Raw genomic sequence first — 57223 nt, forward strand, 5'->3', positions numbered from 1 at the left:
GAGCCGACGGTGTCGGTGGCGAAGGCGACGTCCGCACCGAGCAGCTCACCGAGCCGGGTCGCGGCCGGGGCGAGCGAGAAGGCCGGGTCCGGGGCGCCCTTGGGACGGCCCAGGTGGGAGGCCACGACCACGCGGGCGCCGGCCTCGGCGAGCTTCGCGATGGTGGGCTGGACAGCGCGGATGCGGCCGTCGTCGGTGATGGCGCCGCCCGCGAGCGGCACGTTGAGGTCGGCGCGGACGAAGACCCGCTTGCCGGAGACACCTTCGGCGAGAAGTTCGTCGATCGTCTTCATATGTGTTTCTACTCCTTTTCCCATGGGCTTGCGGCCCCTGCGGGGGGGGGCGAGAGGGACGAGGCAGACAACAGGGCCCGTGCGGCGCTTCGTCGCGCAGCCCGGACCCTGTTGCTCACATTGTGGTGCCTTGCCCTACGTGCTTAGAGCTGACCGCCGACGTAGACGGAGAGGTCGACGAGGCGGCAGGAGTAGCCCCACTCGTTGTCGTACCAGGAGACGACCTTGACCTGGTCGCCGATGACCTTGGTCAGCGGCGCGTCGAAGATGGAGGAACGCGGGTCACCCTCGATGTCCTTGGACACGATCGGGTCCTCGTTGTAGCCGAGGACGCCGGCCAGCGCCTCCGACTCGGAGGCCTTCTTGATGGCGGCGTTGACGGACTCGACCGTGACCGGCTTCTTCGCGGTGAAGGTCAGGTCGGTGACGGAGCCGGTCGGGGTGGGCACGCGCAGGGCGTAGCCGTCCAGCAGGCCCTTGAGCTGCGGCAGGACCAGGGCGACGGCCTTGGCGGCGCCGGTGGAGGTCGGGACGATGTTCAGGGCGGCGGCGCGGGCGCGGCGCAGGTCCTTGTGCGGGGCGTCGTGCAGGCGCTGGTCGCCGGTGTAGGCGTGGATGGTGGTCATGAGGCCACGCTCGATGCCGAACTCGTCGTCCAGGACCTTGGCCATCGGGGCCAGGCAGTTGGTGGTGCACGACGCGTTGGAGATGATGTTGTGCTTCTCCGGGTCGTAGTCCGTGTGGTTGACGCCGACGACGAACGTCGCGTCCTCGTTCTTCGCCGGAGCGGAGATGATGACCTTCTTCGCGCCACCCTCGATGTGGGCCTTGGCGGCCTCGGCATCGGTGAAGAAGCCGGTGGACTCGACGACGATGTCGACGTCGTTCTCGCCCCACGGCAGGTTCTTCGGGTCGCGCTCGGCCCACGCGATGATGCGCTTGCCGTCGACGGTGATGGACTCGTCGTCGTAGGTCACCTCGGCGTCGAGCTTGCCCATGATCGAGTCGTACTTCAGCAGGTGGGCCAGCGTCTTGTTGTCGGTCAGGTCATTGACCGCCACGATCTCCAGATCGGCGCCCTGCGCGACCGCGGCGCGGAAGAAGTTGCGTCCGATGCGACCGAAGCCGTTGATGCCTACACGAACCGTCACGATGATCTCCTCCAAAGGAATCGGCTAAAAAGTGCCATTCGGCCCGTGGACCGGGCCAACTGGTTCATCTCCGAATTGTACGTGGGGTTGCGGCGTTGCGCAGTGGAGGAATGCCCGAATTCTAGTGAGACACCTCACCAACGGGCATGTCGTGCCGAAAATATGCCCGTTTGGGCGTGATCCGGTTCATCCGGACGGTCGTGCCGGCCGCTACTCGTCGTCGAAAAGCTCGTCGGTGACCACCGACGACGTATCCGGCATGCCGGTCTCCGCGGCGCGGCGGTCCGCCATCGACAGCAGGCGCCGGATGCGCCCGGCGACTGCGTCCTTGGTCATCGGCGGATTGGCCAGCTGGCCGAGCTCCTCCAGCGACGCCTGGCGGTGCGCGACGCGCAGCTCGCCGGCGGTGATCAGGTGCTCGGGGACCTCGTCGCCGAGGATCGCCAGCGCGCGCTCGACCCGGGCGGCGGCCACGACGGCGGCGCGGGCGGAACGGCGCAGATTGGCGTCGTCGAAGTTGGCCAGGCGGTTGGCCGTGGCGCGGACCTCGCGGCGCATGCGCTGCTCCTCCCACTCCAGGCGGGTGGTCTGGGCGCCCATGCGGGTCAGCAGCGCGCCGATGGCCTCGCCATCGCGGATGACCACGCGGTCTCCCCCGCGGGTCTCCTTGCTCTTGGCGGCGATGCCCAGCCTCCGGGCACAGCCGACCAGCGCCAGGGCGGCCTCCGGGCACGGGCACGTGACCTCCAGCGCCGACGATCGGCCGGGCTCGGTGAGGGAACCGTGCGCGAGGAACGCACCGCGCCATGCCGCTTCGGCGTCGAGGACCGTGCCGCCGATGACCTTCGGCGGCAGGCCCCGGACGGGACGCCCGGAACGGTCGACCAGGCCCGTGCGCCGGGCCAGATCTTCGCCGCCCTCGGCAACGCGGACGATGTAGCGGGCCGACTTGCGCAGCCCACCCGGGCTGAGCACCTGCAGCTCCGGCTCATGGCCGAACACCGAATCGATCATCCCCCGCAGGCGCCGGGCCACGGCACCGGAATCCAGCTCCGCTTCGATGACGATGCGCCCCGCCACCAGATGCAGGCCACCGGCGAACCGCAGCATCGCGGCGACCTCCGCCGACTGCGCGCTCTCCTGGCCGACCGGCACGCGCGCCAGCTCATCCTTCACCTTGGGCGTCAACGCCATGTGGTCGATCTCCTCACTCCGCGGCGACCCGTTCGCCGTGCAGGGCAGTGTAGCCGCCCGGCTCAGCGGGCCAGCAACTCCCCCAGCGCGGCCGCCACCTTCCGGGGATCGTGCCGCTCGGTCCATCCGCCATCGTCGTCAAGCTCGCGCACGTCGGCGTAGACCACGTCGGCCGACAGGGTCGCCGCCGCCCGCTCCAGGTACCCGCGCTCGGAAGAACCGCCCATCGTCGACTCGTCGACGAGGATGGTGTCCAGCTTCAGGTCCGGCGCGTGCTGGGCCAGCATGTGCACGTGGCGCTCCGAGGAGAACCCCGCGGTCTCCCCCGGCTCGGAGGAAAGGTTGAGCACGACGACGCGGTGCGCCTTAGTCTCGCGCAGCGCCTGCACCAGCTGCGGGACCTGCAGATGCGGCAGCACCGACGTGAACCACGAGCCCGGGCCGAGGGTGACCATGTCCGCGGACATGATCGCCTCCACCGCATCCGGCGTCGCCGGCGGCTGCTCCGGGATGAGGCGGATGCGCCGCACCTGCCCCGGCGTGGTGGCCACCGCGACTTGGCCGCGCACCGGGCGCACCACGCGGGCATCGTCCTCCAGCCCGACGACCTCCGCCTCGATGTCCAGCGGGCGCGGCGACATCGGCAGCACCCGGCCGCAGATGCCCAGCAGCGAACCGACCTCGTCGAGAGCCTCGACCTCGCTGCCCAGCACGCTGGTCAGGCCCGCGATGATCAAATTGCCCACGGCATGTCCGGCCAGCGCGCCGGTGCCCCCGAACCGGTGCTGCAGGACCTCCTCCCACAGCGTGCCGCGCTCGTCCTCGGCCGACAGCGCCGCCAGCGCCATGCGCAGATCGCCGGGCGGGATCTGGCCCAGCTCGCGGCGCAGGCGGCCGGACGAGCCGCCGTCGTCGGCGACGGTGACCACGGCGGTGACGTCATCGGCGATGCGCCGCACCGCGCGCAGCGTCGCGAACAGGCCATGGCCTCCGCCGAGGCTCGTGATGGCGGTCATGGGAAAGACTCCTTGTGTCGATTCGGGTGCCGGGGGCGTCGAGAGGGCCGCGCGCCCCGGTCAGTCCCGCTCGATGTCGCGGTGGACGACGCTGACGTCGATGCCGTTGAACTCGCCGAGCCGGCGCCCCAGGGCCTCCGACATGGCCACGCTGCGGTGGTGGCCGCCGGTGCAGCCGATGGCGATGGTCATGTGGTTCTTCCCCTCGCGGCGGTAGCCCGGGAGGATGACGGAGACGAGCTGTTCGACGGTGTCCAGCCAGCGCGGGGCATCGTCCTGCCCCAGCACGTACTCGGAGACGTCGCGGTCGGTGCCGCGGCCCGCGCGCAGGCCCGGCACCCAATACGGGTTGGGCAGGAACCGCACGTCGAGGAGCAGATCCGCATCGCGCGGCGCGCCGTGCTTGAAACCGAAGGACTGGATGGTCACCCGCTGCCCGCGCGACGAGGGGTCCGAGAAATGGACCTCCAGTGCGCGGCGCAGGTCGTGGACGGACATCTTCGACGTGTCCAGCACCAGATCCGACATCGCCTTGATCCCGGACAGCATCTGCCGCTCGCGCTGGATGCCGTGCGTCAGCGTCCCCGACTCCTGCAGGGGGTGCGTGCGGCGGACGGAATCGTAGCGGGCGATGAGCGTGTCGTCGTCGGCGTCGAGGAAGATGACCATCGGCCGGCGGCCGGTCTCGTGCAGGCGATCGAGGACGTCGCCCAGCGAGCCGGCGAAGGCCCGCGACCGCACGTCGGTGACGATGGCCAGGCGCTCCACCGGCGAGTCCGCCTCGAAGGACAGCTCGACCATGCGCATGATCAACTCGGGCGGCAGATTGTCCGCGACGTACCAGCCCATTTCCTCGAGCACGGCGGCGGCGGTGTTGCGGCCCGACCCGGACATTCCCGTGATCAGGACCAGTGACGTGTCGGGTTCCGCCGCACCGGCGTTGGCGTTGGTCATGCGTCCCAGCCTACGTGCGATCGGCGTGCAGCGCCGCGTGCACGGATTCGGCCAAAGAGGGCCCGAATCCGGGCACTTCGCGGATCTCGTCGACGGTGGCCCGTTTGAGTTTGGCCACCGACCCGAAGTGCTTGACCAGCTCCGAGCGCCGCTGCGGCCCGAGCCCCTTGATCCCGTCGAGCGCCGACGACCGCATGCGCTTGGACCGCTGCTGCCGGTGGTAGCCGATGGCGAAGCGGTGGGCCTCGTCGCGGATGCGCTGCATCAGGTACATGGACTCGGAGTTGCGCGGCAGGATGACGGGTTCGTCGTCGCCGGGCACCCAGATCTCCTCCAGGCGCTTGGCCAGCCCGACGAGCGTGACGTCGGTGACGCCGAGCTCGTCGAGGACCTCCTGGGCCGCCGCGACCTGCGGGGCGCCGCCGTCGACGATGAACAGCTGCGGCGGGTAGGCGAACTTGCGGCCGCTCACCGACTCCTCCACCACGCTTTCCGACGTCCCGGCGCCCTCCCCCGCGGCCTCCTCCTCGAACATGACGGAGTCGTCCTCGGGCACGGCGAGCTTGTCTTCGGCGTGGCGGCGGAACCGTCGGCGGACGACCTCGGCGATGGAGGCGACGTCGTCGGAATGCCCGTCGCCGGCGGCGTCCTTGATCCGGTAGCGGCGGTAGTCGACCTTGCGGGGCAGGCCGTCCTCGAAGACCACCAGCGACGCCACGACGTCGGTGCCCTGGATGTGGGAGATGTCGGTGCACTCGATGCGCAGCGGCGCCTCGTCCATGAACAGCGCGTCGCGGATGCCCTCCAGCGCCTGCGAACGGGCGGTGAGGTCTCCGCTGCGCTTGAGCTTGTGCTGCGCCAGCGCCTCGACGGCATTGCGGTGGACGGTTTCCAGCAGGGCCTTCTTGTCGCCGCGCTGGGGCACGCGGACGTCGACGGCGGTGCCGCGGATGCCCTGGAGGAATCCGGCGACCTCGCCGGCGTCGTCCGGGTCGGTCTGCACGAGGATTTCGCGCGGCACGGCCTCGGCGGCGCCGCTGGAATCGTCGCCGTCGACTTTCGCGTGTTCGGCGGCGTCGCCGTAGAACTGCGTCAAGAACGTCGACAGCAGCTTCGGCAGCGCCGGGTCCGGCTCGCCGTCGGGCAGCGGGCCTGTCTCGGAGTCGCCGGACTTCTCCACGACCCAGCCGCGCTGGCCGTGGATGCGGCCGCGGCGGACGTGGAAGATCTGCACGGCGGCCTCGAGCTCGTCGGAGGCGAAGGCGATGAAGTCGGCGTCGGTGGCGTCGCCGAGCACCACCGCCTGCTTCTCCATGACCTTCTCCACCGCGGCGAGGTCGTCGCGGATCTTCGCGGCCTTTTCGAAGTCGAGGTCCTCGGCCGCCGCGCCCATGTCCCGGCGCAACTGCGCGGTCAGCGGGCCGGTGTGGCCGGCCATGAAGGAGACGAAGCCGTCGACGATTTCCCGGTGCTCGGCGGCGGACACGCGGCCGACGCAGGGGGCCGAGCATTTGTCGATGTACCCAAGCAGGCACGGCCGCCCCAGCTGCTGATGGCGGTTGAACACGCCCTTCGAGCACGTGCGCGCCGGGAACACGCGGATGAGCAGGTCCAGGGTCTCCCGGATCGCCCAGGCATGGGAATAGGGCCCGAAGTAGCGCACGCCTTTGCGGCGCGGCCCCCGGTAGAGGAACAGGCGCGGGTACATCTCGCCGACGCTGACCGCGAGCATGGGATAGCTCTTGTCGTCGCGGTACATGACGTTGAACCGCGGATCGTAGCGCTTGATCCACGTGTACTCGAGCTGCAGCGCCTCGACCTCGGTGCGCACCACCGTCCAGATGACCTTCGAGGCGGACTGCACCATCTGGCGCGTGCGCGGGTGCAGGTTGGCGACGTCCTGGAAATAGTTGGACAGCCGCGCCCGGAGGTTCTTGGCCTTGCCGACGTAGAGGACGCGACCGCCATCGTCGAGGAAACGGTAAACGCCCGGCTCGACCGGGATGGTGCCGGGTGCCGGGCGGTACGTGGAGGGATCCGCCATCAGTCTTCCGGCATGTAGCGGTCCTCGAGTTCGCGGAAGCGGCGCACGGCCTCGACGACGGCGGCGCCGTCGCGGGACTGCAGCGCCCACATGGGCACGAACTCGAATTCGGGCAGCTCCAGGCGGGCCCAGCGGGCATCGGCCGGAAAGCTCAGGCCGTGGACGACGTCCCACGGGTAGAACCGGGCGCCGAGGAAGTTGCGCACCTCCACGCCGCGGGCGCCGGCGCGGACGCGCGGGCGCAGCATCAGCAGGCACGCCGCCGAAATGACGACGCCGAGAATGGGGAACGCCAGCACGTCGATGGACGTGACCTGCGCGCCGGTGTCGCCGACGTCGACGACGAAGCCCATGAACAGGTGGACCGCCATGACCACCGCCACCGCGCCCCAGGCCCAGAGCTTCATGGTCTTCGACGTCACCACCAGCTCCCAGCGGGAATCGGTGCGGTCGGCCGTCTTGTTGTCGCTCACGCGGATCACTCCTCGCCCAGGGCGCGCAGCAGCGCCGCGGTGTGCAGCGCGGCGATGGTGGCCTCGCGGCCCTTGTCCTCGACCGAGCCCTCCGCGCCCGAGCGGGCGACGGCCTGCTCGTGGGTGTCGCAGGTGAGCACGCCATTGCCGATCGGCGTGCGCTGGTCCAGCGCGATGCGCGTCAGGCCGTCGGTCACCGAGTCGCAGACGTAGTCGAAGTGGGGGGTCCCGCCGCGGATGACGCAGCCCAGGGCGACGACGGCGTCGTGGTCGTCGGCAAGCGCCTGGACGACCACCGGAAGCTCGAGGGCCCCGACCACCGTGTAGTCGCGGACCATGGCGCCGGCCTCCTCCGCCGCCGCGATGGCGTTGGCGCGGAGCACGCCGGTGATGTCGGCGTTCCAGTGCGCGGTGACGATGGCGACGCTCATCCCCTCCGCGTCGGGCATCTCGATGTCGGGCAGTCCGGCTCCGCTCACTTCTTCTCCTTCGGATCGGCGTCGCCACCAATGTAGTCGGACAGCCACGGGAGGTCATGCCCCATCCGCTGCTGCTTGGTGGTCAGGTAGCGCACGTTGTCGGCGTTGACCTCCACGGGCACCGGGACGCGGCGGCTCATCTCCAGGCCATAGCCGCCCAGGCCCGCGCGCTTGGTCGGGTTGTTGGTCAGCAGCGCCATCGAGCGCACGCCGAGGTCGCGCAGGATCTGCGCGCCAGTGCCGTACTCGCGGGCGTCGGCGGGCAGCCCCAGCTGGAGGTTGGCGTCGACGGTGTCCACGCCCTCGTCCTGGAGGTGGTAGGCCTCCAGCTTGTGCATGAGGCCGATGCCCCGGCCCTCGTGGCCGCGCATGTACAGCACCACGCCGCGGCCGGCGGCCTGCACGATCTCCATGGACTTGTGCAGCTGCTGGCCGCAATCGCAGCGCCGGGAACCGAAGACGTCGCCGGTCAGGCACTCGGAATGGACGCGGACCAGGACGTCCGACCCATCGTCGGCGGCCGGGTCGCCGACGACGAGGGCGACGTGCTCGACGCCGTCGACGAGGCTGCGGTAGCCCACGGCGCGGAACTCGCCGAAGTCGGTGGGCATGCGGGTCTCCACCACGCGCTCGACCAAGTGCTCGTGGCGGCGCCGGTACTCGATGAGCTGCTCGATAGAAATGAGCGCCAGGTCATGCTCGTCGCAGAAGCGCCGCAGCTCCGGGGTGCGGGCCATGCCCGTCGGGTCCTCTTCCGAGACGACCTCGCACAGCACGCCGGCGGGCCGCAGCCCGGCCAGTCGGGCCAGGTCGACGGCGGCCTCGGTGTGGCCGGCGCGGGTGAGCACGCCGCCCTGCATCGCGCGCAGCGGCACGACGTGGCCGGGGCGCGTGAACTCGGCGGACGTCGAATTCGCCGCCGCCAAGCGCTGAATGGTGTAGGCGCGGTCGGACGCGGAAATGCCCGTCGAGCCGGTCGCCGCGTCGACGGTGACCGTGTACGCGGTGCCGCGGACGTCTTCGTTGCGCGCGACCATTGGCGGAAGACCCAGGCGATCGCAGTCGGCGCCGGTCAGCGGCGCGCAGATGTACCCCGAGGAGTACCGCACGGTGAAGGCCACCAGCTCCGGCGTCGCCAGTTCGGCGGCGAAGATGATGTCGCCCTCATTCTCGCGGTCTTCATCGTCGACGACCACCACGGCCTTGCCGGCGGCGATGTCGGCGATGGCCCGTTCCACGCTGTCGAGTTCAATCACGCCCATGAGCTTATCGGGGCAGCAATTTCTCGATGTACTTGGCCACCACGTCCGCTTCGAGATTCACCGCCGACCCTTCCGCGAGGGAGCCCATGATGGTCTCCGCCAGGGTGGTCGGGATGAGGCTGACCTCGAACCAATGCGCCCCGGGCTCCCCGCCCACGGCGGACACCGTCAGGGACGTGCCGTCCACGGCGATGGAACCCTTCTCCACCACGTAGCGGTCCAATTCGTCGGGAAGCGAAATGCGCACGACCTCCCAATGCTCGCCGGGCGTGCGCGAAACGATCGCGCCCGTGCCGTCGACGTGGCCCTGCATGATGTGTCCGCCCAGGCGGGCTCCTGCGGCGAGAGCGCGCTCGAGGTTGACGGGAGATCCCTCGTCGAGACCACCGAGACTCGTGCGGTCCAGCGACTCCTGCATGACGTCGGCGGTGAAGCCCTTCTCGTCGAACTCCGCGACCGTCAAGCACACGCCATTGACGGCGATCGAATCGCCCAGCTTCGCATCTTCGACGGCGGTGCCGCAGCCGATGGTGAGGCGGATGGCGTCGCCCTGATCCACGATCGCGGCGACCGTGCCTACTTCCTCGACGATTCCGGTGAACACTTCTGCTGGTTCCTTTCGTTCGTGCGCCCGCTGCGGGGCCTAGGACTTGCGGACGGATTTGATCAGCACGTCGCCGCCGAGCATCTCGACGCCGATCGTGCGGAAGCGGACGACGTCGTCGACCGTGGTGGCCGCGCCCGTGTCCACGACCGCGGTGCCCGCGCCGAGCAGCCCCGGCGCGACGTAGGACTCGACGGCGTCGACCAGGCCGGCCTCGAGGAACGCCCCGGCCAGCCGCGGGCCGCCCTCGACGAGGACGTCGATGAGCCCCAGGTCGGCGAGGACGTCGACGACCGTCGCCATGTCCCGGGTCTGTATGTGCCGGAACATCTCCGACGACGCGATCGCGGGATCGACCCGCTCGCCCGGCAGGAAACCGCCGCGGATCGCCGCGTCCTCCGGCACCTCCTTGCGCCCGACGGCCACCCGCATCGGCTGATTCGGGTACGGGGCTCCGTCCGGGGCCCGCGCGGTCAGCCGCGGATCGTCGGCGAGCACGGTGCCGGTGCCGACGATGACGGCATCGCGGCGCGACCGGTCGACGTGGACCCGGGCGCGCGCGGCCTCGCCGGTGATCCACTGCGACGAGCCGTCGGTCGCCGCGGCCAGGCCGTCGATCGTGCCGGCGGTCTTCAGGGTGATGTGGGGCCGGCGCGTGGCCTGCCAGTGCAGCCACGGGCGCAGGACGCCGTCGGCGGCGTCGGCGCGCAGGGTGCCGCGCACGACCTCCACTCCCCTCGCGTCGAGCCAGTCCGCGCCACCTGCGGCGACGGGGTTGGGGTCGTCCACGGCGTAGACGACCGTGGCCACCCCGGCGTCGAGCAGGGCCCCGGTGCACGGTCCCGTGCGGCCGTGATGGTGGCAGGGCTCGAGCGTGACGACGGCCGTGCCTCCCCGTGCCCGTCCGCCTGCGGCCTCCAGTGCCTGGGCTTCGGCGTGGGGCCCGCCCACCGGGTCGGTGGCGGCCACCGCGACGGGCACGCCGGCGGAGTCGAGGATGACGCAGCCGACGGGCGGGTTCGGCGAGGTCGTGCCGCGCACCCTTTCCGAAGCGGCGATGGCGGTGCGCATCGCCTGGTCCGGCGACAGCGCCGTGGCGGCGACGAGATCGGTGTAGAGCGGCATGGCGGCCTCGGCTTTCGTGGTTGGCGTACCCCGGCCGGGCGATCCGGCGGGGCGTACCGGCTGGCTGCCCGGCCACCGTGGGCGGCCGGGCCCGCCGGTCAGCTGTCTTCGTTGCGCAACTGGCCCTCCACGGCCAGGGCGCGGAGTTCGTTGACGGCGTCGTTGGGCACGTCCGCGCCGTAGACGGCCGATCCGGCGACGAAGGCGTCGCAGCCGGCTTCGGCGGCGTCGGCGATGGTGGAGCCGGAGATGCCGCCGTCGATCTCGATGACGGTGCCCAGCCCGCGCAGGTCGATCTGGTTGCGCAGGATGCGGACCTTCTCCAGCTGCTCCGGCATGAAGGACTGGCCGCCGAAGCCCGGCTCGACGCTCATGACCAGAACCAGGTCGAACTCGTGGAGGTGCTCCAGCCACGGCTCGATCGGGGTGCCGGGCCGCACCGAGATGCCGGCGTGGACCCCGGCGTCGCGCAGCTTGCGGGCAAGGGCGATCGGGTCGGCCGAGGCCTCCACATGGAAGGTGACGCCGGCGGCCCCGGCCTCGACGTAGCCGTCGACCCACTTCTCCGGCTCCTCGATCATCAGGTGCACGTCGAGGGGCTTGTCGGTGACCGCGGCCACCGCGGCCATGACGGGCACGCCGAAGGAGAGGTTGGGCACGAAATGGCCGTCCATGACGTCGATGTGGATCCAGTCGGCGTCGGGGACGGCCTCGATTTCGCGGTCGAGTCGGGCGAAATCTGCGGACAGGATCGAGGGCGCGATGATCGGGGTGCTCATGCCCGAGAGCCTACCGCGCCCCCGGTGCGGGCTACGCCGGCTTTCGCAGCACGGCGAAGAACATCGCGTCGGTGCCGTGGCGGTGCGGCCACATCTGCACCGACGGGCCCTCCCCGACGTCGCCCATCGGCGCGACGAGTTCGCGGGCGTCGAGTTCTTCCAGCCCCAGCTGCCGCACGGCGCGGTCGACGGCGCCGCGGGTCTCGCGCAGGTGCGGCGAGCACGTCGAGTAGACGATGACGCCGCCGGGGCGCACGAGCTTCGCGGCCGATTCCAGCAGCTCCCCCTGCAGCTTGTTCAGGGCGGGCAGGTCGTCGGTGGACTTGCGCCAGCGCGCTTCGGGGCGCCGGCGCAACGAGCCGAGGCCGGAGCACGGCGCATCGACGAGGATGCGGTCGTAGCCGGGCTCCAGGCCCGGGTCACGGCCGTCGGCGACATGGACTTTCACCGGCAGGCCCTGGACGGAGTTTTCCACCAGGCCGGCGCGCTTCTGCACGGGTTCGACGGCGTCGACGGTCGCACCGTCGATCTTCGCGATGCCGCCCAGGAACGCCGCCTTGCCGCCGGGGCCGGCGCACAGGTCGAGCCAACGCCCGCCGTCGTCGCCCTCGAGCGGGGCCATGGTCACGGCGCGGGCGATGAGCTGCGAGCCCTCGTCCTGCACTGCGGCCAGCCGCTCCTTGACGGGTCCCAGGTCGCCGGGGTCGCCGGAGTCGAGCCGCACGCAGTACGGGGACCAGGGCCCTTCCTCGCCGCCGGTGATCAGGGCCAGCTCCTCGGCCGACATCTCGCCCGGCTTTGCGACGAGATGCACGATCGGCCGGGCATCGTCCGCCGCCAGGGCCTCGGCGAGTTCGCCCGCACGGGCGCCGAGTGCCTGGGCGAACGCGTCGGCGATCCAGCGCGGGTGACCGTGCTTGAGCGCGAGGTGGCCCACGGGATCGCGCGTGGCGTCGGGCGCCACGCGGGCGACCCAGGCGGCCTCGTCATGGTCGGCGACGCTGCGCAGGATGGCGTTGACGAAGCCCTTCGCCCCCACCTTGCCCGCGCCGATGACCGCGCGCACCGACGTGTCCACCGCGGCGTGGGCGCCGACGCGGGTGCGCAGCAGCTGGTACGCGCCCAGGCGCAGGACGTCGAGGACCTCGGGGTCGACCTGGTCGAGCGGGCGGGTCGATGCGTCGGCGAGCACGGCGTCGAGCAGCCCTTCGGCGCGCAGCGTGCCGTAGGTCAGCTCGGTGGCGAAGGCGGCGTCGCGCCCGGTGAGGTTCCGGGCGCGAAGCTGCTGGGGCAGGATCAGGTTGGCGTAGGCGCCGTCGGCGCGCACGGCGCCGAGCACGTCGAGCGCGACCTGGCGCGGCGCGTCGATGGCGCTGGCCTTGCGGCCGCCGTGCCCGCCCTGGCCATCCCGTCCTCCCCGGCCGTTCTGATTGCCGTAGCCGCCCTGACCGCCCCGACCACCCTGGCCCCGGCGCTGGCCGGAGGCGTTGCGGCGGCGGGTGTTCTTGGAGCGGGCGGGCTGATTGCCGCCGCGGTTCGGGCCGCCGCCCCTGTTGTCGCGCTGCTCGCCCATCTAGACCATCGTCCCCTCGTCCGGCCGGGCGCCGCGCGCCCAGTCCACTGCGTTCATCATGCGCTTGCCCGGGGGCTGCACGTCGCCCAGGACCACCGCGGTGCCGCCGCCGGCGCCGACGAGCACCCGCTTCTTCTCCACGCGGATGCGGCCCACGCCCAGGTCACCGTCGGCAAGTGATCCGTCGCCGGCGTCCACGTCTGTCAAGGGCGCCACGGGCGTCACCGGCCCGACCTTGATGCGGTCGTCGCCGAGCATCGTCCACGCACCGGGCGCCGGCGTATGGGCGCGGATGCGGCGGTCGATGAGATGGCCCGGCATCGTCCAGTCGATGCGGGCATCGTCCGACGTGATCTTCGACGCGTGGCTCACGCCGTCCTCCGGCTGCGCGACGGGGCGCAGGCGGCCGGCCTCGAGGCCGTCCATCGTCGCGGACAGCAGACCGGCGCCGGACTCCGCCAACCGCGTGAGCAGGTCATCGGCGGTGTCGGTGGGCTTGATCGTCTCCATGACGGTGCCGAATACCGGGCCGGTGTCCAGGCCCTCCTCGATGAGGAACGTCGACGCACCGGTGATCTCGTCGCCGGCTGCGATCGCGGCCTGCACGGGCGCCGCCCCGCGCCACGCGGGCAGCACCGAGAAGTGCAGGTTCACCCAGCCGTGAGCGGGCAGGTCCAGCAGATCCTTCGGCACGAGGTTGCCGTACGCCACCACGGGAATGCAGTCGGGCGACAATTCGGCCAGGCGTGCCCGCGCGGCGTCGTCGGCAAGCGAAACCGGCTCGATGACCTCGATGCCGTGCTCGACCGCCACCTGCTTGACCGGCGACGGCTTGAGCGAGCGCCCGCGGCCCACGCGGGCATCGGGGCGCGTGAGCACCGCGACGACCTCATGGCCGGGATGCTCGAGAAGCGCGCGCAGGGCGGGTACGGCGGGTTCCGGGGTGCCGGCGAAAATCAGTCGCATCGGTGCTCCCCTACTTCCCGGCCAGGAACCAGTCGGTGGCGCGCAACTCGCGCATGGCCGCCTTGCGAGCGTCGGGGGTCAGGCGCTTGAGAAACAGCACGCCGTCCAAGTGGTCCGTCTCATGCTGGATGCAGCGGGCCAGCAGGCCCTCGGCCTCGATGGTCACCGGGGTGCCCGTGCGATCCTGGCCGGTGGCGCGGACCCGCGTGAACCGCTCGGCTTCGGCGCCGATGCCCGGGATGGACAGGCAGCCTTCCTCGTCGAGCTCGGTCTCCTCGCCCACCGGCTCCCACACCGGGTTGATCAGCTCGCCGCGGCGGTCGTCGCAGTCATAGACGAACACGCGCTGCAGCACACCGACCTGGTTGGCCGCCAGGCCCACGCCCGACGCCTCGTCCATGGTCTCGAGCATGTCGTCGACGAGGTGGGACAGCTTCGCGTCGAAGGCCGTGACCTCGTCGGCGCGGGACACCAGGACGGGGTCGCCGAACAAGCGGATCTCTCGGACGGACATGCTTCGCATCAGCTCCTGCTGGGATGAGGGGGAAGAAAGGGATAGAAAAGGGATAGAGGGTCGAGGCCGACCACGGTGAAACCGGGACCGCGCCCCGAATCGAAGCCCGATGCTACCCCACCGGCGCAGACTCCCAGGACCTGGCCGCACCGCGCACGGGCCACGTCGCCGCGCGCATCAGCCGAAGCGCGCCGGATCCACGATGACGCGCACCGGCGCCGGATCGCGCCTGGTGGCCCGCACCCCGCGGGCCGCGCGCAGGGCGCGGCCCAGCTCGCGGGCCTGCGACATGGCCACCCGCACCAGCAGCCGGCGGATGGGCGTGCCGGGCTCGATGCCGGCGGGCGGGCGCTCGCCGGGCGGCAGGTCGACGGGGCCGAGAATCTCGGCGCCGGCGGGCGGCTCGAAGTCCGCGAGGAACCTCTCCACGCCCTCGGCCGTGCCGTCGATGGCCGCCATGCGCGACGCCGGCGGCAGCCCCGCCGCACCGCGGTCGGCCAGCTCGCGCGCCGCCGCCCCCGTGATGTCCCAATTGACCAGGTCCGCCACCACCGGCACCGCCGCGTCGGCGTCGATGACCACCGACCCGCCGTCGGCGCCGGGCCGCACCAGGTGCACGGCGCGGGCCCACGTCGCCAGGGCGTCTTCCTGGGCGCGCAGGTCCTGGCGGTTCATGGTCGCCCACGTGTCCAGGATCAGCGCCGCGCCGTACCCGCCCGGCACGGTCGGTTCCGCACCGGGTGTGGCCACGACGATGCGCGCGCCGTCCTTGACCTCGTCGAGGATCCGCTCGCCCGACGACGAGATCACCGGATGCGGCCGGAACGTCCGCCCGAGCTCCTCGGCGGTGCGTTCCGAGCCCACGACCACCGGCCGGATCCTCGTCCCGCCGCAGTTGTGGCAACGGTGCCGCACGTCCACGCGCCCGCACCAGCGGCAGGTCGGCGGGGCGGCCTCGCCGGCCCCTTCCGGGCCCGGGCCGCCAGTGCTTTGCGACGGCCCGTGCGGGATCTCCAGCGGCCCATTGCAATGCCGGCAACGTGCCGGAGTGGAGCAGCGGGCGCAGGCCAGCGTGGGCACGTACCCCTTACGTGGCACCTGGACCAGGACCGGGGCTCCGTCGCGCAGCGCCGTGGCGGCCACCCGGTAGGCGGCGGCGGGCAACCGGCCGCGGGAGACGTCGTCGGGGTCCGCGTCGGTGTCGGTGGAGGGGATGATGGCCGGCATCCGCGCCGCCAGGGTCTCCGTGGTGGGCACCAGACCGTGCGCCCACCCGGTCTCCACCAGCGACTCGACCTCCGCCGTGCGCGTGGCCGACGCGAAAACCAGCGCGCACCCCTCCTGCGCCGAACGGGTGACCAGCACGTCGCGGGCGTGGATGTAGGGGGCGCGGGGGTCGACGAGGTTGTCGTCGCCATCGTCGAGGATCACCGCCAGCCGCAGATCGCGCACCGGCGCATACGCCGCCGAGCGGGTGCCCACTACCAGCCGCCCCGAACCATGGAGGATGTCCAGGTAACGGCGGTACCGCGACTCCGGTCCCAGGCCCGCGGCCAGAGTCGTGATCTGCCGCGGGCTGACCAGCTCCCGCAGCGCCGCCTCCAGCGCATCGACGTCGCGCTGGTCGGGCACGACGATGAGCACGCCGCCGCCATCGCGGGCGACGACCGTGGCCAGCTCCGCCAGCCGTGCGGCCACCTTCTCCCCCGGCGCCGGATGCCACGCCGCCCGTGCGGGTGCGCCGGCGCGCACGGCGGAAATGAACGACGCCGCAAAGGCATAGGCGTCCCATGCGGCGAGGTCGACGTCGTCAAGCTCCAGCCGGCCCAGCTCCTCCCAGGACGGGCCCGGGCCCTCGCCCCGGGACTTCTCCGCCCGCGCGTGCCGCGACGGCACCGCCGACCGGATGATGTCCGAGCGCACGCCCGCGTAGAGCTCGGCCAGGGAATCGACCAGGCGGGCCAGCTGCGGCGGGTAAACGATCTCCGGGGACACGACGTCCTTGAGCGGGGTCAGGGCGCCATCGTGCTCCGCGGACTCCGCGCGCTCGAGGACAATGCCGTTGACCAGCTTGCCGGAAAACCGCACCCGCACCCGCGTCCCGGGCAGGGCCGTGGCCGACATCGATTCCGGGACGGAATAGTCGAAAAGGCGGTCCAGCTGCGGCAACCCCAGCAACGGCAAAACCCGGGCCACCGGCCTGTCGGCCATGGTGTCCCGGGTCGTCGTCATGGCAACCCATCTTAGAGACGGGCCGCCGCGGGCGCGCTACAGGCCCGCCGCCGCACGCAGATCCGCGACGCGGTTGACGCGCTCCCACGGCAGATCGACGTCGGTGCGGCCGAAGTGGCCGTACGCGGCGGTCTGCGCGTAGATCGGGCGCTTGAGGTCCAGCTCGCGGATGATCGCGGCCGGGCGCAGGTCGAAGACCTTGCGGATCGCATCCTCGATGACCTTGCGGTCGACGACGCCGGTGCCGAAGGTCTCCACGTACAGGCCCACGGGGTTGGCGCGGCCGATGGCGTAGGCCACCTGCACCTCCACGCGCTCGGCCAGGCCCGCGGCGACGACGTTCTTGGCCACCCAGCGCATGGCGTACGCCGCCGAGCGGTCGACCTTCGACGGGTCCTTGCCGGAGAACGCGCCGCCGCCGTGGCGGGCCATGCCGCCGTAGGTGTCCACGATGATCTTGCGGCCGGTCAGGCCGGCGTCGCCCATCGGGCCGCCGACGATGAAGGACCCCGAGGGATTGATCAGCAGCGTCAGGTCGGAGACGTCCAGGTCCGGCAGGCCCTCAGCGGCCAGCACGGGCTCGATGACCTCGCGGCGCAGGTCCTGCTCCAGCTGCTCGTGGGTGACGCCGGGGTTGTGCTGGGTGGAGATGACCACGGTGTCCAGCGCGACGGGCACGTCGTTCTCGTCGTAACCGACGGTGACCTGCGTCTTGCCGTCCGGGCGCAGGTAGTCCAGCGTGCCGTCCTTGCGCACCTCGGTGAGGCGGCGGGCCAGGCGGTGGGCCAGGGCGATCGGCAGCGGCATGAGCTCGGGGGTCTCGCGTACGGCGTAGCCGAACATCAGGCCCTGGTCGCCGGCGCCGGCGCGGTCGTCGGCCTCCACGTCGCCGCCGGAGCTGCGCGATTCCAGCGACTCGGTGACGCCGTCGCCGATCTCCGGGGACTGCTCTCCGATGGACACCGACACGCCGCAGGTGGTGCCGTCGAAACCCTTCTCCGACGAGTCGAACCCGATCTCCATCAGGCGGCGGCGCACGATGCGCGGGATCTCCACGTAGCCGCGGGTGGACACCTCGCCGACGACGTGGACCAGGCCGGTGGTGACCACGGTCTCCACGGCGACGCGGCTATCGGGGTCGACGTCGAGCATGGCGTCGAGGATCGCGTCGGAGATCGAGTCGCAGATCTTGTCCGGGTGTCCTTCGGTGACGGACTCGCTGGAGAAAAGGCGCAGGTCGTGAGCCACGGAAAGCCTTCCTAACCGCGCGGGCTCGTGCGCCGCGCCAAGGTTCGTTGTCTGGGTACCCCGGGAATCATAGACCAAGCGGTTCAGTTCGTGGAGAACCGGGCCCCGGGGCCGGGCACCGAAGTTGCTTGGCGACGGCCACCCGTCAACCCCGGGCGGCCACCGTGCGGGAGACGGCGTCGAGGATGCGCGCCGCCACCGCGTGCTTGGAGCCGTGCGGGACCTCGTCGACCGTGCCGTCGGCGTCAAGGATCCACCCGACGTTGTCCTCGGCGCCGAAGGTGGCGCCGCCGGAGACGTCGTTGCACATGAGCAGGTCGCAGCCCTTGCGGGCCAGCTTCGCCGTCGCATGCTCCAGCGGCGTCGCCGACGCATCGCCGGTCTCGGCGGCGAACCCGACGATGACCAGGCCGGCGTCCAGCTCGCCATTGCTGCGGCGGCGGACGGTGTCGGCGAGGATGTCCGGGTTTTCCACCAGGTCGATGCGCGACAGGGCGTCGTCGGAGGCGCCCTTCTTCAGCTTCGAATCGGATTCGGCGGCGGGCCGGAAATCGGCGACGGCAGCGGACATGATGACCACGTCGGCACCGACCGACTCCTCCGCCATCGCCTCGGCGAGATCGCGGGCCGAGGTGATGGAGCGCAGCGTCACGCCCGGCGGCGTGGGCAGCGCATCGACGGATCCGGCGACGAGGGTGACGTCAGCGCCGCGCTGGGCGGCGACGTCGGCGAGCGCGAAGCCCTGCCGCCCCGAGGAATGGTTCCCGATGAAACGGACGGGATCGATCGCCTCGCGGGTGCCGCCGGCCGAGATGACCACGCGGGTGCCCTCGAGATCGCGGGTGAACGCACCGGGCTCCTCGACGGCGAGCAGGGCGAACTTGGCGATCTGCTCCGGCTCCGGAAGCCGCCCCGGGCCCGTGTCGACGCCGGTCAGGCGCCCATGGGCGGGATCGAGGACGATGCCGCCATGCCGGCGCAGGGTGGCGACATTGTCGCGGGTGGCGGGGTGGTTCCACATCTCCGTGTGCATCGCCGGGGCGAAGACCACCGGGCACGTGGCCACCAACAGGGTCGCGGTGAGCAGATCATCGGCGCGGCCGTGCGCCGCCCGCGACAGGACGTCGGCGGTGGCGGGGGCGACGACCACGAGGTCGGCCTCCTGGCCCACCCTGACGTGGCGCACCTCGTCGACGGCGTCGAACACCGTCGTGGACACCGGATTGCCCGACAGGGCCTCGAACGTCGCGGCGCCGACGAAATTCAGCGCCGACGGCGTCGGCACCACCCGAACGGAATGGCCCCGCTCGGTGAAGGCGCGCACCAGGTGGCACGCCTTGTAGGCGGCGATCCCCCCGGACACCCCGACGACGACGTTGAGCCGGCCCTCCACCGCCATGCCGATCCCCCGCCTAGCCCTCGGTGTGCTCGAGCAGGCCGGCGTTGATCTCGCGCAGGGCGATGGACAGCGGCTTCTCGGCGACGCCCGGCGTCACCAGGGGGCCGACGTACTCGAGCATGCCCTCGTCGATCTGCTGGTAGTAGTCGTTGATCTGTCGCGCGCGCTTGGCGGCGAAGATGACCAGCGCGTACTTCGACGAGGCGGTCTTCAGCAGCTCGTCGATCGGCGGGTTGGTGATGCCGACCGGCGGGTCGAAGACGGCTTCGGGTGCGGCGGTGATGTCCTGGGACACTGTGACGATCTCCCTGTCCTGGTAGTGAAAGCCTGAAAATGAAAAGTATGTGCGCCCCGGCGCCCCGCTGACGGGGCCCGTGCGCCTAAAAAACCGGCGGTGGCGTCGGGATGGGCAACCATCCCGGCTCCGACCGCCGGAGGATCAATTACCGAGCAGTGCCGCGGTGATCGCCGCGACGGCCTCGTCGACGTCGGAGTTGACGACCTTCTGGTCGAACTCGTCGATCGCGTCCATCTCGGTGCGGGCCGTTTCCAGCCTGCGCTTGATGTGCTCTTCCGACTCCGTGCCGCGGCCGGTCAGCCGCTCCACGAGCACCTCCCAGCTGGGCGGTGCGAGGAAAAGCAGGTGCGCCTCCGGGGAAGCTTCCCTGATCGAACGGGCGCCGGCGAGGTCGACCTCGACCAACACCGGGCGTCCGGCCGCCAGGGCCTCTTCGACCGGCTGGCGCGGGGTGCCCGAACGCTGCAGGCCGCCATGGATGTCGGCCCACTCGAGCATCTCGCCGGCGCCGATGCGCCGGTCGAACTCCTCGCGGTCGACGAAGAAGTAATCCTTCCCGTCGACCTCACCCGGGCGCGGGGCGCGGGTGGTCATGGAGACGCTGAAGTAGAGGTCCGGCACCTCGGCGCGGAGCCTGCCGACCACGGTCGACTTGCCCACGCCGGCGGGGCCGGAAAGGACCACCAATCGAGATGCGGAGTCCCCGGCCATGGCGATTACTCGGCGGAGAAGCCGAAGCGCTCCAGCAGGGCGCGGCGCTGGCGGTCGCCGAGGCCGCGCAGGCGGCGGGTCTGGGCGATCTCCAGGTCGGTCATGATCTCCTGGGCCTTGACCTTGCCGACCTTCGGCAGGGCCTCGAGAAGAGCGGAGACCTTCATCTTGCCGATGATCTCGTCCTCGTCGGCCTGCTTCAGGACCTCGGGCAGGTCGGTCGCGCCACGCTTGAGCTTGTCCTTCAGCTCGGCGCGGACCTTGCGGGCCTGGGCGGCCTTCTCAAGGGCTGCTGCACGCTGCTCAGGGGTCAACTGCGGAAGGGCCACGGTTCCTCCGTTAAAAACTAGACATTTTGGGATGGTCCGGTCATTCGGACCGGAGGTGACCGTACCTCACCGACACGATTTCGTGTCAATGCGCCGCGCGTGTCGCCCTGACGGGCCACGACGCTCGGTCCGTCGCCTGCGGCGGGCCGGTGCTTGACGACGACCGCGTGGGAACCGCTCCGGCGTCAACCGGGGGAACTCGGCGCGATCGTGCAGCCCGCCTACCTGGGCGATGGGTCGATCAACTCCGGCAAGCATAGCACCGGAACGCCTCATGCAGGAACCGCCGCCCCAATCCACGCCACCCACTAACAGCAGGTGACGGGCTGGAACGGCGGTTCTTGACAACGGGCGGCGGCCGTGTGGCCCCGTGATCGTTGGTTCAGCGCGTGGCCTCGATCAGGCGGGGTACTCCCCCGCGGCACGCTCGACGGCCCGCGCCAGGGCCGCCGGATCGGGGCCGTGGCGAAGGATGCCGCGCGAGATGTTCGGCAGCGTCAGACGGGCGTTGCCGGCGGCCAGGCGGTCGACGTCGGCGGGGCCGGCCCCCTGGGCGCCCACGCCCGGCATGAGTATCGGTCCCGCCAGGTCACCGAGGTGCGGCGCCCGTTCGAGCGTGGCGCCGACGACGACGCCCACGGGCCCCGACGGCTCGCCCGCCGCGACGTGCGGCGCATTGCGCTGCGCGGCGCGGTCGACGATGTCCTGGGCGAGCTCGACCCCGCCATCGCGGCCGTCGCGGTCCAGCACGGCGCCCTGCACGGAGCGGCCCTCCGGATTGGAGGTCGCCGCCAGGACGAACACGCCCCGGCCGGTCTCCTGCGCCAGCGACAGCGCCGGCTCCAGCGAACCGAATCCGAGGTACGGCGACACCGTCACCGCGTCGACCGCCAGCGGCGAGCCGTCGGACAACCATGCGTCGGCGTAGGCCGCCATGGTGGACCCGATGTCTCCCCGCTTGGCGTCGGCCAGGGTGAGCGCCCCACCGTCGGAAAGCTCCTTCAGCGTGCGCTCGAGGATCGCGAAACCCTTTGACCCATGCGCCTCGTAGAAGGCGACCTGGGGCTTGACCAGCGCGACCGTGCCGGCGAAGGCCTCCACGCAGATGCGGGTGAAGGTCTCCACGCCATCGGCGTCGACGCCCAGGCCCCAGTCGCGCAACAGCGACGGGTGCGGGTCGATGCCGGCGCACAAGCGCCCGCGCTCCCGCGTGGCGGCCATGAGCCTGCTACCGAAGCTCTCCCGGCCACCGGCGGCGGCCTGCTCGGGATGTCCGGACACGCTCGCCTACTGACCGAGGACGTGCAGGTCCTGCAGGGCCCGCACCTCCATCTCGTTGTTGCGCACCGCCGAGATGCCCTGGACCGCGGCGACCGCGCCCTGGACCGTGGTGACGCACGGGACGTTCATGGCCACCGCCGCGGCACGGATCTCGTAGCCGTCCGAGCGGACCTCGGCCGAGCCGACCGGGGTGTTGATGATCAGGTCGACCTCGCCGCCGCGGATGACGTCGACGATGGTCTTCTCGCCGTCAACCTCGGGGCCGGCATCGGTGAGCTTGTTGACGACCTCGCAGTCGATGGCGTTGCGGCGCAGCATGCCCGCCGTGCCGTGCGTGGCCAGGATGCGGAAACCGAGGCCGGCCAGGCGCTGGATCGGGAACACCAGCGTCCGCTTGTCGCGGTTGGCCAGCGACACGAACACGGTGCCCTGCGTGGGCAGCTCGCCGTAGGCGCCGGCCTGCGACTTCGCGTAGGCCGCACCGAAATCGGTGGCCAGGCCCATGACCTCGCCCGTGGACTTCATCTCGGGGCTGAGCAGGCTGTCCAGCTCACGGCCGTCCGGGCTGCGGAAGCGGTTGAACGGCAGCACGGCCTCCTTCACCGCGATCGGCGCCTCGGGCGGCAGCGAACCGCCGTCGACGTCGGTGGGCAGCATGCCCTCGGCGCGCAGCTCGGCGATGGTGGCGCCCATCATGACGCGCGAGGCGGCCTTGGCCAGCGGCACCGACGTCGCCTTGGAGACGAACGGCACGGTGCGCGAGGCGCGCGGGTTGGCCTCGATGACGTAGAGGGTGTCGTCGCGCAGGGCGTACTGGACGTTCATCAGGCCCTTGACGCCGATGCCGTGGGCCAGCTTGCGGGTCGACTCGCGGACCAGGTCGATGATGCCCTGGCCCAGCGACATCGGGGGCAGCGCGCAGGCCGAGTCGCCCGAGTGGATGCCGGCCTCCTCGATGTGCTCCATGACGCCGCCGAGGTAGACCTCCTCGCCGTCGCACAGGGCGTCGACGTCGATCTCGATGGCGTTGTCCAGGAAGCGGTCGACCAGCACCGGGTGCTCATCGGACAGCTCCGTGGCGCGGTTGATGTAGTCCTCCAGCGTGGTCTCGTCGTAGACGATCTCCATGCCGCGGCCGCCCAGCACGTAGGACGGGCGGACCAGGACGGGGTAGCCGATGGAGTCGGCGACCGTGCGAGCCTCCTCGAAGGACGTCGCCGTGCCGAACTTCGGCGCGGGCAGGCCGGCGTCGGCGAGCACCTTGCCGAACTCGCCGCGATCCTCCGCCAGGTCGATGGCGTCCGGGGTGGTGCCGACGATGGGCACGCCCGCGGCCTCGAGGCGCTCGGCCAGGCCCAGCGGCGTCTGGCCGCCGAGCTGGACGATGACGCCGGCGACGGTGCCCGACTGGGCCTCCGCGTGGTAGACCTCCATGACGTCCTCGAACGTCAGCGGCTCGAAGTAGAGGCGGTCGGCCGTGTCGTAGTCGGTGGAGACTGTCTCCGGGTTGCAGTTGACCATGACGGTCTCGTAGCCGACGCGCGAGAGCTCGAGCGCGGCGTGGACGCAGGAGTAGTCGAACTCGATGCCCTGGCCGATGCGGTTGGGGCCGGAGCCCAGGATGATGACCTTGTCCTTTTCGGTCTGCGGCGCGACCTCGGACTCGGCGGCCGGGTCGAGCTCGTAGGCCGAGTAGTGGTACGGGGTCTTGGCCTCGAACTCGGCGGCGCAGGTGTCGACGGTCTTGAACACCGGGTGGACGCCGAGGCGCCAGCGCAGCACGCGGACGCCCTCCTCGCCGGCCAGCTCCGGGCGCAGCGCGGCGATCTGGGCGTCGGACAGGCCCCAGTACTTCGCCTCGCGCAGCAGGTCCTCGTCGACGACGGGGGCGTCGAGAAGCGCCTTCCGGATGTCCTGCAGGTTCTCCATCTCGGTGATGAACCAGGGGTCCAGGCCGGAGGCCTCGTGGATCTGCTCGACGGTGGCGCCGAGGCGCTGGGCCAGCTCCACGTCGTAGATGCGGCCCTCGGTCGGGCGCTTGAGATCCTCGAGGACGGCCTCGAGGTCCGTGGCGCGGTCGCCGGCGATGTACTCGTCCGACTTGGTCCAGAAGCCGGCGGGCTTCGACTCCAGCGAGCGCATGACCTTGCCCAGCGCGCCGATGTAGTTGCGGCCGATGGCCATGGCCTCGCCCACGGACTTCATGGTGGTGGTCAGGGTGTCGTCGGCGCCCGGGAACTTCTCGAAGGCGAAGCGCGGGGCCTTGACGATGACGTAGTCCTGGACCGGCTCGAACGCCGCCGGGGTCTCGCCGGTGATGTCGTTGGTGATCTCGTCGAGGGTGTAGCCGATGGCCAGCTTCGCGGCGATCTTCGCGATCGGGAAGCCCGTCGCCTTCGACGCCAGTGCCGACGAGCGCGACACACGCGGGTTCATCTCGATGGTGATCAGGCGTCCGTCGCGCGGGTTGATGGCGAACTGGATGTTGCAGCCGCCGGTGGCGACGCCGACCTCGCGCAGGATGGCGATGCCCTGGTCGCGCATGATCTGGTACTCGCGGTCGGTCAGCGTCAGGCTCGGGGCCACGGTGACCGAGTCGCCGGTGTGGACGCCCAGGGCGTCGACGTTCTCGATGGAGCAGATGACCACGACGTTGTCGTCGCCGTCGCGCATGAGCTCGAGCTCGAACTCCTTCCAGCCGAGGATCGACTCCTCGATGAGGACGTTGGCCTCCGGCGATGCGGCGAGGCCGCCGCCGGCGATGCGGTCCAGGTCCTCCTGGTTGTAGGCCAGGCCCGAGCCCAGGCCGCCCATGGTGAAGGACGGGCGGACGACGACGGGCAGGCCGAGTTCCTCGACGGTCGCGTGGACCTCGTCCATGTTGTGGCACACGCGCGAGCGCGCCGACTCGCCGCCGATCTTGGCGACGATGTCCTTGAACTTCTGGCGGTCCTCGCCCCGCTGGATGGCGGGGATGTCGGCGCCGATGAGCTCGGCGCCGTACTTGTCCAGGACACCCTCGCGGTCCAGCGCGATGGCGGCGTTGAGCGCGGTCTGGCCGCCGAGCGTCGCCAAGACGGCGTCGATCGGGTGGCCTTCGGCGGCCTCCTTGGCGAAGATCTTCTCGATGTAGGAGGTCTGGATCGGCTCGATGTAGGTGGCGTCGGCGAACTCGGGGTCCGTCATGATCGTCGCCGGGTTGGAGTTGATCAGGGTGACGCGCAGGCCCTCCTCGCGGAGGACGCGGCACGCCTGGGTGCCCGAGTAGTCGAACTCGCAGGCCTGTCCGATGACGATCGGGCCGGAACCGATGACCAGGACGTGATTGATGTCGTTGCGGCGAGGCATATTCTAGTTCTGGCCTTCCTGGTTGTTCGAGCCGGCGCGGTCCATCAGCGCCATGAAGTCGTCGAAGAGGTTGTGGGCGTCGTGCGGGCCGGCCGCCGACTCCGGGTGGTACTGCACGGAGAAGGCCATGCCCGACTCCAGCGCCACGCCTTCGACGGTTTCGTCGTTGAGGCAGGTGTGCGTCACCTTCGCCTCGCCCCACGGAGTGTCCCAGCTCTTGCCGGGCTGGCCTTCGAGGGCGAAGCCGTGGTTCTGCGCGGTGATGTAGATGGTGCCCGTGGAGTGGTCCTTGACCGGCACGTTGATGCCGCGGTGGCCGAAGCGCATCTTGTAGGTGGACAGGCCCAGGGCGCGCCCGAGGATCTGGTTGCCGAAGCAGATGCCGAACAGCGGCATGCCGTCGTCCATCGCGTTCTTGGCCACCTGGACCATGGCGTCGGCGGTCGCCGGGTCGCCGGGGCCGTTGGAGATGAACACGCCATCCGGGGCGTGCGTCTTCTTGATCTCCGGGTACGGCGTGTTCGCCGGGACGACGACGACCTTCGCGCCGCGCCTGGCCAGCTCGCGCGGGGTGTTCGACTTGATTCCGAGGTCGTAGGCGACGACGGTGGCCGTGGCCTCGCCCTCCGGCTCGATGACGTAGGTCTCCCCCGTCGACACCTCGGCCGACAGGTCGGCGCCGGCCATCGACGGCTGGGCGCGGACGATCTCGACGAGCTCCTCGACCGGCTTGGCGGCGTCGTCGCCGGAGAAGATGCCGGCGGCGACGGAACCGTGGTCGCGGATGTGGCGGACCAGCGCGCGGGTGTCGATCTGGCGGATGCCGATCAGGCCCTGCTCGACCATCTCATCGACGAGGCTGCGCTCGCTGCGCCAGTTCGACGGCGCGCGCGACAGGTCGCGGATGACGTAGCCGGCGGCCCAGATGCGGCCGCCGCGGGACTCGGAGTCCTCGTCGTTCCAGCCGGTGTTGCCGATCTGCGGCGGCGTGGCCACGATGATCTGCCGGTGGTAGGACGGGTCGGTCAGGGTTTCCTGGTAACCGGTCATGGCGGTGGTGAAGACCGCCTCGCCGAGGGTCGTGCCGGTGGCGCCGAAGCCTCGGCCCCGGAAGACCTTGCCGTCGGCGAGGACCAGGACCGCGGGGGTGTTGGTGTCCGCGGGGGCGTTGCTCACGTGGCTGCCTTTCTCGTTTTCTTCCGCATGGAGGGTGTCTTTGTGGTGCTTGCCCATCAGGCAGTGGCCTTTCCGTCGTGGGCCGTGACGCGGCCGCGCAGCACGGTGGCGGCGACGGAGACGGCCATCTCCATGTCTTCGTAGGGGGTGTTGCGCGACTTCGACGCGAGGTCGTCGCCGTGGACCGTCCAGGGGCGGCCGGGATCGACGACGGTGAGGTTCGCGGGCTCGCCGACGGCGATGGGGCGGCCATGGCCGGGCAGGCGGACGATCTCCGCCGGCTTCTCGCTCATGACCTTCGCCAGCCAGCGCCAGTCGCACGGGCCGTCGAGGACGAACTGCTCGGCGATGATCGGCAGCGACGTCTCCAGGCCCAGCATGCCGGGCTTGGCGTGCTCGAACTCGCAGCACTTCTCTTCCGAGCCGTGCGGCGCATGGTCGGTGGCCACGCAGTCGATGACGCCGTCGATGAGCGCCTCGCGCAGGGCCGCGGCGTCGCGGTCCTCGCGCAGCGGCGGGTTGACGCGGTTGACGCCGTCGAAGGTCTCCAGGCGCGCGTCGGTGAGCACCAGGTGGTGCGGGGTGACTTCCGCGGTCAGCGGGATGTCCTGGCCCTTGGCCCACTTGATCAGCTCGACGGTGCCCTCGGTGGACGCATGGCAGATGTGCATGCGCCCGCCGTAGTCGCGGGCCATGATGGCGTCGCGGGCGACGATGGACTCCTCCGCCACGCGGGGCCAGCCGCCGAGGCCCAGGCGGGCGGCGGTCGGGCCCTCGTGGGCGACGGCGCCCTTGGTCAGTCGCGGGTCCTCGCAATGCTGCGCCAGCAGCACGTCCTCGCCGCGGGCGTACTCGATCGCGCGGCGCATGATCTGCGGGTCGTCGACGCACTTGCCGTCGTCGGAGAACATGCGCACCTTCGCCTGCGAGTCGGCCATCATGCCGAACTCGGTCAGGCCCTGGCCCTTGAGTCCCTTGGTGATCGATCCGACCGGGTGCACGTCGCACAGCCCGATGGCCTGCGCCTTGAGCCACACGGACTCGGCGATGGCCGGGTCGTCGGTGACCGGTGCGGTGTTGGCCATGGTGAACACGGCGGTGAAGCCACCGCGCGCGGCGGCGGCCGAACCGGTCGCCAGGGTCTCCGTGTCCTCGCGGCCGGGCTCGCGCATGTGGACGTGGATGTCCACCAGGCCCGGCAGCAGCACGAGCGAATCGAAGTCGAGGACCTCGGCGCCCTCGCCGGCCTCGACGCCGGCGCCGATCTCGGCGATCACGCCGTCGCGGATGAGCACGTTGACGTCCTCGCCCTCGCCGTACGGGCGCACGCCGGTGAGCAGCAGCTCGCCGGTGGCCGATGCGGCCAACGGGCCGACGGGCGGGAACGCGGAGTCGTCGTGATGGTTTCCGGTCACAGTGCCGCTCCTTCCGGGACGAACGTGGATTCCGCCGTCAGCAGCGTGAACAGCACCGCCATGCGGACGTGCACGCCGTTGGAAACCTGCTGCAGCACCGCGGTGCGCGGCAGGTCGGCGACATGGTCGTTGATTTCCATGCCTCGCAGCATGGGGCCGGGGTGCATGACCACGCAGTCGTCGCGAAGCAGCTTTTCCCGGTCCCGGGACAGGCCGTAGCGCGTGGCGTACTCCCGGTGCGACGGGAAGAACCCACCGTCCATGCGCTCGGCCTGGACGCGGAGCATCATCACCGCATCGGCGTCCGGCAGCTCCGGCTCCATGCGGTGGGCGACGCGCACCGGCCAGTTCTCCACGCCGTACGGCAGGAGCGTCGGCGGCGCGACGAACACGACCTCGGCGCCCAGCGCCGCGAGCAGATCCGCGTTCGAGCGGGCGACGCGCGAGTGCAGGATGTCGCCGACGATGACGACCTTCCGGCCCTCGATGCCGCCCAGCCGCTGGCGCAGGGTCACCGCGTCGAGCAGCGCCTGCGTCGGGTGCTGGTGCTTGCCGTCGCCGGCGTTGATGATCGCCGGCGCATTGCCGTGCTGGCCCGTCCACTCGGCGATGAGCTTCGCCGCACCCGACGCCGGGTGGCGCACCACGATGGCGTCGGCGCCGATGGCGTCGAGCGTCAGCGCGGTGTCCTTGAGGGACTCGCCCTTCTTCACCGACGACGAGGACGCCGAAATGTTGATCACGTCGGCGCTCATCCACTTGCCCGCCGTCTCGAACGACGCGCGGGTGCGCGTGGAATTCTCGTAGAAGCAGGTGAAGATGGTCCGCCCGCGCAGCGTCGGCAGCTTCTTGATCTCGCGGCCCGCGAGGGCCTCCCTGAAACGATCCGCCTCATCCATGAGGCCCACGATCTCGTCCTTGGACAGATCGGCGATGCTCAGGAGGTGCTTCACGACGCCTGCGCCCTGCTCAAAATGACCGCATCGCGGCCATCGATGTCCTCCACCAGGACGCGGACGTCCTCGTGGCGGGCAGTCGGCAGGTTCTTGCCCACGTAATCGGCGCGGATGGGCAGCTGGCGGTGGCCCCGGTCGACCAGGACCGCCAGCTGGATGACGTCCGGGCGCCCGATGTCGTTGAGGGCGTCGAGCGCGGCCCGGATGGTGCGGCCCGAAAACAGCACGTCGTCGACGAGCACCACGATGGTGTTGTCGATGCCGGCGTCCGGGATCCGCGTCGGCTGCAGCGCCCGGTGCGGGCGGTTCCGCAGATCGTCGCGGAACAGCGTGATGTCCAGGGAGCCGGTCTCCGGTTTCACCCCGGAGTACTCCTCGATGCGCTCGGCGAGCCGCTCGGCCAGGGGCACGCCGCCCGACGGAATGCCCAGCAGCACCACCCTCGGCGCGTCCGACCCGTCCAACGCGGTCTTTTCGATGATCTGGTGCGCGATGCGCGCGACGGTACGGCCGACCTCGTCCGCGTCGAGCAGCTCCGTGATGTCCGCGGAAGTGCCCTCGCCCGAGTTCGGGATTGCGTTGTCGCTCATCGTGACCTCCTTCCCCGCCTCTCCGTGCGGTCCGTTAAAGGATGTCCCGTGATTGCCCACGGTTACGGATGCGATCCTACCAGCCGCCCCGGACCCGACCCGCCAACCCCCGGCGTGGTTTCGTCGGACCCCGACCCGCGACTCAGGGTGCGCCGAAGGTAAACGCCATGAGCGGGACCATGACCACGATGGGCCACAGGATGGCCACGGCGGCGAGCACGATGAGCCACGTCTTCCGCAGCCACAGCGCGCCGACCAGGCCGGCGATGTTGAGCGCCCACGACCACGGGTTGGCGAACATGTCGGCCATGTTCCCGGCCGTCTGCACCACGATGGACGCGACGAGCAACGCCGCGACGGCGATCGTCGCAAAGCGAGATTGAGCCCAGCGGGATGAAGCCAAGCGTAAGGAACCGAAGCGGGACGAGTCCGGCTCCGTGAAGTCGTCCATCGCTACTTCGACGCCTCGAGCTTCTTCTTCGCGTCCTCGACGTCGAAATCGGCGGTCGGCCACTCGAGCTCCAGCCCGCGCAGGGTGTCCAGCAGCAGGCCCTTGACCACCAGGCGCGAGTACCACTTGCGGTTGGCGGGCACGCAGTACCAGGGGTTCGCCTCGGTGGAGGTGCGGCGCAACGCGACGTCGTAAGCCTCCTGGTAGGCGTCCCACAGGGCGCGGTCCGCGATGTCGCCGACGTCGAACTTCCAGTGCTTGTCGTTGCGGTCGAGGCGTTCCATCAGGCGCTCGTACTGCTCGTCGGGGTCGATGTGCAGCATCACCTTGATCAGGTGGACGTTCTGCGCGGCCAGCTCGTCCTCGAAGGCGACGATCTGGTCGTAGCGGCCCTCGATCTCGTCGAGCGGGGTCAGCTCCTTGACCTTCTCCACCAGCACGGCCTCGTAGTGCGACCGGTCCCACACGCCGATCCGCCCCGGCTTGGGCATGCGGATGCGCGAGCGGTACAGGAAGTCGTGCTCGTTTTCCTCGTCCGTCGGCCGCCCGAACGAAAACACTTCGACGCCCTGCGGGTCGATGCCCTTGAGCACGTGGCGCACCACGCCGCCCTTGCCGGAGGTGTCCATGCCCTGCAGCACGATGATGATCGTCGGCGCATTCTCGTCCCCGCTGCGCGCCGCGGCGAACATCCGCTCCTGCAGGTCGGCGATTTCCTCGTCGTGGTCGTCGAACTGCTCGGCGGCGATGGCCTTGCCCTTGCCGTTGTTCGGCAGGCCCGGGGTGGAGTCGGCGTCGACATGCGAAAGCCGCCACCCCTCCCCGACTTTCAGCGCGTGCGCGTCGTCCAGGGTGAAGTGGCGGTGCTTTCGTTTGTTGCCCATGGGCCAAGCCTAACGCGATCGCGGATCGCGGTGCGGCGGGCCTTACGACGTCCCGGCGTCCCCGTCCTCGCCCTCGCCCGTGGCAGCGGCGGACCCGTCGGAAGCGGGGGCCTCCACGACCTCCACGCCAGGCTCCGGCATCGCCGGCGTGCCCGGCACGATCGGGGCGGCGCCGGCGGGGGCGGCGGTGACGCGCACCGCCGCGGCGGCCATGCGGGCCTGGCCGGCGATGTCGGCCTCGGCGTCGAGCACGGCGTTGATGTACGGCGGCGCGACGTCGGTGGAGTACTCGCTGGCCAGCTCCACGCCCTCGACGACGGCCACGCGCGGCGGCACGTCGGGGTTGTGGAACAGCTCCCACGTGCCCACGCGCAGGATCGCTCGGTCGACGGCCGGCAGGCGGCGCATCGGCCACTCCGGCGCGAGGTAGGAGGCGATGGTCGAATCGATGCCGTCGATCTCCAGGGCCACGCCGCGGACGATCTGCTCGGCGTAATCCGCGATCGGGGCGACGCCCGACTGGTCATCGCGGGCCAGCTCCAGCCGCTCGTCGATCAGGCGCACCGGGTCGACGCCGCGCTGCTCGGCCTCGAACAGCAGGTCCACCGCACGGCGGCGCGCACGGTAGCGGGCACCGCGGCGCTTGTAGTTGACGTCCTTGCCGGAGTTCTTGCCGGACTGGCCGCCGGAGTGCTTGTCGTTGCTTTTGTCGCTCATGGATCCCGCGACTAGTTGTTCACGCGCGACAGGTAGGAACCGTCGCGGGTGTCGATCTTGAGCACGTCACCGGTCTCGATGAACAGCGGGACCTGCACCTCGGCGCCGGTCTCCAGGGTGGCGGGCTTGGTGCCGCCGGTGGAACGGTCGCCCTGCAGGCCCGGGTCGGTCTGCGCGACGGTCAGGTCGACGGAGACGGGCATCTCGGCGAACAGGGCCTCGCCCTCGTGGAAGGACACCTGCACGGAGGTGTTCTCCAGCAGGAAGCGCGCGGCCTCGCCCATCAGGTGCGGCGGGACGTTGATCTGGTCGTAGTCCTTCTCGTCCATCAGGACGTAGTCGTCGCCGTCGCGGTACAGGAAGGTCATGTCGCGGCGGTCGACGGTGGCGGTCTCGACCTTGACGCCGGCGTTGAAGGTCTTGTCGGTGACCTTGCCCGAAACGACGTCCTTGAGCTTCGTGCGCACGAATGCGGGGCCCTTGCCCGGCTTGACGTGCTGGAACTCGACGATCTGCTGCAGCTTGTTGTCGATCTTCAGCACGAGGCCGTTCTTGAAGTCGGAGGTGGATGCCACGAATAGCTCCTGTTGGGGTAGACGACGGGTCTGACCGGTACACGATACCCCCACCACCGCCCCAGCGCTAAAGCGGCGCGCCGGTCACGCCGGACGAGCCGGACACGCCGGACGAGCCGCCATTGCCCGGCTCCCCCGCCGGGCCGCGGATCAGACCGTCTTGGGCAGCGGGGTGATGATCTCCGGCTCGCCGTCGGTGACGATGACCGTGTCCTCGATGCGCACCCCGCCGAACCCGGGCACGTAGATGCCCGGCTCGATGGTCAGCGTCATGCCGGTGGCCAGGGTCTCCTGCGAACGACTGGAGGCGTACGGGGCCTCGTGGACGTCGAGGCCGATGCCGTGGCCGGTCGAGTGCACGAAGTACTCGCCGTGCCCTGCCGAGACGATGACCTCGCGGCAGGCCCGGTCGACGTCGGCCAGCGGGGTGCCGGGCCGCGCCGCGGCCACCCCGGCGAGCTGGGCGCGCAGCACGGTGGAGTAGATCTCCATGGCGAACTCTCCCGCAGCCTCCGACCCGCCCACGACGAGCGTGCGCGTCATGTCCGAGTGGTAGCCGTTTTTCGATGCGCCGAAATCGATGGTGACCAGGTCACCGTCGCACAGCACCCGGTCCTCGGCACCGGCGTGCGGCTTCGCGGAGTTGGGCCCCGACGCCACGATCGTGTCGAACGCAATGCCGTCGGCGCCGCCCACGCGCATCCGGTGCTCCAGGTCGGCGGCGATCGTGCGCTCGGTGGCCCCCGCGGCGATCACGCCGGATTCCAGCAACCCCTCGAAGGCCGCCACGGCGATGTCCGCGACCTCGCGCAGGGCCGCGAGCTCGGCGTCGTCTTTGACTGCACGGAGCTTTTCGACGAGATCGGCCGTCTCCACCAGCTCCGTCCCCTTCGCGGGATCGAGGGCCGCACCGATGCGGTGCATCCCGGCGACGGTGACGTGGGCGGCCTCGAACCCCAGGCGCTTGATGCCGGCGGCGCTGGCGCGGCCGGCGAGTTCGATCGCGCAGTTGCGCGCCAGGTGCAGCTCCAGGTCCGGCGCCTCCACCCCGATCTGGGTGGTGTAGCGGCCGTCGGTGGACACGATCGCCGAGCCATCGGCATTGACCAGGACCGCGCCATTGGACCCGGTGAAACCGGTCAGCCAGCGCACGTGCGCCGGGTGGTCGACGACGATGGCGCCGCAGCCCAGCCCGGAGAGCTGATCGGCCAGACGGGCGCGGCGGTCCGCGTAGTCGATGGTGGGCGCGTCGTCGATGGTGGCGTCGGTCGTGGCGTTCATCGGTTGTCCTCCGGGGTCTCGGTGGTCAGCTGGGCGGCGATCCGTCGCAAAGCAAGACCGTAACCGTCGGTGCCGCAGCCGACGATGATCCCCGCGGCCAGGGCCGACAGCAGCGAGGTGTGGCGAAACTCCTCGCGGGCGTGGACGTTGGAGATGTGGACCTCGTGGAAGCCCGCGCCGTCGGCGATCTCGGCCAGCGCGTCGCGCAGGGCCACCGACGTGTGGGTCAAGCCACCGGGGTTGATGATCACCGGCCAACCGTGGTCGGCGGCCTCGTGCACCCAGTCAATGAGCTCGCCCTCGTGGTTGGACTGGCGGCAGTCGACGGACACGCCCAGCTCGGCGGCCAGGGACTCCAGGCCCGCGACGACGTCGTCGAGCGTGGTCGACCCGTAGACCTCCGGCTGGCGCTTGCCCAGGCGGTTCAGGTTCGGGCCGTTGAGCACGAGCACCGTCTCGGGGACGGCGGTACCGGGGACGGCGGTGGTGGGAGTACTGGGGTCGTTCGCGGTGATGCTCATCGGGCCGACTCCTCATCCGCGGGCTTGCCGGCGGCGGCGAGTGCGGCGTACGCCTCGCGCAGCTGGTCCTCCGTCGGGCCCTCCAGGCGCGAGGTCTCCCCCGGCGCCTCGAGCACCACAAAACGGATCGTGCCGCGGCGGTTCTTCTTGTCCCGGGTCATGCCGGCGAAGAGCTCGTCGTAACGGCCGCTCTCGTAGGTGGTGGGCAGGCCGATGGACTCGAGGATCGCGCGGTGGCGCTCGACCAGGTCGGCGTCGATGAGGCCGGCAATGCGCGCCAGCTCCGCGACGAAGACCATGCCCACGGCGACGGCGTGGCCGTGGCGCCAGCGGTAGTCCTCGTAGCGCTCGACGGCGTGGCCGAAGGTGTGGCCGTAATTGAGCGTCTCGCGCAGCCCGGCCTCCTTCAGGTCCTCCGACACCACGTGCGCCTTGACCCTGATCGCGCGCTCGATGAGCTCCGGCAGCGCGCCGTCGACGTCGAGGCAGGCGGCCGGGTCGGCCTCGTACAGGTCCAGGATGGCCGTGTCGGAGATGAAGCCGGCCTTGATGATCTCCGCCGAACCCGCCACCAGCTCGGCCTTCGGCAGGGTGCGCAGGAAATCCAGGTCCACGAAGACGCCGGAGGGCTCGTGGAAAGCGCCGACGAGGTTCTTGCCGGCGGCGGTGTTGATGCCCGTCTTGCCGCCCACGGCCGCATCGACCATGGCCAGCAACGTGGTGGGCACCTGATAGACCTTGATGCCGCGCATCCACGCCGCGGCGACGTAGCCGCCGAGGTCGGTCGCCGCACCACCGCCGACGGCGACGATGGCATCGGTGCGGCCCAGGCCGCGCTCGCCGAGCACGTCCCAGCACCGGCCGGCCGACTCCAGCGTCTTGCCTTCCTCCGCGTCCTCGATCTCGAGGGCGAAGGCGGCCACGCCGTTGGCGGACAGCGCCTCGACGATCCGGTTGGCCGCGGGGGCGACGCTGCCCTGGTGGATCACGCAGACGTTGGCCGCCGACCCGGCGGCCTCGGCGATCTCGGCGGTGAGGCCGGAACCGATCCGCACCTCATAGGGGGCGGGTCCGTTGACGGGGATGGTGGTCACGGTGCGCGGTGTCCTTTCGCGGATGGGGATCAGTCTCGGTCGTCGCCGCAGTCGCCGGCGTCGAGGTAGCCCAGGATCTCGGCGACCACGCGCTGCGGCGAGCGGGAATCGGAGCGCGCCTTGAAGCTGGCGACCTCCTCGTACAGCGGGCGCCGGAACTCGTAGAGCCTGCGGTAGTGCTCGGCCGGATCATCGGCGGAGAGAACGGGGCGGCCCGATTCGCCGGCGGTGCGGCGCACGCCCTCCTCGATGCTCACCTCGAGGTAGATGACGTCGTGGTCGGCGAGGCGGTTGCGGGTGGCCTCGGACAGGACCGCGCCACCGCCGAGAGAGATGATGCCGGGGCGCTGGAGGGCCTCGGCGATGACCTCTTCCTCGATCTCGCGGAAGCGGGGCTCGCCCAGCGACGTGAACACGTTGCCGCAGGTGTCGCCTTCGCGTTCCTCGATGAGGTGGTCGGTGTCCGTCAGCGGCGCGTGCAGCGCGCGGGACAGCCGTCGGCCGATGGTGGATTTGCCTGCGCCGGGCGGGCCGACGAGGACTACGCGGGGAGTTGCCATCGCTGCCGAAACCTACTCCCAGTCCAGGCGGTCCGCGACCTGTGCCAGGTAGCCCTCGACATTGCGCCGCAGCTCGGTGAGCGAGTCGCCGCCGAACTTCTCGGTGACGGCGCGCGCCAGCGTCAGGGCGACCATCGTCTCGGCGACGACGCCGCCGGCCGGCACGGCGCACACGTCGGAGCGCTGGTGGATGGCGGTGGCGGCCTTGCCGGACTCCATGTCCACGGTCTTCAGCGCGCGCGGCACGGTGGAGATCGGCTTCATGGCGGCGCGGACGACCAGCGGCTGGCCGTTGGTCATGCCGCCCTCCAGTCCCCCGGCGCGGTTGGTCAGGCGGTCGACGCCGGAGCCGTCCTCGGCGCGGACCATCTCGTCGTGGGCCTCGGTGCCGCGGCGGCGGGCCTCCTCGAAACCGTCGCCGATCTCGACGCCCTTGACGGACTGGATGCCCATTACCGCCGACGCCAGCTGCGCGTCCAGGCGCGCTTCGCCGGAGATGTGGGAGCCCAGGCCGACGGGAAGGCCGTGGACGACGACCTCGACGATGCCGCCGAGGGTGTCGCCCTGCTTCTTCGCGGCCTCGATCTCGGAGACCATCGACTCCTCGGCCTCCTTGGAGAAGGCGCGCACCGGCGAGTCGTCGATGGCGTCCTGGTCGGCGAAGGTCGGCAGCGGGCCCTCGTAGGGCTCGGAGGCGCCGATGGAGATGACGTGGCTGACGATCTCCACGCCCAGCGCCTCGCGCAGGATCGACCGGGCGACGGTGCCGGCGGCGACGCGTGCGGCGGTCTCGCGGGCCGAGGAGCGCTCGAGGATGTTGCGGGCGTCGGTGTGCCCGTACTTGAGCATGCCGTTGAAGTCGGCGTGCCCCGGGCGCGGGCGGGTCAGCGTCGCGCCGCGGGCGCCGTCGAGCTCGGCCGGGTCGACCGGGTCGGAACTCATGACGGTGGTCCACTTGGGCCACTCGGTGTTGCCGATCATGATGGCCACCGGCGAGCCGAGCGTGCGCCCGTGGCGGACGCCGCCGAGCAGCGTGACCTCATCGGCTTCGAACTTCATGCGGGCGCCGCGGCCGTAGCCCAGGCGGCGGCGTGCGAGCTGACGGGAGACGTCCTCCCGGGTGACGGGGAAGTCGGCGGGAACGCCCTCGATCATGGCGACGAGCGCCTGCCCGTGCGATTCTCCTGCTGTGGTCCAACGAAGCATGCGCACATCATCTCATGTTCGTAACGCCCGTCACTCCACCGGTCCCCCGAGCGCGACCCCCGCGCACGCCAGCAGCATCGACGGCCCATGCGGCATGGCCCTCTTCCGCCACGCGAGCCCGGCCAGCGCCGTGAGCATCCCGGCGGCGATCATCGCGGTCAGGGTGCCGGGCACCCCGGCGTGCCAGCCGGCCACGCCGCCGAGCGTCAGCGCCAGCTTGACGTCGCCTCCTCCCATCGCACCCGGCTTGACGACACCCACCGCCCCGTACCCCACCGCCCAGATGGCGGCGCCGCACAGGAATGCGGCGAATGCGGCGTCGTCAAGCGAGAATGCCGCGGCGACGGGAAAAGCCGGGAGAGTCAGGCGATCCGGAAGCCGGCGCGACGCGACGTCGTGCCACGACAACCACAGCGCCCATCCCGCGTACATGCACCAGAACAGCGCCCCCATCCCCATGCCGGGGATCTAACCGGAAAACGCTGCCTCGCGCATGGCGGCCTCGGGGGCCCGCTCGCCGGTGAACTGCTCGAACTGGCCCAGCGCCTGGTGCAGCAGCATGGTCAGGCCGCCCAGGGCCGCGTGGCCGTTGCGCTCGGCTGCGGCGACCAGCGGCGTCGGCCACGGGTCGTAGATGACGTCGAGGATGCGCGGCGCTCGGGCCAGCGGGCCGGCGTAGCTCTCCAAGGCCTCCGACGGCACCGTGGAGACCAGGACATCGGCGGAGCCTGCGACGTCGGCGAGATTCGGGGCCGTGAACGGCACCCACGTGAAGCTCACGCCCAGCTGCGCCGCCAGGGGCTCCAGCGCATAGACGCGCTCGGAACGGGCCACCGCGGAGACGCGCTTGATCCCGGCCTGGGCCAGGGCCCACAGCGCGGGGCGTGCCGTGCCGCCTGCGCCGACCAGCACCGCGCGGCCGTCGGGCAGGCGATGGGCGCCGAGCTCCTTCAGCGCGCCGGTGACGCCATCGCAGTCGGTGTTGTCGGCGCGCCAGCCATCGGCCGTGCGCACCAGCGTGTTGGCCGAGCCGATGGCGCGGGCCCGGTCGGTGGCGGTGTCCACGAAATCCAGCGCCGCGAACTTGCCGGGCATGGTCACCGAAAAGCCGGCGTAGGAGTCGTCGGCTCCCCCGACGATGCGCGGCAGATCCTCCGCCGAGCAGCGGAACCGCCCGTACTCCCAGTCGTCGAGGCCCAGCGCCGCATACCCGGCGTTGTGGATCAGCGGCGAACGGGAATGCTCGACCGGGTCACCGAGGACCGCGGCGCGATGGGCGACCGGGGTGCGGCTCATCGGTTGGAATCCAGCACGCCGTTGGCGATGGACTCCTGGATCGCGGCCTGGTGCTCCTCGAAGGTCGTGGTGAAGACCGTGCGGCCGTCCTTGTCCACGGTGACGAAGTAGAGCCACGGGCCCTCGGCCGGGTTTTCCATGGCCGTGATCGCCTCCAGCGACGGCGACGAGATCGGGGTCTCCGGCAGGCCGTCCTTGGCGTAGGTGTTCCACGCGGTGACGCGAGCGCGGTCCTCGTCGGTGGTGGCGATCTCCTGGTCCGGCAGGTCGTAGTTGACCGTCGAGTCGAACTGCATGCGCATCGGCTCTTCGAGGCGGTTGAGGATGACCCGGCCGACCTTGTCGAAGTCGCCGTCCGGCGCCTCCATCTGGATCAGCGACGCGGCGGTGATCAGCTCGTACGGCGACAGGCCGACGCGCTGGGCGGAGGCCTCCAGGCCGGTCTGCTCGTAACGGGTCGCAGACTCCGAGACCAGGGCCGCGATGATCTCGCCGGCGGAGGACTGCGGGTTGAACTGGTGCACGCCCGGGGTGATCAGGCCCTCGAGGCGGCGCGCATCGTCGCCGCGGGCGCCGACCTCGTTGGCCGCCCACGCCGGCACGCCCAGCGCACCCGGATCCATGGAACCGGCGGCCTGCTTCAGCTCGTCGACGGAGACGCAATCGCCCTCGCCCATGCACGACGCCTCGGAGATGAGCGTGAAGATGCCCTTGCGCACGTCATCCGACGCAACGATGTGGGTGTCCATCAGCCGCGTGCCGGTGGGGATGTCGACGGTGCCCGCCTGGTTCGCCGGATCGAGGAGCGCCTCGACCGCCGACGACGCCGACATCTTCTTCTCCAGCCGGTAGAAACCGGGCTGCAGCTCGCCCGACCGGGCATGGGAGTTGGCCGCCGACATGAACGCGTCCTGCGTTGCGACGACGCCCTGCTCCTCCAGCTCGGTGGACAGGTCCGACAGCGACGAGCCCTGGGCGACCTCGACGACGACGGTTTCGCCGTTGCCCTCGCCCGAGTAGTCGCCGGAGACCCCGCCGCGCAGCCACAGGAAACCGACGCCCGCGAGGATGATCACGCTGAGCAGGATCGAGGTGACGTTGATGGCCATCGACGTCTGGCGGCGACGGACTCGTCCGCGCCGGCCCTTCCCGGGCTTCGCGGTCTTCTTGGTCCTAGCGGCCGACTTCGGGCCAGTGCTCATCTCGGTCTCCTCGGGGACGGGCACCCGACCGCGGGCGGGTGGTCGGGACAATCTTGTTGATTCTCCCCCATGCAATGCCCGATTGTCACATTTCAATTACGGAGTGTCGTGCAAAAATTGCCGGCGCTGATCCAACCACGACTGCAGGATTTCCACCGCCGCGGCCTGGTCGATGACCCCGCGACCGCTCTTGACGTCGCGTCCGGCCTGGTGGAGCCGGGACTGCGCCATGACGGTGGTCATCCTCTCGTCCGCCATCCGGATGGCCACGCCCTCCCCCAATCGCCGCCCGAGACGGAAGGCGACGTCCCCCGCTTTGCGCGCGGACGTGCCCGGGGTGCCGTCGAGCATGAGCGGCAGGCCGATGACGATCTCGACGACCTCGAGGTCGACGGCGAGCTCGACGAGGCGGTCGATGTCCGCCCCGTCCGGCCCGCGCCGCCCGGTCTCGCGGGCGACGGTCTCCACCGGGGTGGCCAGCAGGCCATCGGGATCGGACATGGCGACGCCGACGCGGACGTCGCCGACGTCGATGCCCAGCCGCCTGCCGCGGCCCGGGTCGTCGGCGCCGGGACGGTCGAGCTCGAGCTTGGCCATTGCCTAGCCCAGCGAATCGGCGATGGCCGCCAGGCCCGCCTCGATGCCGGCGGGCTCGGAACCCGAGCCCTGAGCCAGCTGGGGCTTGCCGCCGCCGCGGCCGCCGATGCGCTCGCCCAGCAGTTTGACCAGGTCACCGGCCTTATGGCCGGCATCGACGCCGGCGTCGGTGACGGCGACGGCGAACGGCGCCTTGCCGTCGGCCTCCGCGGCCAGGGCGATGATCGCCGCACGGTCGCCGAGGCGGCCGCGCAGATCGTTGGCCAGGGAGCGGATGTCCTTGGCCTGGGTGCCCGCCGGCAGCTGCAGGCCGAGGTAGGTCACGTCGCCGATGACGCGGGCCTGGTCGAGGTGCGACTGGGCGTCGGCAAGCAAACGGGCCGCCTTGAGGTCGGCCACCTGCTTCTCCGCGGCCTTCAGGCGCTCCGAGAGCGCGGCGATGCGGTCCGGCAGCTGCGCCGACGGGGACTTGAACTCCGCGGCCAAGCGCTCGGCGAGCATGCGCTCGGTGGACAGGTACCGGAAGGAATCCAGGCCCGAGTACGCCTCGATGCGGCGCACGCCCGAACCGATCGACGACTCGCCGAGCACGGCGACCGGGCCGATCTGCGAGGTGTGGCCGACGTGCGTGCCGCCGCACAGCTCCATGGAGAACGGGCCGCCCATCTCGACGACGCGGACGCGGTCGCCGTAGTTCTCGCTGAACAGGGCCATCGCGCCCATCGCGCGGGCCTCCTCCAGGGAGGTCTCGATGGTGTTGACGCGGTAGTCGGCGTCGGCGGCCTCGTTGGCGATGGCCTCGATGCGCGAGACCTGCTCCGGGGTCAGCTGCTCGCCGTACTTGAAGTCGAAGCGCAGGTAGCCCGGCTTGTTCATCGAACCGGCCTGCGTCGCGGTGGAACCGAGGACCTCGCGCAGCGCACCGTGGATGAGGTGCGTGGCCGAGTGGGCCTGCTCCGCCTTGTGGCGCCACGCCGCGTCGACCGCGACCTCCGCCAGCTCGCCGACGGCCAGCTCGCCGCCGACGACGCGGCCCTTGTGCAGCCACAGCTTCTTGCCCACGCGCTGGACGTCGTCGACCTCCAGCACGGCGCCCGAAGCGGTGGTGATGCGCCCGTGGTCCGCCATCTGGCCGCCGCCCTCGGCGTAGAGCGGGGAACGGTCGAGGATCAGCTCGACCTCGCCGCCCTCCTCCGCGCGCTCGATGCGCTCGCCGGAGCTGACCAGGCCGATGACCGTGGCCTCGTCGACCAGATTGTCGTAGCCGGTGAACTCGGTCGGGTGCTCGTCGATGAACTCGCGGTAGACGCCGAGATCGCCGTGGGTGCGCTTCTTGGCGGCGTTGTCGGCCTTGGCGCGGGCGCGCTGCTCGGCCATCTCGCGGTCGAACTCGTCGCGGTCGACGGCCAGGCCGGCCTCGGCGGCCATCTCCATGGTCAGGTCGATGGGAAATCCGTGGGTGTCGTGCAGCGCGAACGCGTCGGCGCCCGACAGCGCCGTCGAGCCCTCGGACTTCGCCTTCGCGGCGACGTTCTCGAACAGGTGCGTGCCGGCCTCGAGGGTCTTCAGGAAGGCCTTCTCCTCCGTCAGCGTCACGCGCAGGATGCGGTCCCAGTTGGCCGTGATCTCCGGGTAGGACGGCGTCATGGTGTCGCGGACGGACTCCATCAGCGGCTGCAGGGTCTCGCCGGTGGCGCCGAGCAGGCGGGCGGAGCGGATGATGCGGCGCAGCAGGCGGCGCAGGATGTAGCCGCGGTCCGAGTTGGACGGGGTCACGCCGTCGAGCATGAGCATCAGGCCGGTGCGGCAGTGGTCGGCGATGACGCGGAAGCGCACGTCGTCGCGGTAGCCGTCCTCGCCGCCGGCGCCGTACGTCGAGCCGGTGAGCTTCTCGGCGACGTCGATGACGGGGCGCAGCAGATCGGTCTCGTAGACGTTCTCGACGCCCTGCAGCAGGAACGCGACGCGCTCGATGCCCATGCCGGTGTCGATGTTCTTCTTCGGCAGGGGGCCGAGGATCTCGAAGGAATCCTTGCCGGTGCCCTCGCCGCGCTCGTTCTGCATGAAGACGAGGTTCCAGATCTCGATGTACCGGTCCTCGTCGGCCTCGGGGCCGCCCTCGACGCCGTAGTCCGGGCCGCGGTCGTAGAAGATCTCCGAGCACGGGCCACAGGGCCCGGGCACGCCCATGGACCAGTAGTTGTCGGCCATGCCGCGGCGCTGGATGCGCTCCTCGGGGATGCCGACGACGTCGCGCCAGATGTCGTGGGCCTCATCGTCGTCGAGGTAGACGGTGACCCACAGCAGCTCGGGGTCGATGCCGTAGCCGCCCTGGTCGGCCGGGTTGGTCAGCAGCGCCCACGCGTGCTTGATGGCGCCTTCCTTGAAGTAGTCGCCGAAGGAGAAGTTGCCGGCCATCTGGAAGAAGGTGTTGTGGCGGGTGGTGATGCCCACCTCCTCGATGTCGAGGGTGCGCACGCACTTCTGGATCGACGTCGCCGTGTCGAACTCCGGGGTCTGGTGGCCCAGGAAGTACGGCTTGAAGGGGACCATGCCCGCGTTGACGAACAGCAGGTTGGGGTCGTCCAGCACCAGCGAGGCGCTGGGGACCTCGGTGTGCCCCGCATTCACGAAGTGATCGATGAAACGCTTCCGGATCTCATGGGTCTGCACGACGGTCGGGTCCCTCTTTCGCGGCAATGATGTGTGCGCCGCGCGGTGGCGGCGATAGCCGTGCCAGCATACCCCCTGGGCCGGGTCTACTCCGCCCGCCCCCGCGGCTTGCCGCGGACGATGCCCCGCAGGGTGCCCATGTGCTCGCGCATCGCGCGTTCCCGGCCGTGCGTGCCGGGGCGGTAATACTCCGCGTCGGCGATCGGGTCGGGCGGGTACTGCTGCGTGACGACGCCCCTCGGATCGTCATGGGGGTACTGGTAGTCCACGGCGTTGCCCAGGGCCTTCGCCCCGCTGTAGTGCCCGTCCCTCAGGTGCGGGGGCACGGCGCCGTAGTTGCCGGCGCGGACGTCCTTGAGCGCGGCGTCGATCGCGGCGATCACCGAGTTCGACTTCGGCGCGGTGGCCAGGTGGATGACGGCCTGCGCCAGCGGCAGGCGCCCCTCCGGCAGGCCGATCATCTGGACGGCATCGGCGGCCGCGACGGCGACCTGCAGCGAGGACGGGTCGGCCATGCCGATGTCCTCGCTGGCCAGGATGATGATGCGCCGGGCGATGAACCGCGGGTCCTCCCCGCCCTCGATCATCCGCGCCAGGTAGTGCAGTGCGGCGTCGACGTCGGAGCCGCGGACGGACTTGATGAAGGCGCTGGTGACGTCGTAGTGCTGGTCTCCGTCGCGGTCGTAACGCACCACCGCGCGGTTGACCGACGCCTGGACGGTCTCCACGTCGAGCGTGCCGCCGTCGGGCACCGCCTCGGCGGAGGCCTCCAGGTACGTCAGCGACCGGCGGGCATCGCCGCCGGCGAGCGCGACGAGCTGCGCCAGCGCTTCGTCGTCGACCGAGATCCGCCCGTTCAATCCGCGCTCGTCGGCGACGGTGCGGCGGATGACCTCCGCGACGTCGTCGTCGGAAAGCGGTTCGAGCTGGAGCAGCAGCGACCGGCTCAGCAGCGGCGACACGACGGAGAAGCTCGGGTTCTCCGTCGTCGCGGCGACCAGCAGCACCGTGCGGTTTTCCACCGCGCCCAGCAGCGCATCCTGCTGCGTCTTGGAGAAGCGGTGGACCTCGTCGATGAACAGAACCGTCTGCACGCCCTCGCGGACCAGGTTCTTGCGCGCCCGCTCGATGACGGCGCGAACCTCCTTGACGCCCGCGTTGAGCGCCGACAGGGCCTCGAAACTCCGGCCCGTCGACGTGGAAATCAGACTGGCCAGGGTCGTCTTGCCCGTGCCCGGGGGCCCGAAGAGTATGACGGAGGTGTCTCCCCCGCCCTCGACCAGGCGGCGCAGCGGCGCGCCATCGCCGAGCAGGTGCTTCTGCCCCACGACCTCGTCGAGGGTGCGCGGGCGCATCTTCACCGCCAGCGGCGCATGCGACCCCGGGTGGAAATAGGCGCCGGCGTCCCCGCCGCCGGCGGATCCGGCGGATCCCGGTGCGGAGAAGTCGCCTGCGCCCGGGCCGTCGAAAAGCCCCTGCTCCCCGGCCATGGACGCAGCCCCTACCCGGCGGCCAGTGCGATGACGGCGCGGGCGAAGTCGCCGACCTCGGCCGACCGCGGATCCTCGCAGCCCGCGGAGAACTCCTCGAGCGCGCGGGCGGTGCCCAGGAGATCGCGGCGCTCCAGGGCGCCGCCGCCGAGCGAGCCCGTCGGGCCCGTCTTCGCGTCCTCCGGGATCTCCGCGCCGGCGGTCAGCGCGGCCTGCGGCGAGCCGTAGTGCAGCACCGTCACCGTGATCAGGGTCCAGCCGAGCAGCGCCGTCATCAGGCGGGTGCGCAGATGCTGGTCGCCCACGGCCTCCGGCCACAGGGCGCGGACCTCCTCGACCCATGACCGCACGAAGGACTCGGACTCCTCCGGCGTCGGCGGGCCCGTGAACACGTGCAGCGGGAACCCGGCGATGACGCTGGCGACGTCGAACGTCGCATCGCGGAAGCCGGCCCACTCGTAGTCGAGGAAGCCGACGCGGCCGGCCATGAGGATGTTGTCGGGCGCCAGGTCGAAGGGCGTGAACGCGCGGTGGTGGCCCGAGGAAATGCGGCGCGCGGCCTCCCCGGCCAGGCGGCGGACGCCGTCGGACACGGACGCGCCGAGGTCCTCCAGCCGGCCCATGCCGGACTCGATGGCGCGGACGATGCCGCGGTCGCGCTCGCCGGAGACGTCCTCGTCCCCGCGGTGGCGCGCCCACATGCGCGACAGCAGCGTGTTGAAGCCGTCCTCGCGCTCCGCCGTGCCCGCGTGCATCCGGCCCAGGGCCGCGCCCATCGACCGCAGCGCGCGCAGCCGCTCGGCGTCGTCGCCGGTTTCCAGCACATCCGCCAGAGTCGGCGCATCGCCGGCGTCGGAGATGACGATGATCCGCTCGGCGACGTCATGCGCCAGCAGCTCGGGGCCGGGGCGCACGTCCTCCGGCAGCGAGGTGGCGAACTGGTACGCCACGATTTCGCGCAGCAGGGCCGGGTCGGCGCCGGCGGCGGACGACTCCGGGAGACGCTTCACGACGAGCGAGCGCACCGGCAGGAACGGATTCGGCGACACCCGCAGGCGCACGACCATCGCCCGGCTCGAGCCGCCGAGGTCCTCGGGGTCGGTGAGTTCGGGCCGCCCGCCGAAGCGGTTGGCCAGCAGCTCCCCGGCCGTCGCGATGAGGTCGGCGACGTCGTGCTCGGTGCCGTGGTGGTCGTGGGAATCCATGATCTCCTCGGGCTCGCGCCCTAGTTCTTCTCCTGCTGGTCCTGGCCCTGCGGGGCCTGCTTGTCCTTTGCCTGCGCGGCCTGCGCGGCCTGCTTCTTGTCCGTCTTCGGCTTCGGCTTGAAGTCGATGCCGGACTCCTTGCGCTGCTGCGCGGTCACCGGCGCCGGGGCGTCGGTCAGCGGGTCGACGCCGCCGCCGGACTTGGGGAAGGCGATGGTCTCGCGGATCGACTCCACGCCGGCCAGCAGGGAGACGATGCGGTCCCAGCCGAAGGCGATGCCGCCGTGCGGCGGGGCGCCGAAGGCGAAGGCGTCGAGCAGAAAGCCGAACTTCTCGTGGGCCTCCTCGTCGGTGATGCCCATGACCTCGAACACGCGCTTCTGCACGTCCTGGCGGTGGATGCGGATGGAGCCGCCGCCGATCTCGTTGCCGTTGCAGACGATGTCGTAGGCGTAGGCCAGGGCCTCGCCCGGCTCCTTGTCGAAGGTGTCCAGGTGCTCCGGCTTCGGCGACGTGAACGCGTGGTGCACGGCGGTCCAGGCCGAGTGGCCCAGGGCGACGTCGCCGGAGGCGGTGGCGTCGGCGGCGGGCTCGAACATCGGGGCGTCGACGACCCAGGTGAACGCCCAGTCGCCGTCCTTGATCAGGCCGAGCTTCTCGGCGATCGCGCCGCGGGCGGCGCCGAGGAGGGCGCGCGCGGATTTGGTCTCGCCGGCGGCGAAGAAGATGCAGTCGCCCGGCTTGGCGCCGACGTGGGCGGCGATGCCCTCGCGCTCGGCGTCGGTGATGTTCTTGGCCACCGGGCCGGCCAGCTCGCCGTCCTCGCCGACGAGGATGTACGCCAGGCCCTTGGCGCCGCGCTGCTTGGCCCATTCCTGCCAGGCGTCGAGCTGGCGGCGCGGCTGCGACGCCCCGCCCTCCATGACGACGGCGCCGACGTACTCGTTCTTGAACACGCGGAAGGTGGTGTCCTTGAAGAAGTCGGTGCACTCGGTCAGCTGGATGTCGAAGCGCAGGTCCGGCTTGTCGGAGCCGTACTTCTCCATCGCCTCGCGGTAGGTCATGCGCGGGATCGGGGTGGTGATCTCGTAGCCGCCCTCGCGCCAGATGGCCACCAGGATCTGCTCGGCCAGCGCGATGACGTCGTCCTGCTCGACGAAGCTCATCTCGACGTCGAGCTGGGTGAACTCCGGCTGGCGGTCGGCGCGAAAGTCCTCGTCGCGGTAGCAGCGGGCGATCTGGTAGTAACGCTCCATGCCGCCGACCATGAGCAGCTGCTTGAACAGCTGCGGCGACTGCGGCAGAGCGTAGAAGGAACCGGGCTTCAGGCGGGCCGGCACCAGGAAGTCGCGGGCGCCCTCCGGGGTCGAGCGCGTCAGCGTCGGGGTCTCGATCTCGGTGAAGTCGTTGGAATCGAGCACGGTGCGGGCGGCGCGGTTCATCGCGGCGCGCAGACGCATGATCTTCGCCGGGCCCTCGCGGCGCAGGTCCAGGTAGCGGTACTTCAGGCGCGTCTCCTCGCCGACCTCGTTCGCGCTCGACGCATCGTCGAGCTGGAACGGCAGCGCCGCCGACTCGTTGAGGATCTCCAGCTCGGAGACGTTGAGCTCGATCTCGCCGGAGGCCAGGTTCGGGTTGTGCGAACCCTCCGGGCGCTTTTCGACGACGCCGGTCACCCGCACGCAGTATTCGCTGCGCAGGTGATGGGCGCGCTCCGCGACCTCGCTTTCACGGAAGACGACCTGGGCCAGGCCCGAACGGTCGCGCAGGTCGATGAAGATGACGCCGCCGTGGTCGCGGCGGCGGGCCACCCAACCCGTGAGGGTGACGGTCTGTCCGGCCTGGTCGGCGCGGAGCTCGCCGGCGAGATGCGTACGCAGCACTATTGGGGTCCTTCCAATGTTTTGCCTGTGAGGAATAAGCGAGATCGTGCACCCGTCCGGGCGCGCGTCGTAGGCAGTCTACCCGCCACGGCGGATCGGCTGAGGGCCGGGCCGTCGTAAAGCGGCGAACCTCCCGTGTCCACCTCCCGCAACTGCTTTCGTGCTGGCATACTCGGTGCATGACGTTCCGTTCCGATTTCCAGAAGAGCGGCGACCGAGCTCGCCGCGGTGGCGGCGGCGGCCGCGGCGGCATCGCCGTCGGCGGCGGCATCGGCGGCCTGCTCCTCATCGGCCTGTTCATGCTCCTCGGCGGCGACCCCTCCCAGCTCCAGCAACCCCAGCAGGGCGGCGGCGGCTCGCAACAGGCGCAGCAGGGATTCGAGCACTGCCAGACCGGCGACGACGCCAACGAGCACGTCGACTGCCGCATCGAATTCACCGGCATCTCCGTCGACCGCTTGTGGGCCGAGCAGCTGCCCGCGCAGGCCGGCATCCAGTACCAGGCGCCGGGCATCGAGATCTTCACCGGTTCCACCCAGTCCGGCTGCGGCTACGCGTCGTCGTCGACGGGCCCGTTCTACTGCCCCGCCGACGAGTACTCCTACTATGACGTCACCTTCTTCGATCAGCTGGAGCGCATGGGCGGCGGCGATGGCCCGCTCGCGCAGCAGTACGTGGTGGCGCACGAGTTCGCGCATCACATCCAGAAGCTCGAGGGTACGCTCGGCCGGTCCAACTACAACGATCCCGGCCCGGATTCCGATGCCGTGAAGGTCGAGCTGCAGGCCGACTGCTACGCCGGCATCTGGGCGCACTTCGCGGACAAGGGCCCCGACGCGATCCTCGAGCCGCTGACCCAGCAGCAGGTCGCCGACGCGCTGCAGACCGCCCGCGCCATCGGCGACGACACCATCCAGGGCCACTCCGGCGGCGACATCCGCCCCGACCTGTGGACCCACGGCTCCGCCGAGCAGCGCGCCGATGCGTTCCTGACCGGCTACCAGACCGGCAAGATGTCCCAGTGCGACACCCTGGAGCGGGGCGTGTACAAGTAGGCCGCGGTCAGTACCCGGCCTGGATCAGCGCGACCAGGCCCCAGACCGCGGCGATGGCCAGCGCGATGACGAGGACCATCAGCACCACCAGCAGGATCACCGCGCCGATGAGATAGCGCTTCGACGACGTCGCCACCCCGGCGGGGTCGTCGAGTGCTTTCGTCATCAGGCGCTCGTTGCGGATGTTGGCGCGGAAGAAGAAGTCGAAGGCGTCGCCGAGGACGGGGATGGCGCCGATGGTCATGTCGAGCAGCAGGTTGAACGCCATGCGCAGCAGCACGATGAACGGCACCCGGTACCGGATCCCGTCGATGACCAAGCCCGCCGTGGCCACCGCACCGGCCGCGTCGCCGACGCCGGGGATCAGTCCGACGATCGGATCGAGCCCGACCCGCCGGTTCGTGCCCGGGATAGTGAACAGGTCGTCCATCCAATGGGCGATCGCGCGCGACGTGCGGTTGAGGGAACGGGGCCGGGCATTGCCTTGCGGCTGGGGGTGTTCGGCGTTCATGCCGCCAACAGTAGGCCCCGGTAGCCTCGGCGACATGAACGATGCGCCCCGCAGCAGCTCTTCCGGCGATTCCGGCACCATGGCCCCGGCCGTCTCCCCCGGCGGCAACGCCACCGCCTTCCTCGCCGCATTCAACGACATCGAGGCCCATCTGCGCCGCGATCTGGGCGCCAAGCCGTCGGACGGGTTCAAGTGGATGGTCAATCTCAGCCACCGCAAGCATCGGCTTTCCGACGCCCAGCGTTCCGCCCTCATGGCGTTTTCCGACCTGCGCAATGCGATCAGCCATGGCGAGTACCGCGACGGCCGGCCCATCGCCGATCCCCTGCCCGAGACGGTCGCCGACGCCGAGCGCCTGGCGCGTACGCTCATCGATCCCCCGCTGGTGCTTTCGGTGCTGCCGGAACGGCGGCCGGTGACGGTGGCGCCGGAGGACTCCGTCGACAAGGTCTTTTCCGTTCTCGCCGAATCGACGTACTCGCAGTTCCCGGTATACGAGGGCGGCGAGGACCGCGGGCGATGCACGGCGATGCTGACGACGGACGCCATCGCCATCTGGGTCGCCCACGACTACGGCGACGACGGGCGGCTCGAGGCGAAGACCGTCGCCGACGTACTGGAATGGGCCGGTTCGCGCGACATGCCGTACTTCATGCCGCGCACGGCGACCGTGCAGGATGCCGTCACGGCGCTGACCATCCCCGGCGACGACGGCCTGGTGCCCCGCGCGCTGATCATCACCGAACACGGCCGCGCCGACCAGAAGCCGCTGCGCGTCGTCGGCGGCGCCGATCTCCCCGCACTGTGGGCCGAAGTCCAGCTCGGGGCGTATTAGCATTCGCGAACGCGTGGACACCCGGACCCCGCATACCCCGACATCACCACCCGCCCCCCGCAAACCCCGACATCAATACCCCGACATCACCACTGTTGTCGGGGTTTGGCCACGCCAATTCGACTCCTGTCGGGGTTTAGATGTCGGGGTTTAGACCCAACGGCAGCGATGCCGGGGTTTAGACGCAATGGCAGCGATGTCGGAGATTGGGCACAGCGGCGGTGATGTCGGGGTTTGGGCGCTGCGGTGGTGGTGTCGGCGTCTAGGTGTGGGGGTTCAGCCGCGCCGCGAAACGCCGCACTGAGAAGCGCGCCCGGTCGAAACACGCCGTGCCGCCCTACTTGCGCACGTGTCAACAAAGCGTTATTGTTGACGTATCACCAATTAGGGAAGCCGGAGTCACCGGCTTCGCCCGCAATAGACCTTCACCACACCAGGAGCACGCAATGCAGTTCGGCATCTTCACCATCGGCGACGTCACCACCGACCCGACCACCGGCACCACCCCGACCGAGCACGAGCGCATCGACGCCATGACCCAGATGGCGCTGAAGGCCGAGGAGGTCGGCCTCGACGTCTTCGCCACCGGCGAGCACCACAACCCGCCGTTCGTGCCCTCCTCCCCGACGACCCACCTCGGCTACATCGCGGCGAAGACCGAGAAGCTGCAGCTGTCGACGGCCACGACGCTGATCACCACCAACGACCCCGTCAAGATCGCCGAGGACTTCGCCTTCCTGCAGCACCTCTCCGGCGGCCGCGTCGACCTGATGATGGGCCGCGGCAACACCGGCCCGGTCTACCCGTGGTTCGGCAAGGACATCCGCCAGGGCATCCCGCTGGCCGTGGAGAACTACCACCTGCTGCGCCGCCTGTGGCGCGAGCGCCCCGTCAACTGGTCGGGCGAGTTCCGCACGCCGCTGCAGGGCTACGTGTCCACGCCGTGGCCGCTGGACGACACCCCGCCGTTCGTGTGGCACGGCTCGATCCGCTCCGTGCAGATCGCCGAGCAGGCCGCGTTCTACGGCGACGGCTTCTTCCACAACAACATCTTCTGGAACAAGGAGCACACGGCGAAGATGGTCAACATCTACCGCCGCCGCTTCGAGCAGTTCGGGCACGGCCAGGCGGACCAGGCCATCGTCGGCCTGGGCGGCCAGGTCTTCATCGGCGACACGGAGGAGAAGGCGAAGAAGTTCTTCCGCCCCTACTTCGACAATGCCCCGGTCTACGGCCACGGCCCGTCGCTGGAGGAGTTCACCGAGATGACTCCGCTGACCGTCGGCACGGTCGAGCAGGTCGTCGAGCGCACCATGCAGTTCGCGGATTGGGTGGGCGACTACCAGCGCCAGCTGTTCCTCATGGACCACGCGGGCCTGCCGCTGGAGGTCGTCCTGGAGCAGATCGAGATCCTGGGCAAGGAGGTCGTCCCGGAGGTCCGCCGCCGCATGGAGGCCCGCCGCCCGGAGCACGTCCCCTCGGACCCGCCGACCCACGCCACCCTCAAGCTCGACCGCGAGCACCCGCACCACAAGGTGCAGCCGGGCCGCGTCGAGGACAAGTAGCACCCCGCTGATCCCGCTGGAAAGGAGCACCGACATGCGCACCATCGCAGTCATCACGGCCGGGTTGTCCACGCCGTCGTCGACGCGCCAGCTCGCCGACATGCTTGCCGACGCCACCGTCGCCGCCATCACCGCGCGCGGCGAGTCCGCCGAGGTCGAGGTCATCGAGGTCCGCGATCTCGCCCGCGATCTGGCCGATGCCTTCACCGTCGGCGGACTGTCCTCCGCACGACTCGACGAGGCCCGCCGCACCGTCGCCGCCGCCGACGGCGTCATCGCGGTCTCGCCCGTGTTCAAGGCGTCGTACTCGGGCCTGTTCAAGATGTTCGTCGATTCGCTTGACGACGACGCCCTGCGCTCCGTGCCCACCGTCCTCGGGGCGACCGCCGGCACCGCCCGGCACTCGCTCGCGGTCGACCACGCCCTGCGCCCGCTGTTTTCCTACATGGGCGCCATGGTCGCGCCGACCGGCGTGTTCGCCGCCACGGACGACTTCGGCGCGGCCACGTTCACCGGTGGCGGCGGCGGAGGCGGTACCGGAGCCACTGCAAACGGAGCCGACGGAAATGGCGGGGGCACCGCTCCCCTGACCTCGCGGGTGTCCCGCGCCGCGGGCGAACTCGCCGACCTCGTTCTGGCGCAGGGCGTGGGCGGATTGGCCGCCGGCACGACCCGCCGGTCGGGCTCCGGCATCGAGGAGCCGTCGGGCCCGTCCTTCGGCGATTTGCTCAAGGGCCACCTGGGGTAGTTTCGCCTACCATCGGGGCATGCGGATCATCCCCAACATCTGGTGCGACGGCACCGCCCTCGAGGCGGCCGAGTTCTACGCGGGCGTCTTCCGGGACGCGGCGATCACGAAGATCGTCACCTACCCGGAAGACGGCCTGCCCGACTTCCAGGCCCACATGGCGGGCCGGCCCCTGACCGTGGACGTCGAGATCCACGGCAGGCCCCTGACCCTGATCAACGCCGGGCCCGAGTTCCGGCCGAACCATTCGATCAGCTTCTTGCTCAACTTCGATCCCGCGGAGTTCGGGGATGACGGAGACGACGTCGCAAAGCGAACGGACCTGGCCCGCGCGTACCTGGACCAGGTCCACGATGCGCTCATCGACGGCGGCGGCGCGATGATGGAGCTCGGCGAGTACCCGCACAGCCCGCGGTACGCGTGGATCCACGACCGCTACGGCGTGACGTGGCAGCTGATGCTCACCGACCCCGACGGCGACCCGCGCCCGTTCCTCACGCCGTCGTTCATGTTCGGCGGCACCAACCAGGACAATGCCCGCGAGGCGACGGACTTCTGGATCGGGGTGCTCGACGACTCGTCGCGCGGCGCGCTGGTCGAGTACGAGCACGGCGCGGTGATGTTCACGGACTTCCGTCTGGCCGGCGACTGGTTCGCGGCGATGGACTCGGCCGTCCCGCAGGACATGGCCTTCACCGAGGGCATCTCGCTCATGGTCGAATGCCGCCCGGGCGACGAGCTCGACCGCGTGTGGGAGGCCCTGTCCGCCGACCCCGCGGCCGAGGTGTGCGGCTGGTGCAAGGACCGCTACGGCGTGTCGTGGCAGGTGGTGCCGGACACCATGGACGAGTTGATGGCCAAGCCCGGCGCCTACGCCACCATGATGGGCATGAAGAAGATCGACCCGGACGGGTTCTGAGCCTCCGGGCGGCCATGGCACCGCCGCCGCAACGCCGGCGGAACACCCCGGAAACGCTTCATTTGTAATGTGGGCCACATGACCATCAGCGTCGTGGATTTGTTCAGCATCGGCATCGGCCCGTCGTCGTCGCACACCGTCGGCCCGATGCGGGCGGCGTCGAAGTTCGTTGCGGGCCTGCCCGCGCACGTGCGGGCGGGCCTGTTCGACGGTTCGCGTGACGACGGCCCCTCGCCCACCCTCCACGTCGAACTCCGGGGCTCGCTGGCCGCCACGGGCAGGGGCCACGGCACAGATCGCGCCGTGGTGTTGGGCATGGCGGGCCACGAGCCGGACACCGTGTCGCCGATGGCCGAGCCGAAACCCGGCGCCGACGTCCCGGCCGACGGCGTCGCCCGCGGCCCCTGGGGCGAGGTGCGCTACCGGATCGACTTCGATGCGTCGGAGATCGACGGCCACCCCAACGGGATGATCTTCACCGCCCGGTCCGGCGACGAGGCCATTTCGCAGCAGTGGTTTTCCGTCGGCGGCGGGTTCGTCCTGTCCGGCGAGGACATGGCGGTGCTGCGCGACGGCACCGGGGACATCGGCGCGGGCGTGACCACGACGGGGCGCGGCGGCGACGTGCCCCACCCCTTCACCACCGGCGATGAGCTGCTCGCCCAATGCCGCGACCACGGCCTCGACGTCTCCGACGTCATGCTGGCCAATGAGGCCGCGCTGCACGGGGGCGACGGTGGTGACGGTGGCGACAGTGGCGAGGGGCACGAAGGTGGTGGTGACAGTGGCGCCGGGATCGTCGTCGAGCACCTCGACGCCGTGTGGACGACGATGCGCGAATGCATGGACGCGGGCATCGCCGCCGAGGGCATCCTGCCCGGCGGGCTCGGCGTCCGCCGCCGGGCCCCCGACCTGCACCGCCAGCTCACCGAGATCCGCGCCGACGACGGCGAGGGCACCCACGCCGATGCGCTGTCGGCCATGGAGTGGGTCAATCTGTGGGCGCTGGCCGTCAACGAGGAGAATGCAGCCGGAGGCCGCGTGGTCACGGCGCCCACCAATGGCGCGGCGGGGATCATCCCGGCGGTGATGCGCTACGGGCTCGACCACGTCGTCGGGTTCACGCCGGCGGCGGCGCGGCGCTTCCTGCTGGCCGCCGGGGCGATCGGGATCGTGGTGAAGGAAAACGCCTCGATCTCCGGCGCCGAAGTCGGCTGCCAGGGCGAAGTCGGATCCGCGGCGGCGATGGCCGCGGCGGGCCTGTGCGAGGTGATGGGCGGCGACCCCCGCCAGGTGGAAAACGCCGCAGAGATCGCACTCGAGCACAATCTGGGCCTGACCTGCGATCCCGTCGGCGGCCTGGTGCAGATCCCCTGCATCGAGCGCAACGCCGTCGCCGCCGTCCAGGCCATCAATGCGGCACGGCTGGCGCGGCTCGGCGACGGCGACCATGCCGTCACCCTCGACGAGGCGGTCGCCACGATGGCCGCGACCGGACGCGACATGATGACCAAGTACAAGGAGACGTCCACGGGCGGCCTCGCCGTGGCGCTGCAGATGCCGGTCAACAGAACGGAGTGCTGACCGGCCCGCGCCCCTGTTAACCCAGGCGCGCCTTGAGCTGGGCGACGGCGTCGTCAAGCGAAATCGCGTGCTGCTCATGCGCGGTCAAGTCCTTGAGCTGGACCTCGCCAGCGGCGAGCTCGGACTCGCCGAGCACCAGCGCAAAGCGCGCACCGGCGCGGTCGGCGCCCTTCATCGCGCCCTTGAGGCCGCGGCCGCCGTAGGACATGTCGGAGCTGATCCCCGCGTTGCGCAGCTTGCCGACGAGCACCGCCATCGCACGAGAGGCGTCCTCGCCGAGTGCGACGCCGTAGACGTCGACGCGGCGCTCGTCGCCGAAGGTCTTGCCCTCGGTCTCCAGCGCCAGCAGCGCACGGTCGACGCCTAGGCCGAAGCCGATGCCGGACAGCTCCTGGCCGCCGAGCTGGGCCATGAGGCCGTCGTAGCGCCCGCCGCCGCCGATGCCGGACTGCGCGCCCAGTCCATCGTGGACGAACTCGAAGCAGGTCTTGGTGTAGTAGTCCAGGCCGCGGACCATGCGCGGGTTGATGACGTACTCGACGCCCATGTCGTCGAGGAGGCCGGTGACGGTCTCGAAGTGGGTGCGGCACTCGTCGGACAGGTGGTCGAGCATGAGCGGGGCGTCGGCGGTCATCTCCTTGACCTCCGGGCGCTTGTCGTCGAGCACGCGCAGCGGGTTGAGCTCGGCGCGGCGGCGGGTCTCCTCGTCCAGCGGCAGGCCGAAGAGGAAGTCCTGCAGCTTGCGGCGGTACTCCGGGCGGCACGAGTCGTCGCCCAGCGAGGTCAGCTCCAGGCGGTGGCCGGTCAGGCCGATGCCGCGGAAGGAGGCGTCGGCCAGCGCCACGACCTCGGCGTCCAGGGCCGGGTCATCGACGCCGATGGCCTCGACGCCGACCTGCTGCAGCTGGCGGTAGCGGCCGGCCTGCGGGCGCTCGTAGCGGAAGAACGGGCCGGCGTAGGACAGCTTCACCGGCAGCTGCCCGCGATCGAGGTTGTGCTCGATGACGGCGCGCATGACGCCGGCGGTGCCCTCCGGGCGCAGCGTCACGGACCGGTCGCCGCGGTCGGCGAAGGTGTACATCTCCTTGGACACCACGTCGGTCGACTCGCCGACGCCCCGGGCGAACAGGCCCGTGTCCTCGAAGATCGGCAGCTCGATGTGCTCGTAGCCCGCCAGGCGGGCCCGATGCTGCAGGTAACCGCGCACGGCCTCGAAGGCGCGGGAGTTCGGCGGAACGTAGTCCGGAACGCCCTTCGGCGCGGTGAAGGGGCGGATCTTCTGCTTCTTCTGGTCCTGCTTCTGCTGCTCGGTCACCCGGGCAACTTTACTTCACCTGCGCGAGGAACGGATTATGGGCCTTCTCCCGGCCGATCGTCGACGTCGGCCCATGCCCCGGCAGGATGGTCAGGTCGTCGTCGAGCGGCAGGACGCGGTTCTTCAGCGAATCCATCATGTCCTGCGGGTCGGCGCCCGGCAGGTCCGTGCGGCCGATGGAGCCGGCGAAGAGGACGTCGCCGGAGAACACGATCTCATCGCCGCCGTCGAACGCGCGCAGCATGACGCAGCCCGGCGAGTGGCCGGGCGCGTGGATAACCTCGAAGGCCAGGCCGGCGAACTTGACCTCGTCGCCGTCGTCGAGGTCGTGGATGTCCGTCGGCGGCACCATCTCGGCGACGTTGAACATCTTGCCCAGGCTCAGGCCCGCGCCGATGAGCGGATTGTCGAGCATGAACCGGTCATGCGGGCTGATGTAGACCGGGATGCCCCACTCGCGCGAGACGTCGCCGACGTCGCGGGTGTGGTCGATGTGGCCGTGCGTGAGCAGCACCGCCTCCGGCTTGAGGTTGCGCTGCTCGAACTCCTGCTTCAGCCGCCCCAGCGCGTCCATGCCCGGGTCGATGACGACCACGGGGATCGGGCCGTCGGCCGCGTCGCCCTCCATCGAATGTCCGGTGGCGACGTAGCAGTTGGTCTCGAGCGGACCGGAGGGGAAGCCGATGATCTCCATGGGGCTCCTATCTGGAAGAGCAGGTGGGCGCAGCGCCCGCGGGCACGGTGTTTCGTCGAACATACTACTTGCCGCACCACCCAGGGCCCCGTCCCCCACCCGGGCGCCGCTGCAGGGCATAATGTTCGGCTAGACGTCGCGCCATGCGACATGCGAGACCGGTACACGATCGAAAGAGGCAACCGTGCAGGGCAATGAACAGCGACGCCGCGAGGCGATGAAGAATCTCGAGCGCGAGCTCGGCCGCCGCGACCGCGCGGAGAAGGCCAAACCGTTGGGCGTCGTGGTCGCCACCCTGGCCATCCTCGTCGCCCTGGTCGGCGGCATCTGGTTCCTGACCACCATGGGCGATGACGAAGAAGACGTCACCGCCAGCGAAACCGAGACCACCTCGCCGGCGGAGGCCACGCCCCTTGCCATGGCCCGCTCCGAGGCTCTGCCCGACACCGTCACCTGCGAGTACCCGGCCGGCGGCGGCGAGGCGGCCAAGGAGATTTCCACCCCGAAGACCGACGGCGTCTCCACCACCGGCACCGTCACCGTCACGCTGAAGACGAACCGCGGCGACGTGCCCATGGAGCTGGACCGCTCCCTGTCCCCCTGCGCGGTCAATGCCATCGAGCACATGGCCAAGGAGGGCTACTACGACGACACGGTCTGCCACCGCATGACCGAGGGCATTCTGAACGTCTTGCAGTGCGGCGATCCGACGGGCTCCGGCGCCGGCGGCCCGGGCTTCACCTTCGCCGATGAGTACCCGAAGGATCAGCCGGACGCTCCGGCCGAGGTCGTTTACCCCGCAGGCTCCATCGCCATGGCGAACTCCGGCCCGGACACCAACGGTTCGCAGTTCTTCCTGAACTTCGCGGATAGCAGGCTCCAGCCGAACTACTCGGCCCTGGGCTCGATGACGCCCGAGGGTCTTGAGGTGGTCAAGGGCATTTCCGAGAAG

The 57223-nt window shown here is 70.6% G+C and carries 54 protein-coding genes (1 of these 54 cut by a window edge); 7 read left to right on the forward strand and 47 right to left on the reverse strand.

The window, feature by feature from the left end; genetic code table 11:
• From pgk to aspS, 44 genes are all read right to left on the reverse strand, one after another.
• Positions 1–293: phosphoglycerate kinase (gene pgk / locus ACFWGD_RS00005; RefSeq protein WP_377776480.1), on the reverse strand; the 293-nt coding region annotated here is incomplete at its 3' end.
• 143 nt (positions 294–436) lie between these two features.
• On the reverse strand, positions 437–1444 hold the full coding sequence (gene gap, locus ACFWGD_RS00010) for a type I glyceraldehyde-3-phosphate dehydrogenase (protein WP_377776481.1): 1008 nt from the start codon (positions 1442–1444) through the stop codon (positions 437–439).
• A 210-nt stretch (positions 1445–1654) separates the two neighbouring features.
• Positions 1655–2638, reverse strand: a complete 984-nt coding sequence (gene whiA / locus ACFWGD_RS00015) for a DNA-binding protein WhiA (protein ID WP_377776482.1) — start codon at positions 2636–2638, stop codon at positions 1655–1657.
• Between the two features lie 62 nt (positions 2639–2700).
• Positions 2701–3654, reverse strand: a complete 954-nt coding sequence (yvcK, locus tag ACFWGD_RS00020) for a uridine diphosphate-N-acetylglucosamine-binding protein YvcK (RefSeq protein ID WP_377776483.1) — start codon at positions 3652–3654, stop codon at positions 2701–2703.
• 60 nt (positions 3655–3714) lie between these two features.
• Positions 3715–4608, reverse strand: coding sequence for an RNase adapter RapZ (gene rapZ, locus ACFWGD_RS00025; RefSeq protein ID WP_377776484.1), 894 nt, complete (start codon positions 4606–4608; stop codon positions 3715–3717).
• A 10-nt stretch (positions 4609–4618) separates the two neighbouring features.
• Positions 4619–6652 carry an excinuclease ABC subunit UvrC gene (uvrC, locus tag ACFWGD_RS00030; protein ID WP_377776485.1) on the reverse strand — a complete coding sequence of 678 codons (2034 nt, stop codon included), beginning with the start codon at positions 6650–6652 and terminating at the stop codon, positions 4619–4621.
• Positions 6652–7125, reverse strand: coding sequence for a PH domain-containing protein (locus ACFWGD_RS00035; protein ID WP_377776486.1), 474 nt, complete (start codon positions 7123–7125; stop codon positions 6652–6654). Before ACFWGD_RS00035 ends, uvrC begins: the two co-directional genes overlap by 1 nt.
• A 5-nt stretch (positions 7126–7130) precedes the next feature.
• Positions 7131–7604, reverse strand: coding sequence for a 6,7-dimethyl-8-ribityllumazine synthase (gene ribH, locus ACFWGD_RS00040; RefSeq protein WP_377776487.1), 474 nt, complete (start codon positions 7602–7604; stop codon positions 7131–7133).
• Positions 7601–8860 carry a bifunctional 3,4-dihydroxy-2-butanone-4-phosphate synthase/GTP cyclohydrolase II gene (locus ACFWGD_RS00045; RefSeq protein ID WP_377776488.1) on the reverse strand — a complete coding sequence of 420 codons (1260 nt, stop codon included), beginning with the start codon at positions 8858–8860 and terminating at the stop codon, positions 7601–7603. The genes ribH and ACFWGD_RS00045 overlap by 4 nt, the downstream gene beginning before the upstream one ends.
• Before the next feature lie 10 nt (positions 8861–8870).
• The gene (locus ACFWGD_RS00050) at positions 8871–9470 is read right to left on the reverse strand and encodes a riboflavin synthase (RefSeq protein WP_377776489.1); all 600 of its coding nucleotides are present in this window, start codon (positions 9468–9470) and stop codon (positions 8871–8873) included.
• A gap of 39 nt (positions 9471–9509) precedes the next feature.
• On the reverse strand, positions 9510–10595 hold the full coding sequence (ribD, locus tag ACFWGD_RS00055) for a bifunctional diaminohydroxyphosphoribosylaminopyrimidine deaminase/5-amino-6-(5-phosphoribosylamino)uracil reductase RibD (RefSeq protein WP_377776490.1): 1086 nt from the start codon (positions 10593–10595) through the stop codon (positions 9510–9512).
• Between the two features lie 98 nt (positions 10596–10693).
• Entirely contained in the window at positions 10694–11374 is a 681-nt protein-coding gene (gene rpe, locus ACFWGD_RS00060) for a ribulose-phosphate 3-epimerase (protein ID WP_377776491.1), read from the reverse strand.
• Between the two features lie 31 nt (positions 11375–11405).
• Complete coding sequence (locus ACFWGD_RS00065) at positions 11406–12947, reverse strand: RsmB/NOP family class I SAM-dependent RNA methyltransferase (protein WP_377776492.1); 1542 nt, start codon at positions 12945–12947, stop codon at positions 11406–11408.
• A complete protein-coding gene (gene fmt / locus ACFWGD_RS00070; RefSeq protein ID WP_377776493.1) occupies positions 12948–13913 on the reverse strand; it encodes a methionyl-tRNA formyltransferase in 966 nt (321 codons plus the stop codon).
• A gap of 10 nt (positions 13914–13923) precedes the next feature.
• On the reverse strand, positions 13924–14427 hold the full coding sequence (gene def, locus ACFWGD_RS00075) for a peptide deformylase (RefSeq protein WP_377776494.1): 504 nt from the start codon (positions 14425–14427) through the stop codon (positions 13924–13926).
• 177 nt (positions 14428–14604) lie between these two features.
• The gene (locus ACFWGD_RS00080) at positions 14605–16659 is read right to left on the reverse strand and encodes a primosomal protein N' (RefSeq protein ID WP_377776495.1); all 2055 of its coding nucleotides are present in this window, start codon (positions 16657–16659) and stop codon (positions 14605–14607) included.
• Positions 16660–16695: 36 nt separating this feature from the next.
• On the reverse strand, positions 16696–17907 hold the full coding sequence (gene metK, locus ACFWGD_RS00085) for a methionine adenosyltransferase (protein WP_377776496.1): 1212 nt from the start codon (positions 17905–17907) through the stop codon (positions 16696–16698).
• A gap of 145 nt (positions 17908–18052) precedes the next feature.
• A complete protein-coding gene (gene coaBC / locus ACFWGD_RS00090) occupies positions 18053–19306 on the reverse strand; it encodes a bifunctional phosphopantothenoylcysteine decarboxylase/phosphopantothenate--cysteine ligase CoaBC (RefSeq protein WP_377776497.1) in 1254 nt (417 codons plus the stop codon).
• Positions 19307–19319: 13 nt separating this feature from the next.
• Positions 19320–19601, reverse strand: a complete 282-nt coding sequence (gene rpoZ, locus ACFWGD_RS00095; protein ID WP_291343841.1) for a DNA-directed RNA polymerase subunit omega — start codon at positions 19599–19601, stop codon at positions 19320–19322.
• A gap of 144 nt (positions 19602–19745) precedes the next feature.
• A complete protein-coding gene (gene gmk / locus ACFWGD_RS00100; RefSeq protein ID WP_377776498.1) occupies positions 19746–20315 on the reverse strand; it encodes a guanylate kinase in 570 nt (189 codons plus the stop codon).
• Positions 20316–20320: 5 nt separating this feature from the next.
• Entirely contained in the window at positions 20321–20644 is a 324-nt protein-coding gene (mihF, locus tag ACFWGD_RS00105; RefSeq protein ID WP_046651387.1) for an integration host factor, actinobacterial type, read from the reverse strand.
• 399 nt (positions 20645–21043) lie between these two features.
• Positions 21044–21925, reverse strand: a complete 882-nt coding sequence (gene pyrF, locus ACFWGD_RS00110) for an orotidine-5'-phosphate decarboxylase (protein ID WP_377776499.1) — start codon at positions 21923–21925, stop codon at positions 21044–21046.
• A 6-nt stretch (positions 21926–21931) separates the two neighbouring features.
• Complete coding sequence (carB, locus tag ACFWGD_RS00115; protein ID WP_377776500.1) at positions 21932–25273, reverse strand: carbamoyl-phosphate synthase large subunit; 3342 nt, start codon at positions 25271–25273, stop codon at positions 21932–21934.
• Positions 25274–25276: 3 nt separating this feature from the next.
• Entirely contained in the window at positions 25277–26506 is a 1230-nt protein-coding gene (carA, locus tag ACFWGD_RS00120) for a glutamine-hydrolyzing carbamoyl-phosphate synthase small subunit (RefSeq protein ID WP_377776501.1), read from the reverse strand.
• Positions 26506–27864, reverse strand: a complete 1359-nt coding sequence (locus ACFWGD_RS00125; protein WP_377776502.1) for a dihydroorotase — start codon at positions 27862–27864, stop codon at positions 26506–26508. The genes carA and ACFWGD_RS00125 overlap by 1 nt, the downstream gene beginning before the upstream one ends.
• Complete coding sequence (locus ACFWGD_RS00130; RefSeq protein WP_377776503.1) at positions 27861–28817, reverse strand: aspartate carbamoyltransferase catalytic subunit; 957 nt, start codon at positions 28815–28817, stop codon at positions 27861–27863. Before ACFWGD_RS00130 ends, ACFWGD_RS00125 begins: the two co-directional genes overlap by 4 nt.
• Positions 28814–29410, reverse strand: coding sequence for a bifunctional pyr operon transcriptional regulator/uracil phosphoribosyltransferase PyrR (gene pyrR, locus ACFWGD_RS00135; protein WP_377776504.1), 597 nt, complete (start codon positions 29408–29410; stop codon positions 28814–28816). Before pyrR ends, ACFWGD_RS00130 begins: the two co-directional genes overlap by 4 nt.
• Positions 29411–29552: 142 nt before the next feature.
• Positions 29553–29861: a hypothetical protein gene (locus ACFWGD_RS00140; RefSeq protein ID WP_377776505.1), complete on the reverse strand. Its 309-nt coding sequence runs from the start codon at positions 29859–29861 to the stop codon at positions 29553–29555.
• A 2-nt stretch (positions 29862–29863) separates the two neighbouring features.
• Positions 29864–30745 carry a PPK2 family polyphosphate kinase gene (locus tag ACFWGD_RS00145; RefSeq protein WP_377776506.1) on the reverse strand — a complete coding sequence of 294 codons (882 nt, stop codon included), beginning with the start codon at positions 30743–30745 and terminating at the stop codon, positions 29864–29866.
• 42 nt (positions 30746–30787) lie between these two features.
• Complete coding sequence (gene nusB / locus ACFWGD_RS00150; RefSeq protein WP_377776507.1) at positions 30788–31462, reverse strand: transcription antitermination factor NusB; 675 nt, start codon at positions 31460–31462, stop codon at positions 30788–30790.
• A gap of 11 nt (positions 31463–31473) precedes the next feature.
• Positions 31474–32037 carry an elongation factor P gene (efp, locus tag ACFWGD_RS00155; RefSeq protein WP_377776508.1) on the reverse strand — a complete coding sequence of 188 codons (564 nt, stop codon included), beginning with the start codon at positions 32035–32037 and terminating at the stop codon, positions 31474–31476.
• A 150-nt stretch (positions 32038–32187) separates the two neighbouring features.
• A complete protein-coding gene (locus ACFWGD_RS00160; RefSeq protein WP_377776509.1) occupies positions 32188–33318 on the reverse strand; it encodes a M24 family metallopeptidase in 1131 nt (376 codons plus the stop codon).
• Positions 33315–33839, reverse strand: coding sequence for a type II 3-dehydroquinate dehydratase (gene aroQ, locus ACFWGD_RS00165; protein ID WP_377776510.1), 525 nt, complete (start codon positions 33837–33839; stop codon positions 33315–33317). Before aroQ ends, ACFWGD_RS00160 begins: the two co-directional genes overlap by 4 nt.
• Positions 33836–34933 carry a 3-dehydroquinate synthase gene (gene aroB / locus ACFWGD_RS00170; protein ID WP_377776511.1) on the reverse strand — a complete coding sequence of 366 codons (1098 nt, stop codon included), beginning with the start codon at positions 34931–34933 and terminating at the stop codon, positions 33836–33838. Before aroB ends, aroQ begins: the two co-directional genes overlap by 4 nt.
• A gap of 29 nt (positions 34934–34962) precedes the next feature.
• Positions 34963–35493 carry a shikimate kinase gene (locus ACFWGD_RS00175; RefSeq protein ID WP_377776512.1) on the reverse strand — a complete coding sequence of 177 codons (531 nt, stop codon included), beginning with the start codon at positions 35491–35493 and terminating at the stop codon, positions 34963–34965.
• A 12-nt stretch (positions 35494–35505) separates the two neighbouring features.
• Entirely contained in the window at positions 35506–36699 is a 1194-nt protein-coding gene (gene aroC / locus ACFWGD_RS00180; protein WP_377776513.1) for a chorismate synthase, read from the reverse strand.
• 30 nt (positions 36700–36729) lie between these two features.
• Positions 36730–37158: a prepilin peptidase gene (locus ACFWGD_RS00185; protein ID WP_377776514.1), complete on the reverse strand. Its 429-nt coding sequence runs from the start codon at positions 37156–37158 to the stop codon at positions 36730–36732.
• A gap of 9 nt (positions 37159–37167) precedes the next feature.
• Positions 37168–37995, reverse strand: coding sequence for a shikimate dehydrogenase (locus tag ACFWGD_RS00190; RefSeq protein ID WP_377776515.1), 828 nt, complete (start codon positions 37993–37995; stop codon positions 37168–37170).
• Entirely contained in the window at positions 37992–39104 is a 1113-nt protein-coding gene (gene mltG / locus ACFWGD_RS00195; protein WP_377776987.1) for an endolytic transglycosylase MltG, read from the reverse strand. Before mltG ends, ACFWGD_RS00190 begins: the two co-directional genes overlap by 4 nt.
• Positions 39105–39293: 189 nt before the next feature.
• On the reverse strand, positions 39294–39794 hold the full coding sequence (ruvX, locus tag ACFWGD_RS00200) for a Holliday junction resolvase RuvX (protein WP_377776516.1): 501 nt from the start codon (positions 39792–39794) through the stop codon (positions 39294–39296).
• Between the two features lie 3 nt (positions 39795–39797).
• Positions 39798–42467: an alanine--tRNA ligase gene (alaS, locus tag ACFWGD_RS00205; protein WP_377776517.1), complete on the reverse strand. Its 2670-nt coding sequence runs from the start codon at positions 42465–42467 to the stop codon at positions 39798–39800.
• A gap of 86 nt (positions 42468–42553) precedes the next feature.
• Positions 42554–43957: a replication-associated recombination protein A gene (locus tag ACFWGD_RS00210; protein WP_377776518.1), complete on the reverse strand. Its 1404-nt coding sequence runs from the start codon at positions 43955–43957 to the stop codon at positions 42554–42556.
• An 11-nt stretch (positions 43958–43968) separates the two neighbouring features.
• Positions 43969–45162 (reverse strand): phosphotransferase family protein, encoded by a 1194-nt coding sequence (locus ACFWGD_RS00215; RefSeq protein ID WP_377776519.1) that lies wholly within the window; start codon positions 45160–45162, stop codon positions 43969–43971.
• Between the two features lie 20 nt (positions 45163–45182).
• Positions 45183–47045 carry an aspartate--tRNA ligase gene (gene aspS, locus ACFWGD_RS00220; protein ID WP_377776520.1) on the reverse strand — a complete coding sequence of 621 codons (1863 nt, stop codon included), beginning with the start codon at positions 47043–47045 and terminating at the stop codon, positions 45183–45185.
• Positions 47046–47224: 179 nt separating this feature from the next.
• Here aspS and ACFWGD_RS00225 point away from each other — a divergent pair, with 179 nt between their 5' ends.
• A complete protein-coding gene (locus ACFWGD_RS00225) occupies positions 47225–48100 on the forward strand; it encodes a neutral zinc metallopeptidase (RefSeq protein ID WP_377776521.1) in 876 nt (291 codons plus the stop codon).
• A gap of 7 nt (positions 48101–48107) precedes the next feature.
• Here the strand turns inward: ACFWGD_RS00225 and ACFWGD_RS00230 are convergent, their stop codons facing one another.
• Positions 48108–48611 (reverse strand): DUF4112 domain-containing protein, encoded by a 504-nt coding sequence (locus ACFWGD_RS00230; protein WP_377776522.1) that lies wholly within the window; start codon positions 48609–48611, stop codon positions 48108–48110.
• A gap of 34 nt (positions 48612–48645) precedes the next feature.
• On the opposite strand from ACFWGD_RS00230, the gene ACFWGD_RS00235 reads away from it, so the two are divergent.
• The 5 genes from ACFWGD_RS00235 (at position 48646) to ACFWGD_RS00255 (ending at position 54262) form a co-directional block, all read left to right on the forward strand.
• A complete protein-coding gene (locus ACFWGD_RS00235) occupies positions 48646–49446 on the forward strand; it encodes a CBS domain-containing protein (protein WP_377776523.1) in 801 nt (266 codons plus the stop codon).
• Between the two features lie 446 nt (positions 49447–49892).
• Positions 49893–51011 (forward strand): CE1758 family FMN-dependent luciferase-like monooxygenase, encoded by a 1119-nt coding sequence (locus ACFWGD_RS00240; RefSeq protein ID WP_377776524.1) that lies wholly within the window; start codon positions 49893–49895, stop codon positions 51009–51011.
• Between the two features lie 34 nt (positions 51012–51045).
• Positions 51046–51759 (forward strand): CE1759 family FMN reductase, encoded by a 714-nt coding sequence (locus ACFWGD_RS00245; RefSeq protein ID WP_377776525.1) that lies wholly within the window; start codon positions 51046–51048, stop codon positions 51757–51759.
• A gap of 19 nt (positions 51760–51778) precedes the next feature.
• Positions 51779–52678 carry a VOC family protein gene (locus tag ACFWGD_RS00250; protein ID WP_377776526.1) on the forward strand — a complete coding sequence of 300 codons (900 nt, stop codon included), beginning with the start codon at positions 51779–51781 and terminating at the stop codon, positions 52676–52678.
• Positions 52679–52756: 78 nt separating this feature from the next.
• Complete coding sequence (locus ACFWGD_RS00255) at positions 52757–54262, forward strand: L-serine ammonia-lyase (protein ID WP_377776527.1); 1506 nt, start codon at positions 52757–52759, stop codon at positions 54260–54262.
• Between the two features lie 16 nt (positions 54263–54278).
• Here ACFWGD_RS00255 and hisS read toward each other — a convergent pair whose 3' ends face one another.
• Together hisS and ACFWGD_RS00265 are read right to left on the reverse strand one after the other, a co-directional pair.
• Complete coding sequence (gene hisS, locus ACFWGD_RS00260; protein ID WP_377776528.1) at positions 54279–55577, reverse strand: histidine--tRNA ligase; 1299 nt, start codon at positions 55575–55577, stop codon at positions 54279–54281.
• Positions 55578–55587: 10 nt separating this feature from the next.
• A complete protein-coding gene (locus ACFWGD_RS00265; RefSeq protein ID WP_377776529.1) occupies positions 55588–56271 on the reverse strand; it encodes an MBL fold metallo-hydrolase in 684 nt (227 codons plus the stop codon).
• A gap of 184 nt (positions 56272–56455) precedes the next feature.
• Between ACFWGD_RS00265 and ACFWGD_RS00270 the strand changes: the two genes are divergently transcribed.
• On the forward strand, positions 56456–57223 hold the 5' portion of the coding sequence (locus tag ACFWGD_RS00270) for a peptidylprolyl isomerase (RefSeq protein ID WP_377776530.1). 72 nt of this gene lie beyond the right edge of the window; only the first 768 of its 840 coding nucleotides appear in the window; the start codon lies at positions 56456–56458; the stop codon falls past the right edge of the window.

The organism is Corynebacterium sp. NPDC060344 (assembly GCF_042725215.1).
Lineage (GTDB): Bacteria > Actinomycetota > Actinomycetes > Mycobacteriales > Mycobacteriaceae > Corynebacterium.

Excerpts from the sequence above, each read along its gene's own strand:
- whiA (WP_377776482.1), bottom strand. The coding sequence starts at position 2,638 with ATGGCGTTGACGCCCAAGGTGAAGGATGAGCTGGCGCGCGTGCCGGTC.
- yvcK (WP_377776483.1), bottom strand. The coding sequence starts at position 3,654 with ATGACCGCCATCACGAGCCTCGGCGGAGGCCATGGCCTGTTCGCGACG.
- rapZ (WP_377776484.1), bottom strand. The coding sequence starts at position 4,608 with ATGACCAACGCCAACGCCGGTGCGGCGGAACCCGACACGTCACTGGTC.
- uvrC (WP_377776485.1), bottom strand. The coding sequence starts at position 6,652 with ATGGCGGATCCCTCCACGTACCGCCCGGCACCCGGCACCATCCCGGTC.
- ribD (WP_377776490.1), bottom strand. The coding sequence starts at position 10,595 with ATGCCGCTCTACACCGATCTCGTCGCCGCCACGGCGCTGTCGCCGGAC.
- rpe (WP_377776491.1), bottom strand. The coding sequence starts at position 11,374 with ATGAGCACCCCGATCATCGCGCCCTCGATCCTGTCCGCAGATTTCGCC.
- ACFWGD_RS00065 (WP_377776492.1), bottom strand. The coding sequence starts at position 12,947 with ATGGGCGAGCAGCGCGACAACAGGGGCGGCGGCCCGAACCGCGGCGGC.
- fmt (WP_377776493.1), bottom strand. The coding sequence starts at position 13,913 with ATGCGACTGATTTTCGCCGGCACCCCGGAACCCGCCGTACCCGCCCTG.
- def (WP_377776494.1), bottom strand. The coding sequence starts at position 14,427 with ATGTCCGTCCGAGAGATCCGCTTGTTCGGCGACCCCGTCCTGGTGTCC.
- ACFWGD_RS00080 (WP_377776495.1), bottom strand. The coding sequence starts at position 16,659 with ATGACGACGACCCGGGACACCATGGCCGACAGGCCGGTGGCCCGGGTT.
- coaBC (WP_377776497.1), bottom strand. The coding sequence starts at position 19,306 with ATGGCGGTGGAGGGCCGGCTCAACGTCGTCGTCGGGGTGTCCGGGGGG.
- gmk (WP_377776498.1), bottom strand. The coding sequence starts at position 20,315 with ATGGCCGGGGACTCCGCATCTCGATTGGTGGTCCTTTCCGGCCCCGCC.
- carB (WP_377776500.1), bottom strand. The coding sequence starts at position 25,273 with ATGCCTCGCCGCAACGACATCAATCACGTCCTGGTCATCGGTTCCGGC.
- carA (WP_377776501.1), bottom strand. The coding sequence starts at position 26,506 with ATGGGCAAGCACCACAAAGACACCCTCCATGCGGAAGAAAACGAGAAA.
- pyrR (WP_377776504.1), bottom strand. The coding sequence starts at position 29,410 with ATGAGCGACAACGCAATCCCGAACTCGGGCGAGGGCACTTCCGCGGAC.
- ACFWGD_RS00140 (WP_377776505.1), bottom strand. The coding sequence starts at position 29,861 with ATGGACGACTTCACGGAGCCGGACTCGTCCCGCTTCGGTTCCTTACGC.
- ACFWGD_RS00145 (WP_377776506.1), bottom strand. The coding sequence starts at position 30,745 with ATGGGCAACAAACGAAAGCACCGCCACTTCACCCTGGACGACGCGCAC.
- nusB (WP_377776507.1), bottom strand. The coding sequence starts at position 31,462 with ATGAGCGACAAAAGCAACGACAAGCACTCCGGCGGCCAGTCCGGCAAG.
- ACFWGD_RS00160 (WP_377776509.1), bottom strand. The coding sequence starts at position 33,318 with ATGAACGCCACGACCGACGCCACCATCGACGACGCGCCCACCATCGAC.
- aroQ (WP_377776510.1), bottom strand. The coding sequence starts at position 33,839 with ATGAGCATCACCGCGAACGACCCCAGTACTCCCACCACCGCCGTCCCC.
- ACFWGD_RS00175 (WP_377776512.1), bottom strand. The coding sequence starts at position 35,493 with ATGGCAACTCCCCGCGTAGTCCTCGTCGGCCCGCCCGGCGCAGGCAAA.
- aroC (WP_377776513.1), bottom strand. The coding sequence starts at position 36,699 with ATGCTTCGTTGGACCACAGCAGGAGAATCGCACGGGCAGGCGCTCGTC.
- ACFWGD_RS00185 (WP_377776514.1), bottom strand. The coding sequence starts at position 37,158 with ATGGGGATGGGGGCGCTGTTCTGGTGCATGTACGCGGGATGGGCGCTG.
- ACFWGD_RS00190 (WP_377776515.1), bottom strand. The coding sequence starts at position 37,995 with ATGAGCCGCACCCCGGTCGCCCATCGCGCCGCGGTCCTCGGTGACCCG.
- mltG (WP_377776987.1), bottom strand. The coding sequence starts at position 39,104 with ATGGCCATCAACGTCACCTCGATCCTGCTCAGCGTGATCATCCTCGCG.
- ruvX (WP_377776516.1), bottom strand. The coding sequence starts at position 39,794 with ATGGCCAAGCTCGAGCTCGACCGTCCCGGCGCCGACGACCCGGGCCGC.
- ACFWGD_RS00210 (WP_377776518.1), bottom strand. The coding sequence starts at position 43,957 with ATGGCCGGGGAGCAGGGGCTTTTCGACGGCCCGGGCGCAGGCGACTTC.
- ACFWGD_RS00215 (WP_377776519.1), bottom strand. The coding sequence starts at position 45,162 with ATGGATTCCCACGACCACCACGGCACCGAGCACGACGTCGCCGACCTC.
- ACFWGD_RS00225 (WP_377776521.1), top strand. The coding sequence starts at position 47,225 with ATGACGTTCCGTTCCGATTTCCAGAAGAGCGGCGACCGAGCTCGCCGC.
- ACFWGD_RS00230 (WP_377776522.1), bottom strand. The coding sequence starts at position 48,611 with ATGAACGCCGAACACCCCCAGCCGCAAGGCAATGCCCGGCCCCGTTCC.
- ACFWGD_RS00235 (WP_377776523.1), top strand. The coding sequence starts at position 48,646 with ATGAACGATGCGCCCCGCAGCAGCTCTTCCGGCGATTCCGGCACCATG.
- ACFWGD_RS00240 (WP_377776524.1), top strand. The coding sequence starts at position 49,893 with ATGCAGTTCGGCATCTTCACCATCGGCGACGTCACCACCGACCCGACC.
- ACFWGD_RS00245 (WP_377776525.1), top strand. The coding sequence starts at position 51,046 with ATGCGCACCATCGCAGTCATCACGGCCGGGTTGTCCACGCCGTCGTCG.
- ACFWGD_RS00250 (WP_377776526.1), top strand. The coding sequence starts at position 51,779 with ATGCGGATCATCCCCAACATCTGGTGCGACGGCACCGCCCTCGAGGCG.
- ACFWGD_RS00255 (WP_377776527.1), top strand. The coding sequence starts at position 52,757 with ATGACCATCAGCGTCGTGGATTTGTTCAGCATCGGCATCGGCCCGTCG.
- ACFWGD_RS00265 (WP_377776529.1), bottom strand. The coding sequence starts at position 56,271 with ATGGAGATCATCGGCTTCCCCTCCGGTCCGCTCGAGACCAACTGCTAC.